Annotated in this window: 44 protein-coding genes, 1 other RNA gene and 4 pseudogenes (2 of these 49 cut by a window edge); 15 read left to right on the forward strand and 34 right to left on the reverse strand. The window is 39.0% G+C overall.

Going from position 1 to position 57,671, the window contains the following annotated elements; all coding sequences use genetic code 11:
• Nucleotides 1-322 carry the 3' portion of an amino acid permease gene (locus NNJ85_RS05660; RefSeq protein WP_254474316.1) on the forward strand. Its footprint begins 1,079 nt before the window's first position, so only the last 322 of its 1,401 coding nucleotides appear in the window; the start codon falls outside the window, past its left edge; it ends in the stop codon at nt 320-322.
• Nucleotides 323-1,024: 702 nt separating this feature from the next.
• Here the strand turns inward: NNJ85_RS05660 and NNJ85_RS05665 are convergent.
• The 8 genes and pseudogenes from NNJ85_RS05665 to NNJ85_RS05700 all read right to left on the reverse strand — a co-directional run.
• A pseudogene (locus NNJ85_RS05665) lies at nt 1,025-1,174 on the reverse strand (SMI1/KNR4 family protein); the annotation flags it as partial.
• 243 nt (nt 1,175-1,417) lie between these two features.
• On the reverse strand, nt 1,418-1,774 hold the full coding sequence (locus NNJ85_RS05670; protein WP_254474317.1) for an HNH/ENDO VII family nuclease: 357 nt from the start codon (nt 1,772-1,774) through the stop codon (nt 1,418-1,420).
• Between the two features lie 87 nt (nt 1,775-1,861).
• Entirely contained in the window at nt 1,862-4,435 is a 2,574-nt protein-coding gene (locus tag NNJ85_RS05675) for a hypothetical protein (protein ID WP_254474885.1), read from the reverse strand.
• Nucleotides 4,436-4,484: 49 nt separating this feature from the next.
• On the reverse strand, nt 4,485-4,970 hold the full coding sequence (locus NNJ85_RS05680; RefSeq protein WP_254473844.1) for an SMI1/KNR4 family protein: 486 nt from the start codon (nt 4,968-4,970) through the stop codon (nt 4,485-4,487).
• A gap of 108 nt (nt 4,971-5,078) precedes the next feature.
• The gene (locus NNJ85_RS05685) at nt 5,079-5,660 is read right to left on the reverse strand and encodes an SMI1/KNR4 family protein (RefSeq protein ID WP_254474318.1); all 582 of its coding nucleotides are present in this window, start codon (nt 5,658-5,660) and stop codon (nt 5,079-5,081) included.
• 64 nt (nt 5,661-5,724) lie between these two features.
• The gene (locus NNJ85_RS05690; protein WP_371923328.1) at nt 5,725-6,117 is read right to left on the reverse strand and encodes an HNH/ENDO VII family nuclease; all 393 of its coding nucleotides are present in this window, start codon (nt 6,115-6,117) and stop codon (nt 5,725-5,727) included.
• Nucleotides 6,118-6,380: 263 nt separating this feature from the next.
• Nucleotides 6,381-6,953 (reverse strand): SMI1/KNR4 family protein, encoded by a 573-nt coding sequence (locus NNJ85_RS05695; RefSeq protein WP_254474319.1) that lies wholly within the window; start codon nt 6,951-6,953, stop codon nt 6,381-6,383.
• A gap of 62 nt (nt 6,954-7,015) precedes the next feature.
• Nucleotides 7,016-10,144 (reverse strand): annotated as a pseudogene (locus tag NNJ85_RS05700) (DUF637 domain-containing protein); the annotation flags it as partial.
• On the opposite strand from NNJ85_RS05700, the pseudogene NNJ85_RS05705 reads away from it, so the two are divergent.
• Nucleotides 10,132-10,856: pseudogene (locus tag NNJ85_RS05705) on the forward strand (amino acid permease); the annotation flags it as partial. The pseudogenes NNJ85_RS05700 and NNJ85_RS05705 sit on opposite strands and share 13 nt — an antisense overlap.
• Before the next feature lie 128 nt (nt 10,857-10,984).
• On the opposite strand, the gene ilvC reads toward NNJ85_RS05705, so the two are convergent.
• The 3 genes from ilvC to NNJ85_RS05720 form a co-directional block, all read right to left on the reverse strand.
• Entirely contained in the window at nt 10,985-12,004 is a 1,020-nt protein-coding gene (gene ilvC, locus NNJ85_RS05710) for a ketol-acid reductoisomerase (RefSeq protein ID WP_254474320.1), read from the reverse strand.
• A 1,150-nt stretch (nt 12,005-13,154) separates the two neighbouring features.
• Nucleotides 13,155-13,889 carry a pyridoxine 5'-phosphate synthase gene (locus NNJ85_RS05715; protein ID WP_254474321.1) on the reverse strand — a complete coding sequence of 245 codons (735 nt, stop codon included), beginning with the start codon at nt 13,887-13,889 and terminating at the stop codon, nt 13,155-13,157.
• An 84-nt stretch (nt 13,890-13,973) separates the two neighbouring features.
• Nucleotides 13,974-15,095: an ATP-dependent RecD-like DNA helicase gene (locus NNJ85_RS05720; protein WP_254474322.1), complete on the reverse strand. Its 1,122-nt coding sequence runs from the start codon at nt 15,093-15,095 to the stop codon at nt 13,974-13,976.
• Between the two features lie 690 nt (nt 15,096-15,785).
• On the opposite strand from NNJ85_RS05720, the gene NNJ85_RS05725 reads away from it, so the two are divergent.
• The 3 genes from NNJ85_RS05725 to NNJ85_RS05740 all read left to right on the forward strand — a co-directional run bounded on the left by NNJ85_RS05725 (nt 15,786) and on the right by NNJ85_RS05740 (nt 18,154).
• On the forward strand, nt 15,786-16,109 hold the full coding sequence (locus NNJ85_RS05725; protein ID WP_254474323.1) for a hypothetical protein: 324 nt from the start codon (nt 15,786-15,788) through the stop codon (nt 16,107-16,109).
• Nucleotides 16,110-16,197: 88 nt separating this feature from the next.
• On the forward strand, nt 16,198-16,524 hold the full coding sequence (locus NNJ85_RS05730) for an NAD(P)-dependent oxidoreductase (RefSeq protein ID WP_254474324.1): 327 nt from the start codon (nt 16,198-16,200) through the stop codon (nt 16,522-16,524).
• Between the two features lie 421 nt (nt 16,525-16,945).
• On the forward strand, nt 16,946-18,154 hold the full coding sequence (locus NNJ85_RS05740; protein WP_254474327.1) for an MFS transporter: 1,209 nt from the start codon (nt 16,946-16,948) through the stop codon (nt 18,152-18,154).
• A gap of 395 nt (nt 18,155-18,549) precedes the next feature.
• Here the strand turns inward: NNJ85_RS05740 and NNJ85_RS05745 are convergent, their stop codons facing one another.
• From NNJ85_RS05745 to NNJ85_RS05775, 7 genes are all read right to left on the reverse strand, one after another.
• Complete coding sequence (locus tag NNJ85_RS05745; RefSeq protein ID WP_254474328.1) at nt 18,550-20,352, reverse strand: acetolactate synthase 3 large subunit; 1,803 nt, start codon at nt 20,350-20,352, stop codon at nt 18,550-18,552.
• 237 nt (nt 20,353-20,589) lie between these two features.
• A complete protein-coding gene (gene miaA, locus NNJ85_RS05750; protein ID WP_254474329.1) occupies nt 20,590-21,462 on the reverse strand; it encodes a tRNA (adenosine(37)-N6)-dimethylallyltransferase MiaA in 873 nt (290 codons plus the stop codon).
• A 798-nt stretch (nt 21,463-22,260) separates the two neighbouring features.
• Nucleotides 22,261-23,787, reverse strand: a complete 1,527-nt coding sequence (locus tag NNJ85_RS05755) for a Do family serine endopeptidase (RefSeq protein WP_254474330.1) — start codon at nt 23,785-23,787, stop codon at nt 22,261-22,263.
• Nucleotides 23,788-23,936: 149 nt separating this feature from the next.
• Complete coding sequence (gene hflC, locus NNJ85_RS05760) at nt 23,937-24,872, reverse strand: protease modulator HflC (protein ID WP_254474331.1); 936 nt, start codon at nt 24,870-24,872, stop codon at nt 23,937-23,939.
• A gap of 2 nt (nt 24,873-24,874) precedes the next feature.
• On the reverse strand, nt 24,875-26,020 hold the full coding sequence (gene hflK / locus NNJ85_RS05765; RefSeq protein ID WP_254474332.1) for an FtsH protease activity modulator HflK: 1,146 nt from the start codon (nt 26,018-26,020) through the stop codon (nt 24,875-24,877).
• 120 nt (nt 26,021-26,140) lie between these two features.
• Nucleotides 26,141-26,650: a dihydrofolate reductase gene (locus NNJ85_RS05770; RefSeq protein WP_254474333.1), complete on the reverse strand. Its 510-nt coding sequence runs from the start codon at nt 26,648-26,650 to the stop codon at nt 26,141-26,143.
• Nucleotides 26,647-27,441, reverse strand: a complete 795-nt coding sequence (locus tag NNJ85_RS05775; protein ID WP_254474334.1) for a thymidylate synthase — start codon at nt 27,439-27,441, stop codon at nt 26,647-26,649. Before NNJ85_RS05775 ends, NNJ85_RS05770 begins: the two co-directional genes overlap by 4 nt.
• Nucleotides 27,442-27,659: 218 nt before the next feature.
• Here NNJ85_RS05775 and NNJ85_RS05780 point away from each other — a divergent pair, with 218 nt between their 5' ends.
• Together NNJ85_RS05780 and NNJ85_RS05785 are read left to right on the forward strand one after the other, a co-directional pair.
• A complete protein-coding gene (locus tag NNJ85_RS05780; RefSeq protein WP_254474887.1) occupies nt 27,660-28,967 on the forward strand; it encodes an MFS family transporter in 1,308 nt (435 codons plus the stop codon).
• A 918-nt stretch (nt 28,968-29,885) separates the two neighbouring features.
• Nucleotides 29,886-31,148 (forward strand): annotated as a pseudogene (locus tag NNJ85_RS05785) (MFS transporter).
• 67 nt (nt 31,149-31,215) lie between these two features.
• On the opposite strand, the gene NNJ85_RS05790 reads toward NNJ85_RS05785, so the two are convergent.
• Nucleotides 31,216-31,521 (reverse strand): DUF2853 family protein, encoded by a 306-nt coding sequence (locus tag NNJ85_RS05790; protein ID WP_254474335.1) that lies wholly within the window; start codon nt 31,519-31,521, stop codon nt 31,216-31,218.
• A 96-nt stretch (nt 31,522-31,617) separates the two neighbouring features.
• Between NNJ85_RS05790 and ssrA the strand changes: the two genes are divergently transcribed.
• From ssrA to NNJ85_RS05815, 5 genes are all read left to right on the forward strand, one after another.
• Nucleotides 31,618-31,974, forward strand: a transfer-messenger RNA (tmRNA) gene (ssrA, locus tag NNJ85_RS05795).
• 170 nt (nt 31,975-32,144) lie between these two features.
• Entirely contained in the window at nt 32,145-32,690 is a 546-nt protein-coding gene (locus NNJ85_RS05800) for an SspB family protein (protein ID WP_254474336.1), read from the forward strand.
• 8 nt (nt 32,691-32,698) lie between these two features.
• The gene (locus tag NNJ85_RS05805; RefSeq protein WP_254474337.1) at nt 32,699-32,881 is read left to right on the forward strand and encodes a DUF4169 family protein; all 183 of its coding nucleotides are present in this window, start codon (nt 32,699-32,701) and stop codon (nt 32,879-32,881) included.
• A 12-nt stretch (nt 32,882-32,893) separates the two neighbouring features.
• On the forward strand, nt 32,894-33,145 hold the full coding sequence (locus NNJ85_RS05810) for a ribbon-helix-helix domain-containing protein (protein ID WP_254474338.1): 252 nt from the start codon (nt 32,894-32,896) through the stop codon (nt 33,143-33,145).
• A gap of 108 nt (nt 33,146-33,253) precedes the next feature.
• Nucleotides 33,254-35,590: an ATP-dependent helicase gene (locus NNJ85_RS05815; RefSeq protein ID WP_254474339.1), complete on the forward strand. Its 2,337-nt coding sequence runs from the start codon at nt 33,254-33,256 to the stop codon at nt 35,588-35,590.
• 43 nt (nt 35,591-35,633) lie between these two features.
• Here NNJ85_RS05815 and NNJ85_RS05820 read toward each other — a convergent pair whose 3' ends face one another.
• A complete protein-coding gene (locus tag NNJ85_RS05820; RefSeq protein ID WP_254474340.1) occupies nt 35,634-36,275 on the reverse strand; it encodes a DapH/DapD/GlmU-related protein in 642 nt (213 codons plus the stop codon).
• A 138-nt stretch (nt 36,276-36,413) separates the two neighbouring features.
• On the opposite strand from NNJ85_RS05820, the gene NNJ85_RS05825 reads away from it, so the two are divergent.
• From NNJ85_RS05825 to NNJ85_RS05835, 3 genes are read left to right on the forward strand one after another with little or no spacing between them, the layout of a single operon-like run.
• Entirely contained in the window at nt 36,414-36,995 is a 582-nt protein-coding gene (locus NNJ85_RS05825) for an SCO family protein (protein ID WP_254474341.1), read from the forward strand.
• A 30-nt stretch (nt 36,996-37,025) separates the two neighbouring features.
• Nucleotides 37,026-37,895 carry a 50S ribosomal protein L11 methyltransferase gene (locus NNJ85_RS05830; RefSeq protein WP_254474342.1) on the forward strand — a complete coding sequence of 290 codons (870 nt, stop codon included), beginning with the start codon at nt 37,026-37,028 and terminating at the stop codon, nt 37,893-37,895.
• A gap of 17 nt (nt 37,896-37,912) precedes the next feature.
• Nucleotides 37,913-39,739, forward strand: a complete 1,827-nt coding sequence (locus tag NNJ85_RS05835; protein ID WP_254474343.1) for an aminopeptidase P family protein — start codon at nt 37,913-37,915, stop codon at nt 39,737-39,739.
• Between the two features lie 232 nt (nt 39,740-39,971).
• On the opposite strand, the gene ligA is transcribed toward NNJ85_RS05835, so the two are convergent.
• From ligA to mraY, 14 genes are all read right to left on the reverse strand, one after another.
• Nucleotides 39,972-42,131 carry an NAD-dependent DNA ligase LigA gene (gene ligA / locus NNJ85_RS05840; protein WP_254474344.1) on the reverse strand — a complete coding sequence of 720 codons (2,160 nt, stop codon included), beginning with the start codon at nt 42,129-42,131 and terminating at the stop codon, nt 39,972-39,974.
• 133 nt (nt 42,132-42,264) lie between these two features.
• Nucleotides 42,265-43,926: a DNA repair protein RecN gene (gene recN / locus NNJ85_RS05845; protein ID WP_254474889.1), complete on the reverse strand. Its 1,662-nt coding sequence runs from the start codon at nt 43,924-43,926 to the stop codon at nt 42,265-42,267.
• Nucleotides 43,927-43,933: 7 nt separating this feature from the next.
• A complete protein-coding gene (locus NNJ85_RS05850; protein ID WP_254474345.1) occupies nt 43,934-44,827 on the reverse strand; it encodes an outer membrane protein assembly factor BamD in 894 nt (297 codons plus the stop codon).
• Nucleotides 44,828-44,989: 162 nt separating this feature from the next.
• On the reverse strand, nt 44,990-45,874 hold the full coding sequence (gene lpxC / locus NNJ85_RS05855; protein WP_254474346.1) for a UDP-3-O-acyl-N-acetylglucosamine deacetylase: 885 nt from the start codon (nt 45,872-45,874) through the stop codon (nt 44,990-44,992).
• A 213-nt stretch (nt 45,875-46,087) separates the two neighbouring features.
• Complete coding sequence (gene ftsZ / locus NNJ85_RS05860) at nt 46,088-47,860, reverse strand: cell division protein FtsZ (protein WP_254474347.1); 1,773 nt, start codon at nt 47,858-47,860, stop codon at nt 46,088-46,090.
• Between the two features lie 63 nt (nt 47,861-47,923).
• Nucleotides 47,924-49,225 (reverse strand): cell division protein FtsA, encoded by a 1,302-nt coding sequence (gene ftsA, locus NNJ85_RS05865; RefSeq protein WP_254474348.1) that lies wholly within the window; start codon nt 49,223-49,225, stop codon nt 47,924-47,926.
• Nucleotides 49,222-50,133 carry a cell division protein FtsQ/DivIB gene (locus NNJ85_RS05870; RefSeq protein ID WP_254474349.1) on the reverse strand — a complete coding sequence of 304 codons (912 nt, stop codon included), beginning with the start codon at nt 50,131-50,133 and terminating at the stop codon, nt 49,222-49,224. The genes ftsA and NNJ85_RS05870 overlap by 4 nt, the downstream gene beginning before the upstream one ends.
• A complete protein-coding gene (locus NNJ85_RS05875; RefSeq protein WP_254474351.1) occupies nt 50,121-51,041 on the reverse strand; it encodes a D-alanine--D-alanine ligase in 921 nt (306 codons plus the stop codon). The genes NNJ85_RS05870 and NNJ85_RS05875 overlap by 13 nt, the downstream gene beginning before the upstream one ends.
• Before the next feature lie 238 nt (nt 51,042-51,279).
• Nucleotides 51,280-52,257: a UDP-N-acetylmuramate dehydrogenase gene (murB, locus tag NNJ85_RS05880; RefSeq protein ID WP_254474353.1), complete on the reverse strand. Its 978-nt coding sequence runs from the start codon at nt 52,255-52,257 to the stop codon at nt 51,280-51,282.
• Complete coding sequence (gene murC, locus NNJ85_RS05885) at nt 52,235-53,662, reverse strand: UDP-N-acetylmuramate--L-alanine ligase (RefSeq protein ID WP_254474355.1); 1,428 nt, start codon at nt 53,660-53,662, stop codon at nt 52,235-52,237. Before murC ends, murB begins: the two co-directional genes overlap by 23 nt.
• A complete protein-coding gene (murG, locus tag NNJ85_RS05890; protein WP_254474357.1) occupies nt 53,646-54,782 on the reverse strand; it encodes an undecaprenyldiphospho-muramoylpentapeptide beta-N-acetylglucosaminyltransferase in 1,137 nt (378 codons plus the stop codon). The genes murC and murG overlap by 17 nt, the downstream gene beginning before the upstream one ends.
• Nucleotides 54,779-55,927: an FtsW/RodA/SpoVE family cell cycle protein gene (locus NNJ85_RS05895; protein ID WP_254474359.1), complete on the reverse strand. Its 1,149-nt coding sequence runs from the start codon at nt 55,925-55,927 to the stop codon at nt 54,779-54,781. Before NNJ85_RS05895 ends, murG begins: the two co-directional genes overlap by 4 nt.
• A gap of 145 nt (nt 55,928-56,072) precedes the next feature.
• Nucleotides 56,073-57,476, reverse strand: coding sequence for a UDP-N-acetylmuramoyl-L-alanine--D-glutamate ligase (gene murD / locus NNJ85_RS05900; protein ID WP_254474362.1), 1,404 nt, complete (start codon nt 57,474-57,476; stop codon nt 56,073-56,075).
• A 4-nt stretch (nt 57,477-57,480) separates the two neighbouring features.
• Nucleotides 57,481-57,671: the 3' portion of a phospho-N-acetylmuramoyl-pentapeptide-transferase gene (mraY, locus tag NNJ85_RS05905; RefSeq protein ID WP_254474364.1), read on the reverse strand. The gene runs 880 nt beyond the window's last position; 191 of the gene's 1,071 nt are visible here — the last part of the coding sequence; its start codon lies off the right edge, out of view; it ends in the stop codon at nt 57,481-57,483.

Consider the following 57,671-nt stretch of genomic DNA (forward strand, 5'->3'; position numbering starts at 1 on the left):
ATCTCCAAGCATCATAAGTGCTTTTACAATTGTAACCTGCATTTCAGCGATTGCATTTTTATTCGTATGGTCCGTTATTTTAATTAGCTATATTGTCTATCGTCGCAATCATCCTCACTTACATGCTGAATCCGTCTATAAAATGCCGGGTGGTCCCTTTATGTGCGGGGTCGTGTTAGTTTTTTTTGCTTTTATGCTCTATTTGTTGACATTAGAACATGACACCCTAACAGCTTTAAAATATAGTATCTTTTGGTTTATTTTCTTAGGCATAATGTACTTTATGTTTATAAGAAAAAAAATTCCTTCAAAAAATAAATAAAATCTATACAAAATATTTCAAAAAGGGGTAACTAAGGTTACCCTTTTTCTACTTAACCTTCTCCCAACACCACAAAAGAAGAAGATTTCTTCCAGCACCAGTTTGTAAACAATCTGACCTGTTAAAGGAAATGCTGCTAACCACTTAGGTTCTACCCTACATAAGGCTCCAGCAACCCCTCCCCCAAATACTGACCACACATTCTAAAAATACCTAAAATGTATAAAATTTTCTATGCTTTATCACTGCTTTAAACAAGGGTTGTTGTACGGCATAATAGGATAAGACACGAGCTATTCTGTAAAGAATTTTCTATAAAACTTCACCTACATTATTGACTAAAAATATTTAGATTTTACCTCTCCCCCCAAAAAACTATGAAAATATTTTTTATTTTTAAATAAACTATATTTCTTATTTTAAAAAATATTTTATTAAAATAAATAATACTATATTTTTAATATTACTATGTATAAATAATAAAAAATAAAATTTTATACTTAGATTTATATGATATAATTTTTATATAAAATAATTATTTCATTAATTAATAAAAATTTTTTCTTTGTTTATATAAAATCATAGAAAAAAATCCTTTACTCATCAGCCATATCATGTTCCGATAGAAGGTATTATCTTTTTTAGGATAATTTTTATTTCAAAATAACTAAGAAGAAATTGCAACGTGGACTCCATAACCACCACATACAACTTATAGCCCTTGGTGGAGCGATTAGACTCAGTTGTTTTAATCCGTACATCATCAGGGGCATTATCTTGAGTACCAAAATTAATAACATAACTATGCATATCAACTAATTGTGCAACATCTGATAAAGTATAACTTTTCATAAATTTTTCTCCATAAAACACAGCGTGTTTTTACTGATCAATATTTCTCTACTATAGCCAATAGAATTGGGATGACATTGATGATAAAATCATAAGGGATATTTTCTTGATGGAGCTCTTTTCTCATCTGTATCTATAAAATCATCTCACATTTACAATATATGATCTCACTAAAGGAGATGATCATTAAAGTTTAGAGAGAATCTTTTAGAGACATTGCTCCAATATTTGCCAATAATTACTTTATCTTTTTTTCCTACTTAGGAATTTTTTTGAAATCCAACAAATAACTTTGCTGATAAAATTTGTTTTTGGATTCTTAGGAGCAACCAAACTCCTGCCTTGATAAAATGAGTAGAGAACCTCAGCGAGAGGACCTTCTTGTGTCATAGGATGTAACATAATAGGTCTACAATCGACTCCAATAGGAGCTCTTCCTGATACCATTCTTTCCACATTTGTACCTGTTACTATCTGTCCTTTTTCTTTCCAAGAAGAAACTGTTTCAGGTTCAAATAGTTCATCGTCTTGATAAACTTTTGTACCTTTAAATTCCACAGACTCAGATGCCCCCATACTTTTTTTCTTTATCCATTTCATGATTCATAATCCCCTCGATTATTTTCAAAATAATCACGTATTCTTTGTCCTAAATAGGCTTAATAAACTCTCCTTCCAAGAGCGAGGTTATTCCTCGCTAGAAAACTCTGAGTGATTATCAAAATCTTTTGTTATATGTTCAATCAAAGCGTAGCTTAGTTGCTTTGATTTTGCTACTTCCTCGGCTAAAGCGATAGCGCGTTCAAGATGAAGCTGTTGGATGTTTTCATCAAAGCCTAAATGATCTCCTAAGGCAAAGCTTTGCTGATAAGACTGCAAAGTCTCAACATCGTCTAACAAAGCAAGGGCACCGATATGAAGTAAAGCATAATCCATATCATCTGCCTTATCCGTTGCATCCTGTTCCCAAGGAGCTCTTCCATAATCAGAGCGAAGTCTTTCAGAAAGGTCAATCTCTTTGACCGCCCATTCTAGCGCATCATCAAGTGCTTGCGTTAAACGATCTGCAGTAACCTCTGGTTCAAAGATTTCCAACCCCTTAGCTTCAAAATTAAGCTGTATATCTGGAATATCTTCCGTATGTGTAGGATCAATGAATTTGCAAGCAGCAGAAAGAATACCCGTGCTAATCAAAAAGGCGCTATCAAATTGTGGACAATCTTTAGCAATTTCATCGTTATAAAGAATGTCTACTTCACGATCAGCCAATTGATAGCTTGCCATATGGTCATTCTCATCGATTTTCTTGGTTGTCCAGCCTAGGCCTTTTAAAAGGGCTGTGGCACTTTCCATATTCAATGGAGCATCTTTATCATCCGTTTCATCTACCTCCTCTGTCAAATCAACAGAGACTGTTTTGGAAGCAATAGACGCTGTTTGTGGGTCTAAACTCAAAATCGGAGCATTTTTTGGAAAACCAGTTCGATAACCCCGTGCAAGACTGAGGAGATTATCAACTCTATATTTTGAGATTTCTTCCACAAAGCCTAAAGGATTTCCCTTTCTAAAATTCTCCTTGTAAGATTTGAGCTTCTCAATATCCCCAATCAAAACAAGCGCAATAAGGTGACGCGCCACAAGATCAAGTTCACTGTCTGGGGGAAAAGCGACATAATCATAAATGATTTGATTAACATTTTGCCGCTCTGCCCACACAAGTATATCTGTACAAATCTGTTTCAGCTTGCCTTCATCCAATTCAGTACTAGAAACTGTATAAACTTCTTCTGCTTCTTTGAGAGCTGTATATTGAGGCATATTATAGAAAATCTCTCTATGAGCAGTGGAAAAACCAAGTGTTGAAAAGGAAGCCTTAAATGCAACTATCAGCTCTTCTCCATCACTTTGAAGGCTATACATTATATTGATGATACGGTCTTTACTGATAAAATAAGCATTGCGATTGTAGTTTTTATCACGATAGACTGTCCAGCCCATTTGTTTTAATTGCTCAGCAACTTTATTGAAAGTAATCAAAGCTTGTGGACTAAGATGTACTTCTGTTGCCTCTCGCTCATGAAGGATTTTCAAATGTTTTTCAGCAAATTCAACGGCATGGTTAACATATTTTTCTACTTCATCATCATCCAAATATTCAGAAATTGTACCTACCGCAATGGAATTTTGATAAGATCTCAGGACATCGATCTTTCCTGTCAACGCTAAACAAGCCAAATGCCAAATTATATCTGTATTGTAGTTGTATTTTTGAACAAGCGTTTTGCTTTCGATCGATGCTTGTAAATCTTGGGCACGCGCCCATTGTATTATCCGCTCAGAGATTTTTGTCAACTCTTGCTCATTCAATGCCTCTACACAAATATCAATACCTTTACCAAAACCGCTAAAAAGACCTCCCCCAATCGTATTAAAAGACTTATAAATATCCGTAGGTCGTATCCAAATATATTCTCTCCTATAGTAAATATATTTGCAAGCTACAGAAATCTCTTCGTTAGAGATCTCTGCTTCAAGACGGATATTGTAATTGTTATGGAGGCGTACAAAACCAAAATCAAATTGAATAAAGCGATCTGGCAAAGAGAGCCACATTTTTCCAGGTTCCGTAGAAAACCAACCGTAGGTTTTGAGAATACGGCTTGCTGCAGTAAGGCTTATCAAGCGCTGTTTGGGCTTTTTACGCGTTAGAATATCATCTAACTCGCCATTTTTATAAGCTTGCGCAAAGAGAAGAAGGCGCTCTTTTCGAGTTGTCATTTCATAATCAGCAAATTCTGGTACAGATAATTTTGATGTAGAATTCTTACTTCTGAAAGCCTCTATGTCACCAAGAACAGCTTTTGCGACGAGAGAGTGATCTGCAGCTTCTTCACGCAATTTTTGTTCAATATTCTGCGTTTGTGCCCATGCAACCACTTTGTTTAAAGCCTCCTCAATATGGCTTTCAGAAAGATTCTGTGCTGTAACTCCGAAATTTTCTTCTGCATAAATCAACATATCACCATATTCATAGCGCGACTGTTCGCCATTATCATATTCCTCAGCAAGACAATAAGCAGCGGTGGTAAAAGCAACTGATAGCCGCAACCTTCCACCATCCTCTCCATAATCTACAACATCGTAAAGAATGCGTATTATACGATCAGAAAGATGATAATAAGCAAATGTATCCCCAACTTCATCGCGATGAGGCTCCCAACCCAATCTTTTTAAAATCTCTGTGACATCTTTAGTTTGCATCATTGTTCACTTATTAACTAATTCGCAATATCATCTAAGGTATAGGTTTTCATGAAACTTCGCCTGCGTGCTCTTTAATTCTTTTACAGAGAAATTCATAAAAATTACTCGCGTAATACTGGGGATCTCTAGGTGGGAATTTAAGATAGAGCGGACACTCACCATCCTGAAACTGAGAGTAATCAAAATAAAAGGTTTCACCAAAATCTGTTCTGCTAACAATAAGTTGTTCTGGTGTCGCAAAACCATGTTTCTTATGATATAAGTTTTTATGCACAATATCACCAGCAGGATGCTCCTCAAAACTTGCGTTATAAATGCTAAAAATTTCCTCATAACCAATTTCTCCTCCTTTATAATTTTTTAAAAAATCCTTATAAGAAGTTGTAAATTGTAAACCGAGAGTTTTTTCTGCCTCTTTAATCCGTACATCACTAACTGCATCCTCTGCAGTACCAAAATTGATAATATCATCATCATATTTATTTACTTTATCAATTAATTGTGCAACATTATCTAAAGTATAGGTTTTCATGAATCCTCCCCTGCTGGTTCTTTAATTCTTTTGCATAAAAAATCGTAAAAATTACTTATGTAATACTGGGGATCTCTAGAAAGATTAGAGATTTCTCCATCTCCCATGTCACCTCCCCCATAACTTTTTCCAAAAGCGCTTGTAAAAAGGGATAGGTTGTGGAATGGGAGTGTTCTCTGGTTTTTCAATTGATTGATCACTATCAGGTATCTCAGCTCCCACGTGTACTATAATCCTCTTGCAAAGGAATTCATAAAAATTACTCGCGTAATATTCACAATCTTCAGATGTAAACTTGAGGTAGAGTGGACATTCACCATCCCGAAACTGCGTATAATCAAAATAAAAAGTTTCACCAAAATCTGTTCTGCTAACGACAAGCTGTTCTGATGTTTCAAAACCACGTTTTCTAGCATTTAAGTTTCGGTAAACAATATCACCAGCAGGAATACCTACCCCACAATCCTTATAAAGGCTAAAAATTTCTTCGCCACCAATTTCACCTCCTTTATAATTTTTTAAAAAATCCTTATAAGAAGTTGTAAACTGCAAGCCGAGAGCTTTCTCCGCCTTTTCAATTACGATATCATCAACCGCATTTTTTGCAGTACCAAAATTGATAATATCATCATCATACTTATTCACTTTATCAATTAATACTGCAACATCAGCTAAGGTATAGGTTTTCATCAACTATTCTCCATCAATTATTTTATAAGTCTCTGTTTTTTCTCTTTTCATCAACCATAGAGCATTATTGCTGATGCTCCTGTCCCCATCTGTTAAAATCTAGACCTATAATACCCCATTTCATATCGATTATTCCTCCTAAATGACTGTTTTTTTGTTCTCTATATCCTTTAGCACGTTCCTTCCAATATTCCTCTCTCCACTTATCAAACTTTTTTCTATCTATAAGTGATTGATGTTTTTGAGGATTATTATGAATCACAGAACTATATTGGTTATGAAATTCATGACTAATCTCTGCTATGGCCCCCTCAGGCGTTTGTGAGAGATGATGTAACTCAACAGACTCACCATCATGTCCTATAGGTGCTCTTCCTGCTTCCATTCTTTCAACATTGGTGCCCCATACGTCTTTTTTGTTTACTGTCCATTTAACCCTTTTGTTAGGATCAAACAAATCGTCTCTCTGATAGACTTTATTTGTCTGACCAAATTTGCTATCAGTAAATTTAGAGAGTTTGCCTTTTAACCAATTTTGTTTTTCTTTAGCAGCGAGTTTTGTCTGTTCTTTTTTTGCTTCAAGCTTGGCAAGATCTCTTTGTGTCGCAAGTTCTGAAAGATTTTTCTTGGAAACGAATTAAGTAATAGTAAACAATACCGCTACTCGGAATATCTGCTCTATATTCCTTATAAACGTTACATATTTCCTTACCACCCATATCATCTCTTCCATAATTTTTTCCAAAAGCGCTTGTAAAAAGGAATTGGTTGTGGAGTGGGAATGGTCTCAATCTTTTCAATCGGTTGATCACCATAAAGTATCTCATCTCCTACGTGTACTATAATTCTTTTGCAAAGGAATTCATAAAAATTACTCGCGTAATATTCGCAATCTTCAGATGGAAGTCTGACATAGAGTGGACATTCTTCGTCCCGAAACAGTGTATAATCAAAATAAAAAGTTTCACCAAAATCAGCATCACAAACGACAAGTTGTTCTGGTGTCGTAAGACCACGTTTTCTATCATTTAAATTTTGGAAAACAATATCACCACCAGGAATATCTGCTCCACATTCCTTATAAAGACTATAGATTTCTTCACCACCAATTTCTCCTCCTACATATTTTTTTAAAAAACTCTTATAAGAAGATGTAAATTTCAAACCCAAAGCTTTCTCTGCCTTTTCAATCTGTAGATTATCAGCTGCATTTTCTTCAGTACGAAAATTGATAATATCATCATCATATTTATTAACTAACTGTATAACATCATCTAAAGTATAGGTTTTCATCAATTATTCTCCATCAATTATTTTATAAGTCTCTGTTTTCTCTTTTCATCAACCGTAGAGCATTACTGTTGATGCTCCTGTCCCCATCTGTTAAAATCTAAACCTATGATACCCCATTTCATATCAATTATTCCTCCTAAATTACTGTTTTTTTGTTCTCTATACCCTTTAGCACGTTCCTTCCAATATTCTTCCCTCCATGTTTTAAACTTGTCCCTCTCTATAAGAGATTGATGTGTTTTTGGATTATTATGAATCACGGAAGTATATTTATTATGAAATTTATGGCTCATTTCTGCTATGGCGCCCTCAGGCGTTTGCGAGAGATGATGCAATTCAACAGACTTACCATCATATCCTATAGGGGCTCTTCCTGTTTCCATTCTCTCAATATTGGTACCCCAAACTTCTTTTTTGTTTTCAGTCCATTTAACCCTTTCGTTAGGATCAAATAAATTGTTTCTTTGATAGACTTTGTTTGTCTGACCAAATTTGCTATCGGTAAATTTAGTGGGTTTGCCTTTTAACCAATACTGTTTTTCTTTAGCAGCGGCTTTGGTCAGTTCTTTTTTTGCTTCAAGCTTGGCAAGATCTCCCTGAGCTGCAAGTTCTGCAAGATTTTTCTTGGAAGCAAATTGGGCAAAATCTTTCCTCGCCATAAATTTTATCAGAGCCTTTTCGCTAAGCTTTGCTCCTCCCTTAGCTGCTCCAGCAACTCCTGTCATTAGGGATGCTATATCAGTCAATAATTTTCCAAGTTCAACACCCGCTTTAAAAGATCCACCAGCACCGGCTCGCTCATATTCCTCCGTCATTTTATTAATGCGATCTACATAGGACTGCCCAAGGGTCCGCCCAATTGTCGCCAAAATTTCATCACTGTTGAACAAATCTTTGAGCGCTTTCAAAGTCTCACTTGGATGGATGGCTATTTGCACAAAACCATCAACCGTATCATATAATTCAGCCGGTACACCAGCTACCATACCAGCCAAAAAGCTTAAATCTTGCCCTGTACTAATCGCGAACCATTTCGCATACACTTTTGTTTCACATAAACGGTCAGAACACTCCTTTAATTCTTTATCCATTTGGGCTTTTTGCGCACTGCTTAAGTAGTTATTCTCCGCAGCATTACCTGCGGCATCAGCACCGGTATTGACATCACCACCAGCAAGAGCAGCTGCAAAGCCCCCCGCAATGCGCGCGATATCAATGGTATGTTCTCTAAAGTTGGCAAATTGTGCATCAATCTTGGCGGTGATGCGGGCTTGTTCTTCCGGCGTTGGGGTGCGACCATCCAATGCCCCCATTTCCTCTTTTACAATTTTTTGCATCCACAGTTTAAACTGGAGCATGGCAGCGGCTTCCCCCACTGCGCCCCCAATCGCACCAGCTGTACAATCACCACTCGCTGTCGCACCAACAATACAGCCAAGCCCTGCATGAGCGACGATCTGCATCACCGTGTCTATTTTACCCTCTGCTTTAGCGGTACCAATTTCTTCCGCTAATGTTTTGCCAAGGGTTCCTGACAAGGCAGTGCGTAGATTGTTAAAAAAGTTTTTGTCAAGTGAACCGCCTTCAAGAGCCGTTTGAACGCCCGTGCCAATGGCGGCTTTGATCAGGTTCTTTTCTGCTTCACGCGTGATACGATCAATCAAAGGGGCGGTTTTGGATAAGGATTGTCCAACACCAGCCATCTCTGTGAATTGGCTGGTTAAACCTGCTGTCAACATTGAGGAGACAATGCCCAAAACATTCTTCGATGAGCCTAGCTCATGGAGGGCATCGGCAATGTTGCCGCGATTATTCACAAGAGCCACAGCACTTTTATTAATCAATGCTTGGACACCTGCTTGTATTGCTGCATTCATGGCTGTGCTGGAGCCAACACCTAAAGTACTGGCAATAGCACCGGCGGCACTGGAAGCTGTTCCGGCGGTAACAGCTGTCACAATCAAGGTGACTAAAGCTGCCCCTACTTCTGTGAGACCCTGCTTTTTATAATCCCAGTCTTTAAATTCAGCCTTAACAGCTTGCCAATCAACTTGCTTGGCTAATTCTGGATCATCACGCAATTGCTTGATCCATGACAATTCTGGTGAACGGGCTAACTGCTCAAGGGATTGGTCAAAATCACCGGTTTGTTCATATTCAACAACAAAGCCATCGCCCGCATCAAGCTTCATGCCCCCACCAGCTTCCATGGTCACATGCTCGATGGTCTCCTGCAGATAGCCTTTATCGCTCTCACTCCACCACACAAGGTTTTCATTACGCTGATAGGTGTCTTTAAAATCCTGATCCTTGTTGGTCAGAAACTTGATCTTCCCCTTATCTGATGCAAGATGTATCTTATCACCACTTTTTGCCCCTATGGCTTTAAGTATGAGATCCCCATCCTTGGCATGCATGGAAAGGTTGCCACCCGCTTCTATTGTGGTTTTGGTTGTGGTAACTTCGGTTGATTGTTGACGAAACTTATTCTTTTGCTTCGATTTGTCGCCTTCTTTCCCCCTAAGGTCTAAGTCAAAACTGCTAAAGTCTTGTTCTGAAACCACAGTGAGAGCACCACCACTGGTGAAATCCCCATCGCCCTTGGTTTTAAGCTTTCCTGCAAGATTAAGCTCACCGCCTGTAACAATGGTCAGATTTTCATCGCTGGTGACTTCTGCCAAATGGTGAAGAGAACTTTGAGCATTATAATGCCCTTTTTCCAAGCCTTGCTTATGATCACTCTCTAGTACCAATGAACCAATGGTCGCAGAACCATCGACAATCACTGTCGTCGAGCCACCACTGCTCCATTGCCCACCATTCATGCTTAAATCGCCAAGGGAGTGAATATTCAAATCCTGAACAGCAATGATTTGAGACTGCTGCCCGCTTCGATCAACAAAACCATATGCATTCGTGTCACGAATTTGGGTAGTCCCATCAACGATTGTCTCAGCATTGAGGGTGATGATATTCCCCAGAATACCCCCTGACGAATTGACAAAAAGCCCTTGGCTGCTCAGATCAACAGCACCGCTGCCAAGCAAAAAACCACCATCATTCAACAATGTTTGCGTGGTCGAAACATTGAGTGAACCATTACTCACGATGGAGCCGCTATTGGTAAAACGATCCGCATTCAGAGTGACGCCATTGCCTTTTAAGTGTGCACTAGAAAGGTTTGCTTGCTGCGGGAACAGCAGCAGCTGAAGTAAAAGAGCCTCAAACAGCCCTACCACAAGCTGTCAATTCAATACCAATCCGCATTGTATTCTTTTATATTTTCTCTCCTCTTGTGATTATGTCTGTGACGCCTTGGAATCAAATCAGTCCAGATAAAAGCCCTTTTGTAACAATGTATGCCCTTATTGGTATCCCAACTGCTGCTGGTTTAATGAACTTTGTTGTCCTCACAACAGCCGCTTCTTCCGCAAATAGTGGAATTTTTTCTACCAACCGTATGGTATATGGCCTAGCAACACAAAAAGGGGCTCCTAAATTTTTAGGAAAGCTTTCTCGTAATCACGTTCCAGCCAACGCATTATTCTTTTCATGTTTATGCATCCTACTAGGTTATGCAGTTGTAACGTTATCTCAAACCCTCATAGCTGCTTTTACAATTGTTACAACAATTGCCGCAACATTGTTTATATTTGTATGGTCTATCATTTTGATCAGCTATATCGTCTATCGTCGCAATCATCCTCTCCAGCATGCTGTCTCTCCCTATAAAATGCCAGGGGGTGTTATTATGTGTTGGGCGCTTCTCGTTTTCTTTGCATTCATTATTTATTGTCATTAGAAGCAGATACTGCCATAGCTTTAAAATACACTCCAGCATGGTTGATATTTTTAGGCATTGTATATTTTCTTTTTGGAAGAAAAAATTATGCGAAAACTTAAAAAATAAAGCTCTTTAAACAATAAAGCTTGTGTTGCAAGAAAACATATAAAAAAGGGTAACTCAAGTTACCCTTTTTTGATATTTATCTATAAAATTATAAACGTGATAAAATATCTCTGGAGAGACTTCAATTACGTTCTTTATCCACCAAAGCGTTAGATTTTATCCAAGGCATCATAGAACGAAGTTTTTTACCAACTTCTTCAATAGGATGATTATCATTTAAACGCCGCATAGTTTTAAAATGAGCCGCACCTGCCTTATATTCTTGAATCCAATTCGATGTAAATTTACCTGTTTGAATATCTTTCAATATACGCTTCATTTCTGCTCTGGTTTCATCCGTAATCACACGTGGACCAGACATATATTCACCCCATTCTGCTGTATTAGAAATCGAATAATTCATATTTGCAATGCCCCCTTCATACATGAGATCAACAATCAGTTTAACCTCATGTAAACACTCAAAATAGGCCATTTCTGATGCATAACCTGCTTGTGTTAGTGTTTCATACCCTGCTCGAATCAGTTCAACAAGACCACCACACAGAACCGCTTGTTCACCAAAAAGATCCGTTTCACACTCTTCTTTAAATGTTGTTTCAATCACCCCAGCACGTCCACCACCAAGTCCACATGCATAAGATAATGCTACACTATGAGCATGCCCTGAAGCATCTTGCGCCACCGCTATTAAGCAAGGAACTCCACAACCACGTTTGTATTCATGACGAACTGTATGCCCTGGACCTTTAGGAGCAATCATCACAATATCAACGGTTTTTTTAGGTTCAATCAAGCCAAAATGAATGCTTAAACCATGAGCAAAAGCAATCGCCGCCCCATCACGTAAATGGTCATGAATATACTCTTTATAAATATCAGCTTGCAATTCATCTGGTGTTGCCATCATGATGAGATCTGCCCATTTTGCTGCCTCAGCAACACTCACCACTTCAAACCCATCGGCCTTAACCTTTTTAACTGTTTCCGACCCTGAACGCAAAGCTATCTGCACATTTTGGACACCGGAATCTTTCAAGTTTAAAGCGTGCGCACGCCCTTGAGAACCATAACCAATAATGGCCACTTTTTTTCCTTTAATGAGATTAACATCCGCATCACGATCATAATAAACACGCATAAAAATACTTCCTTCTTTCTCTATTTAAACTGAATTTCAGATTATTTTCATTAAATAAGAAACATTATCTTTAGTGCATTACACACTCATAAAGATAAAAAACGCTGCTTATAAAAACACAGCAATTGAATAATCTTTTAAAGTTTACATATTGCATAGAAAAACTGTAGCCCCCAAACATTCCCAAAACATATATGAATTCCCAAATAAACTTCAACTGCTGTCCTACAAAGGCGATATTTACACAAAACAAGATTTCTAAAGAAAATACATGTGCTAAGATTTTATTCTTCTATCGCGCAACAAAACATTATAGCCTAAAAATTAAGATACAACATATAACTTCTAGCGTGAACCAAATTAATATGGATAGCAAGAAAAATTACAAAATAACAAGGATTGTTTTAATATAGTCTTCAACAACAATATATATAACAATATCTCTGAAATAACAGAGAATATGCATTTCCTTACAACTTTTACTTTTTACATTCTCTAATAGCCCCACCTGTCACACAAAACAAAATGTCCAAAATGGAACACTCTTGTGTTATTCACCCACGCACTTTTTTTAAAAAATATCTCACTATGCTCGAGCGCTTTTCAAGAATCCCCAGCCTAAGATTTGTAAGAGTCTAAGATTTATGGTGCCCCCTCTTTCCTTCATAAAGCGATAAGTTGATATCATCACTCTCTTTTTTTCTCCAAATATTGCAGCAGCAACGCGTATTGCATGGATTTCATTTATAAAAAGCATTTTCTGATTTTAAATCTATTTCTGATGAAGTCATCAAAACCCCTGCATTTCATAAGAAGCTCCGTGAAATGAACTCAAAGAAAATTCTATGTACTCATTCATTAAAAATCCTAAAAATTTCATTATAATGAAAAATGCTTTCAAAGCCCTATTTTTCACCCATTTCTTATCCCTTTGAAGAAATTATAGTAAGAAGGTCCTCATTATAATGGTACAAATAAAAAGCATTTCATGTACTCAAAAAAACAAAAAGCGATCAATAAACAAAGAAATAATAGAATATTCATAATACGTTCTAACAGTGCTTTTTATTTAAACAGATATAAAATTATTTTTTTAAGATAAACTGAGCTTTATAAAAATTTCTTTTCCAATTTTATGGAGAAAAAAAGATTACGATAATAACCGGAGAAAACGCTGAACAGTCTCATGCATTCCATACTCTAACGCATCAGCAATAAGCCCATGACCAATAGAAACCTCATCAAGCCAAGGAATATTTTTGACCAGAGCAGGAAGATTCATAATCGTCAGATCATGTCCAGCATTTATACCTAATTGCAACTCTTTCGCTCTTTTTGCCGCCAGAACAAGTTTATCGAGCTCTTGATCTTGTTTTATTTTGTTCTGAAATGCACCACCGTAAGGTCCGGTGTAAAACTCTACACGATCAGCCCCTATTGCTTTAGCAATATCAAGACCATCGATAGAAGGATTAGCAAACAATGATACACGAATCTTTCTTTTTTTTAAATGCTGAATAATAGGGGCTAAAAATTCTGCATTCTGAGCAAAATTCCACCCATGATCAGACGTTAATTGATCTGGATCATCAGGAACAAGAGTGATCTGGTCGGCATAGTTTTCAGCGACACCCAAAAACTGATCACTTGGATAACCTTCAATATTAAACTCAGCCGTAGGAAAAGTGTTCTTTATTAAACCGTATATATCTGGCAAATCAGCAAAACGAATATGCCTTTCATCGGGGCGCGGATGAACCGTCAAACCTGCTGCTCCAGCGGCAAGCGCTATACGCCCAATATTCTTGATACTTGGCCACGGAAGATTACGTCGGTTGCGCAAAACAGCAACAGCATTAAGATTAACCGAAAGTTTTACCGCCATGCCCATTTCCATTTTTCTATAGTGTGTAACAAGATAGAAAAAAGACATTTTCCATCTGAAACTTAGATGATACACATATTTTTTCTATCGGACAATCGTTAAACGCTCTGCTGCGCGGGTAATTCCCGTATAAAGCCAGCGTGCATACATATCACGAAAGGCAAAACTTTCATCAAACAAAACGACATTGTTCCATTGAGAACCTTGCGCTTTATGAACCGTCAAAGCATACCCATAATCAAAATCATCATATCGCTTTTTTAATGCCCACGAAATTTCCTGATCAGGATTTTCAAAGGCTGCTTTTAAAAGTTTAATCTTTGTTACCCCACGCTCACTTTCTTCTGGTTTTACCAGAAGATTAATACTTGGTTTAACTGTCTCTTTCTGTGAAGTCATCACCTTCCATAAAGAGCCATTTAACAAACCTTTAGGAGGATCATTTCGCAAACACACAAGCTTATCTCCCGCTTGCGGATAATCTGCTGTAAATCCCTTTAACATACGCAAACGCTGATTATAAAGGTGGCGTGTACGATTAATCCCTACCAAGACCTGATCCGCATCCAAAACCAATTGTTGATTGACCTCTTTACGTGTCACAACGCGCGCTTCTCCATAGTTACCATAAGCAATATCGCGTCCTTCACGCACGTCCATAGCAAGCCGGATAATCGGATTATCTCGCGCTTGTCGATGAATTTCTGAGAGAAGAAAATCTGGTTCCCCATTGGAAAAAAAGCCTCCACCTGAAATAGGAGGCAATTGACCTGGATCACCAAGAACAAGAATTGGCGTCCGAAAGCTCATTAAATCACGCGCCAATTGTTCATCGACCATCGAGCACTCATCAACAATAATGAGTTTAGCTTGTGCAGCAGCACTTCTTCGATTTAATGTAAATGTTGGAGCAATAGATTTTTTTCCCGTAATTTCATCGGAAACTTCCTCTTCTCCACGCGGACAATAAATCAGCGAATGAATCGTACAAGCATTGCTTGCACCTTTAGAACGCAAAACCTGCGCCGCCTTGCCCGTAAAAGCAGCAAACTGAACAGAACCATCAACTGTCTCTGCAAAATAGCGCGCAAGCGTCGTCTTACCCGTTCCCGCATAGCCAAAAAGGCGAAAAAGAGGAGAACGCCCTTCCCTCAACCATGCGGCCACAGCCTTCAATGCATTATCCTGTTCCCGTGAAAACTGCATAGCTTACCAACATAAGATTTGCATAAAAAAGCAGTATTTTGAAAAAAAACGACGATCAAGAAAAACTTTTTTATCAAGAATTGCTGACACACGCCCATCTAACAACTTTCGTAGCACAATTATCAATTACTTACCCATTGCTTTTTCAAGATATTGTAACAATCTAAATTTTATCTATACATCGATCTCCTTGATAACACCCTTATACTTATCAAATAAAATATCATTTTCTACAACAGTAACACCAACAATGAGAATATGCATATCTTAAATTTACAATAACACCTATAGATGTTTTTTCGAACCAAAATTTAGAATGAGAAAAAGAGCATTGCAAGTGCAAAACCCTCGCGAGAAAAAATGTCCTTAACAGGGTAAGAAGTATGTAATTTTCTGAATACCATTTTACACAATCAATTAGCTTTCTTGCACATAAAATAAAGTATATCCACTATTACAAAATAATAATTAAATATATCAAAAACCTTTTGGCATAAATAGCAATATCTCTCAACAAAACTCCTTAATCCTATGATGATACACCTATAAAGTTCCTATCTCGCTCTTACCATGATTTTAATAAATTTACTCTTCATACTACAAATAAGTTATATCTCAACGAATAAAGAGAAACATCACGCTTATATGAAGCAGGCTTTATCTCGTACAGATATGTGGGGGAGATTTAAATTGAAAATATTAATTCCAGATAACTATCAAAAAGCCCCCCTAACATTACATATTACAAAATTAATGAAATCGCATGAAGTGCTGGTTATAAATAATTTAGCTAAAGAATGTGATTTAAAAGATAAGCTCAGAGAAATAGATATTCTTATCTTAATCAGAGAGCGGACTATTGTTGATAGAAATCTTCTTCTGAAACTGCCAAATTTAAAATTAATCTGCCAAACAGGTCCTATAGGTTCACATATTGATATAGAAGCTTGTAGAGACTTAGGAATTGAAATATTGGTGGTGGAGATCCAACTTCTGCTGCTGAATTTGGCCTAGCTCTTAATTATGTCTGCGCGTAGAAAACTCTGCCAATCTGTGTCTGATATGAAAAAAAGGACGATGGCAAACAACATTTAGCAACCAAATGAAAGGGGCTACTCTTGGAATATTCGGGTTTAGGCGTATTGGCAAAATGGTTGCTCAATATGCTCAAGCTTTTGGCATGTCCATTTTGGTTTATGGGAGCGAGCGTTCAACGCAAGAAGCGAAAAATTTAGGTTATCATTTTACGCATTCAAAAGATGAATTTTTTACACGTCCTGACATTATATCTCTACATTTGTGTTTAAGCGATAAAACCAGAGAAATCATTCAATTAGATGATCTATTGAGTATGAAACCTCATGCTATTTTTGTCAACACAGTGCGTTCAGCTTTGGTTGAAAAAGGAGCAATAGAAAAAAAATACTAACTTTGGAAAATTCAACTTACTTTGCACTGGATGTTTATGACAGCGAGCCAGTATATGAGAGCAAATTATTGCAATCAGACAGAGTTCTTTGCACACCGCATCTGGGCTATATGACTAAAGAAAGTTTTGAGAATTATATTGAAAAAGCTTGTCAAAATATAGCATCTTTTATGAAGAGCGCTTAATGTCGGCAGAGCTAATGTTTGTAAAATTTATCTTATATCGTATCGCTAGCATATCAAATTTGCACAACACATCATAGGTTATTTTCTTAAATTAAGCGTATTTCTTAGCTTTCATATGAATACCAATCGTATTGACAGATTTTTATGTAATTAGCATAAAATACCAATTTATTGTTGCAATCATTATTAAAAAAGGCAATTTTATTGGATTACTCTTTAATTGGAGGGAGGGCATAGTGGGCAATAATAAATTTATAGAAAAAAATTATTATAGATGGATTATATTACTTGTTGCCACTATCGCTCAAACATCAGCCTGCTTCTTTGTTCAAGGGATTGGTCCTTTAGCTGAATTTTTTAAGAAGGGTTTCTTGCTGAGTGACTCTCAGATAGGTTTGCTGTCTTCAGCAGCGCAGCTCCTACCTATTATTGGATTACTTGTAGCTGGCGAATTACTAGACAAGTTTAACGAGCGCTATATTGTTGGTGGTGGCGCGGTCGGCGTTTCTGTCACTCTTTTGTTGGGAGCAATCGCAGATAACTATATTTCCCTTTTGGTTTGTTTGCTCATTGTCGGGGGATTTTATAGTTCTGTTCAACCCGGTGGTGCTAAATCTGTTTCTTCATGGTTTCCACAATCCCAGCGCGGATTTGCAATGGGAATAAGACAGGCGGGGCTACCATTAGGTGGAGCTTTGGCTGGGATAATTCTTCCTGCGAGTGCACTTATCTATGGTATACAAGGCACGTTTTTGGTCGGTGCCATCGTTTCTTTTTTAGGTGGATGTATATTTATTATTTTTTATCACTCACCAGCAAAAGATATTGCTATCGTTCCTGAAAGCAAGGCAAGAGTTTCGTTCTATGCAAATGTAAGGTCTCGTCTTGCAATGTTAGCTGCGCCGCATATGAAGAATATTATTTTTTCAGGCGTTTCACTTACGATAGTTCAATATGTTTTAACCATATTTATAACGATTTATTTTCATAGAATTTATCACCTGTCTTTAGATAAAAGTGCTTATTTGTTTTTTGTTTCACAAGCTTCTGGTGCCTTAGGAAGAATTATCTTAGCAGCGTGGAGTGATCATTGTAGAAAAGGACGATTTTTTCCTGTCTTGTTTTGCATGATTGCAGTCGTTTTTGGATTATTAATATTAATTTTGGGCATTCGTGGATCCATAATTTATTTAACTCTTTTATCTGCTTGGTTAGGTTTTTTTGGCATGGGATGGTATGGCCCTTGGGTTGCTTATATTATAGACTCTTCGCCGAAAGAAAGCATTGGCTTTTCTCTGGGTTTAGCAATGTCTGTAAATCAAATCGCAATTATTACTGCTCCACCATTATTTGGATTAATCCAAGATTTTGCAGACACTTATTTACTAACATGGCTGATTTTAATTTTAATGATTGTTTTTTCACTTTTCTTAATAAAAAAGTAGGCAAATATAATTGGAGAGGAAATTATAATGATAAAGAAAATACTTTTGAGTTGAGCAATGGCTAAAGAAACAAACTTTGGGAAGCTTTAAACCATGTTATTTATGATCCATACGATGGTATTGAATATTCGGTTGAGCTAAAAAAATGTATTATCCAAAAAATGCAACGAAATAGCTATTAATGTGAACATATGAATTTAAAAAAAACAAACATCGCGTACAAATAAATAATACACCCCATATCTTTAAACAAAGCCCCATGTCTTTAAACAAAGAATGAAAATCATAAAATGAACTTTAGGGATAATAGGAATCCTCTACAAAGAAGGGACAGAGATGAAGACTCCAAAGACTTCATCATCACTGTCCTTCACCATTTTGCTAACATATTCATTTTAGACAAGAATTTTCCCTGCAGAAGAAACAGCATTTGCAATAGTTTCCTCGCTTGCTTCATCAGGTAATAACATCTCATCATGGGCACATCCCGATGGGATCATGGGAAAACAATTTTCTAAATGATAAACACGACAATCAAAAAGAACAGGCTTATCACTGTCAATCATTTGCTGAATTTTATCATCAAGTTCATCGGGTTTTGAACAATAAATTCCCACCGCTCCATAAGCTTGTGCCAATTTCACAAAGTCAGGCATCGATTCCGTATAAGAGTGAGAAAGACGATTACCATGCAGCAATTGCTGCCACTGGCGAACCATTCCCATATATTGATTATTTAAAATAAAAATTTTCACGGGTGTGTCATGCTGAATAGCTGTTGCAAGCTCTTGAATATTCATCTGAATGGAAGCATCACCAGAAATACACATAACAAGCGCATCAGGATGGGCTATTTGCACACCAATCGCCGCAGGAAGACCATACCCCATCGTTCCAAGACCACCAGAAGTCATCCAATGTTTTGGTTCATCAAAGTGATAATATTGCGCTGCCCACATCTGATGCTGTCCAACATCCGTTGTAATATAAGCACGAGCATCTTTGGTTAGTGCATAAAGCCGTTCAAGAGCATATTGGGGCATGATAACATCTTTTTTTTCCATATATGCCAATGAATTACGAGCTCTCCAGCGATTAATTTGCGTCCACCATATTTTTCGACTTTCTTGATCAAACTTTGATTGATCTCTATGCAAATGTTGCATTATATCTGCCAAAACATGCCCCACATCGCCAATAAGTGGAACTTCTGCTTTGACGATTTTATTAATTGCAGAAAGATCAATATCAATATGAATAATACGTGCATGAGGTGCAAACGCATCAAGGCGCCCTGTGATACGATCATCAAACCGAGCTCCAACAGCCAACATGACATCACAATCATGCATGGCCATATTAGCCTCATAGGTTCCATGCATTCCCAGCATTCCGAGCCAATTTTTTCCAGAAGCAGGATAAGCACCAAGTCCCATTAAGGTTGAAGTAATTGGAAAATCTCCCCATTGAACCAAATTACGTAAGAGCTGGATAGCCTCCCCTCCCGATGAAATAACACCACCACCAGAATAAATAACAGGGCGTTTTGCCTCAACTAAAAGAGAAACAGCCAATTTGATCGTCTCACAATTATTCCCTTTCAACGATAGAGAAGAATGCAAAGACTCTTGAACTTGAGGCGCCCTATAAAATCCTGAAGCAAATTGAATATCCTTGGGAATATCAATCAAAACCGGTCCTGGGCGTCCCGAACGCGCAAGAGAAAAAGCTTCATGAATAATATTCGCAAGATCATTGACATCTTTAATCAACCAATTACGCTTCGTACAAGGCTTTGTAATTCCAACTGTATCAGCCTCTTGAAAAGCATTGGTTCCAATTAGCGTTGTCGCTACCTGACCAGAAAAACAAACAAGAGGGATAGAATCCATGAGAGCATCTTGCAAAGGTGTCACAGCATTCGTTGCTCCTGGACCAGAAGTTACAAGCATAACACCAACCTTTCCAGTACTGCGTGCATAGCCTTCAGCAGCATGCCCCGCTGCTTGTTCATGGCGTACCAAAATATGCTGGAGTGTATCTTGGTGATAAAGAACGTCAAAAATAGGAAGAACTGCCCCACCGGGGTAACCAAAAATATGTGTAACCCCTTGATCTATAAGAGCCTGAACCACTATTTCAGCCCCCGACATTACTTTTCCATCTGCACTCTCTTGCTGTCTTGGATCATTTCTCATTTTTCCCACTCACCTACTTGATAGGACAATAAAAAAGCCCCTAACGGAGCCCATAAAAAAAGACTCTCAAGGAGCCCACTACACAACACATATTGTATGATCTCCCCCTTTATTCCAACGCATAAAATATATAAAAAAAATTCCTTATAAAGAAATTTTTAATTCCATTGAATCCATTCGTCAATAAAAAATTAATATTTTCTCAAAAATTTCTTCTTAAAGCTCCAGTTTTTTTCATCAAGAAGTAAGTATCCATTCTTCATCAAATTGATGACGAAACCATGTCATTTGTCTTTTTGCGTATCTCCTCGTTTGTGTTTTCACCGCTTCCAGAGCATTTTCAAAGCTTCTATCTCCATCCAAATAAGCCATAAATTCAGGTATACCAATCGCTTTCATCGCTGGTAACGAAGGGGAAAGCATCAGTTTCTTTATGGCCACCACCTCTTCTAAAGCCCCTCTTTCAATCATAGAGTCCAAGCGTTTATGAATGCGTTCATAAAGCAAAAGGCGGGGTGGCATGAGAAGAATTTTTTCAGCACAATGGGACACAATGAGAGGCGTTGTTTTTTGCTTCTGCCACCAACTGAGCTTCTCACCGGTTGCATCATAAACTTCTAAAGCACGAACAATACGCTGTCCATCTTGCGAAGAAATCTTTTCAGCAACAACAGCATCAATCTGTAACAATTGGCGATAAAGACTTGCAACGCCCTCTTTATCAAGCAGCAAGCGCCATTTCTGCCGCACAACATCTGGAACATGAGGGATTTGCGAAATCCCCTCCAAAAGAGCACGAAAATAAAGTCCTGTTCCACCAACAAAAATAATGGATCTCGATGTAAAAGTAACTAACAGCTTCTCAACATCACACAACCATTGTCCTACTGAATAATTCAAACGAGGACTCACATGACCATAAAGATAATGGGGAACAATCGCGGTATCAGCTGCCCTCGGCCGTGCCGTTAAAATATTTAAAACGTCATAAACCTGCATTGAATCAGTGTTAATAATGAGAGCATTTCTTTCTTGAGCCATTTGCAAAGCAAGTTCTGATTTCCCACTTGCCGTGGGCCCTGCTATCAATGTAATTGTTCCCTGTGTCATGAAGAGCAATTCCTACCAATCAGAAACTTATTGCAACATGCATAACCACCTGCAAAGCCCCTGTATTTTTTCTCCATTATTATAAAGTAAAAACTTTATAATAATACGAACAAGACTTCACCTTTAAGATAAAGAAAATCCTTATGAAAATTATAAAACAGAAAAAATGGACTTAATAACAACATCAAAGGAATTTTCAAGAACCTTTTGCGATCATACTTCAATAATAAACTCTAGCCATAATCATTCCGTCCATTAGGCCCTTTGTCTTCATTTATGACAATAATATTAAGCTAAACTTATACAATCAAACAGATTTATTTTTCCTATAACAACAGCATATTGCTTTAGCTTAAGAATAAAAGCCCCAGCAACTTTCTTCTTCACACTTTCTTTGGTATCATTATTTTTTTTCATTCATCACAAAGAAAGATGTCAATATATCGATAGCTTATTGAGTCTAACGCCATTTATCTATTTACCTGCAAGCTCCATAAGATTGATTTATTTTGCTCCCTCTCTCACCAGAGACGATATCAATACCATTCACCTGCGCGACAGAAATTATAAAAATCTCTTTAAGAAAGATGGAAAATATGACTGCTAACTTGTACTTTTATTTAGCGCAAAAATGGAGCCGTCCAATGGACTTTATGTCATACAATCCACACTCTCCATCGTGAAATAGACTTTAAAAAAAATACTAGATAGATATCAGGTTGAGCTACTTAAATACCCATATATTAAGGCTAATAAAAACAAAAAAACGAATTCTTCAAACATCAATCCTATAAGGCATCAATCCATTGGGATCGTTACGAACCGTAACTCTCCATCTGGACGCGCTATGATGAATAGAGCGTTTTTGCGCCCAGCTTCACGTAATTTATGAAGACGTTTTTTAGCCTCATCAATTGTTGTTATAGCACTCTGATTGATATCAACAATCACTTCACCAACGCGAATACGCTTTTTATCCGCAGCACTATTTTGTGCAACAGATGTCACAACGAGTCCTCGAAGTTTATCTGAAATTGAATAATGATGACGCAAATCCTCTGTCAATTCAGATAACATCATGCCCATCAATTGCATTGTCACACTTTTTGGCAGATCATTACCTTTTTTATCATCGACTTCTTCTTCTGTATCTTCATTGTCATCGGTCTCAATCAAACGTCCAAGCTTAACTTTTACGGTTTTTTCTTGCCCATTCCGAAAAATAGTGACATCCACAACTCTTCCTTCTGAACTCTCCGCGACTAAACGGGGTAAATCACGTGCATACTTAATTTTGGAATTCCCAAAGGAAAGAATAACATCTCCTGTTTGCAACTGGCTATTATCGACATTATTTTTTTCCGTCTGTTCTATTTTACCAGCCACCAACGCTCCCACAGCATTGTCTAGTTTTAAACTTTTTGCAATATCCTCTGTCACCGGCTGAATACGAATAGCCAACCACCCACGCCTTATTTCTCCAAAATCACGCAACTGGTTAATCACAGAAAGAGCCATATCCGACGGAATAGCAAACCCAATACCGATTGATCCTCCAGAAGGGGAAACAATGGCTGTATTAATGCCAATGACTTCACCATTTCTATCAAATAACGGACCACCAGAATTGCCTCGATTAATCGCTGCATCTGTTTGAATAAAATTATCATAAGGACCAGCATTAAGATCACGGTTACGAGCAGAAATAATACCAACCGTTACACTCCCACCAAAACCATAAGGATTACCAATAGCCATAACCCAGTCACCAATACGCGCTTTTTCTGAGTCACCAAAACGCACAGCTTTTAATTTTTTACGTCCCGCATCCACTTGAAGCAACGCTAAATCCGTTTTGCTATCCTTACCAAGGAGCTTTGCCTTGAGTTTTGTACCATCCGTAAAATTCACTTCAATATCATCAGCATCAACGATAACATGATAATTTGTAACAATAAGCCCTTTTTGCGCATCAATTACAAAACCAGACCCCAAAGAACGCACCTTTTGAAATTGACTATTTTTTTCCCCTTCTTTGGGTGTTAAAAAATCATTAAAATATTCTTCCAGCAATGAATCTTTGGGAATAACGGGTATCGAAGTATTTTCATCCTGTTCTGTTCCTTCAACAGTCTGTGCCGTAGAAATATTCACAACCGTCTCCAAAAGCTCAGAAGCTAAATCAGGAACAGAAGGCAATGTCTTATTTGTCTCCGCGCTCCAAGACAAACGCATGGATTCTAATAAAAGCAAAATCACACAAAAAACAACTCTTGTGATAAAAGACTTCAAAAATATATTTCTACTCACGATACTTCTACCCATGACATGCCTTTAAACCAAAGCTGTAAAGAGCCTTACTCAATATTTATTATGCAAAATCAGTACGGCTTAACATTCTCTTACATTCATCATAAAAACAAAGAGCTATAGAGGATACTGCTCATACGAGTACCCTCCATACATTGTTTCATCTATTCCCCACTGGACTTTGAATCAGTTTTATTCAAATTAGGACTCATTGTTGATGAAAGTTTTTTCTTTGCTTGCGGAGAATTTCGAAAATAAAAAAAGAAATCCTCATTTGGTGAAATCACCATCGGTATTCTCTCTAAATTCTTATACTGCTCCATGGCTAACCAAAAATCGTAAAAAGATGGATTAGCTTCTCGCGCTTTGAGTAAAATGCGAATACTTTCAGCCTGTCCTTCACCGCGGGTAATTTCAGCATCACGCTTTGCAGCCGCCACAATTTCTTCATATTCACGATTTGCCTCTGCAACGATACGATCTCGTTCTTGTTGACCACGAGCGCGAATATTTTCCGCAACCGCTTCCCGCTCCGCAGCCATTTGCCGATAAACATCTTCTGAAACAGCATCGGTTAAATCGGTTTTTCGAATACGTACATCAACAATCTTAATACCCAGCGAACCTGCATCTATAGAAAATTGCCTTTGAACCTCAGCCATCATCGCACCTCGTTCATCCGATAAGGCTGCTTTAAATTCTCGCTTACCATAAACAGCCCGCAAAGCGTCAATAAAGCGTGGTGCAAGATTTTCACGTGCTGCAATTTGCGGACGCCCTGAAGCAATACGCTGTAAAAATAATTTAGGATCCGTAATACGATAAATAAAAAACGCATCCACTTCATAATAAGCCCCCCCACGAACTTGCACAGATTGTGTAGGAACATCGTAACGCAACAACCGATTATCCACCACAATCATCTTATCTACAAAAGGTATTTTTACATAAATTCCAGGATTAGATTCTACCTTAACAATCTGTCCAAAGCGCTTAATAGCAACTTGTTGACGAGGATAGACAATAAAAAATGACATCCACAACATGACCAAAAAAATTATTATGGTACTAAAAACAAACAAAAAACGAGACTGCTGCATGATTAACGTCCTCCAGAAATCTGAGTACCCAAGAGCGATGTAGAACGTGCTGATTTTATCTTTGCTTTTTCTGATAAATTATGATGCAGCAATTCATTCAAAGGAAGATAAGGCACCGCAGGAGAATTAATTTGATCGAGAACCAATTTATTAGGTGAAGAAAAAATACGCCCCATCGTCTCCATATAAAGACGATAACGCGCAGCCTCTGGTGAAATTGCAGCCTCACGAGCTATGGCCTGAAAACGTTCAGCACGCCCTGTCGCCTCTTCAACCATTTGTGCTTTTTCACCTTTTGCGATCTCCCGTGTCCGTGAAGCTTCACCATTTGCTAAACCAATTTTTGTAAAACGCACACGATTTCCTTCTTCAATCATTCGTCCACGTTCTTGCTCAGCCTGCTGCACAGAATTAAACGCCGCAGCAACTTTGGTAGGAGGAGCAGCTTCACTAATCGATACACGGCTTATTTCAACCCCGAGTTGATATTTATCGACAGTCAACTGGGTAATCTTTCTCACATCGTTAGCAACTTCTTCTTTTTTATCACGTAAAACATCATCAACAGGTCTTGAGCCAATGACCTCTCGCATTGCACTTTCAGCGACCTGACGAACAGTTCCTTCTTGATTATTCACATTAAATAAAAATTGCCCTGGATGTGAAATGCGATAGTAAACAGAAAAATTGACATTCACAATATTTTGATCACTCGACAGCATCAAGCCTTCACTTTGTTGTCTCTGTCCAGGCTGTCCACCAATTGCAATTGTTTTTTCCGTTAAAGGGACTTTCATATAAGTCTCAATGGGCCAAAAATGAAAATGCAACCCATCACCGATAATTTCTTCCTTAGGCACGCCGAAACGTAATTCTACGGCTTGCTCATTTTGTTGAACAATATAAAGTGACTGATAGAGGAAAAAAAACACAGCAAGCAGAAGGAACAAGACAAAAACGCCCCCTCGACTAAATTGTTTAAACTGATCCTGTCCTTTACGCAAAATATCATCAAGATTGGGGCCATTTCCGCCACCATTATTACCACCAGAACCAAAAAGGTTCTTAGCTGATGTTTTTTTATCACCGCTGTTTTTATTTTTATCGCCACTCCACGGGCCACCACCATTTTGATTTGTCCAGGGCATTATCACCTCTTTAACTAACTACCATTCATTCAAATACCAACCCTTCACTTAAAGCCTATAGGGTTCCTCTTATCTCAATTACACAACGGATAAACCCTTTCCACTTCATATGACAAAAAATTATTTCCGCTCATAAATAACAAAACGTGTCGGATGACTATCTTTATCCCCTTTTGGAATATCTTGTGTTTGCACAATAGTCCATTTTTCTTTATCAAAAATAGGAAAAAAACAATCACCATCTATAGAAGCTAAAACTTCTGTAAGGAATATTTTATCAGCAATCCCCACCCCTTGTTGAAAAATTTCAGCCCCACCAATAATAAAAATTTCCTCTACATTCTTTTGAGAAACAACACTTGTTGCAAGAGAACAAGCTTGTGATAAAGAATGCGCAACAACAGCCCCTTCAGTGCTAAAGGTACAATCGCGCGTAATGACGATATTTGTGCGCCCTGGTAAAGGTCTCCCGATAGAGTCCCAAGTTTTTCGCCCCATTATAATAGGCTTACCCAACGTCAACGCCTTAAAGCGTTGCAAATCTGTCGATAAATGCCACGGCATTGCACCTTCACGACCGATAACACCATTTTCTGCAACAGCAGCAATTAAACAAATGGAAATCCTCATATTGCTACCGGCGCTTTAATATGGGGGTGTGCATCATAATTAAGCAATTCAAAATCCTCAAATTTAAAAGAAAAAAGATTTGTTACCGTTGGATTTATACGCATATAGGGCAAAGCATTTGGTATACGAGACAATTGATATTTTGCCTGTTCAAAATGATTAGAATAAAGATGCGCGTCCCCCAGCGTATGAATAAAATCACCAACTTTAAGGCCACTGACTTGTGCAATCATCATCGTTAACAATGCATAGGATGCAATATTAAATGGAACCCCTAAGAAAATATCCGCCGAACGTTGGTAAAGCTGACAGGATAATTTACCCTCAGCAATATAAAATTGAAAAAAACAATGGCACGGAGGCAAAGCCATCTCCTCTATTAATGCAGGGTTCCAAGCTGATACAATCAGGCGACGAGAATGAGGTGTCTCCTTAATCATCGTCAGCAGATCACTGATTTGATCAATATGGCGTCCATCAGGAGCAGGCCAAGAGCGCCACTGATACCCATAAACAGGACCAAGATCACCCTTTTCATCAGCCCATTCGTCCCAAATAGATACACCATGCTTCTTTAACCATGCAATATTTGTATCGCCTTTAAGAAACCATAAAAGCTCATAAATAATTGAACGTAAGTGTAATTTCTTTGTTGTTAACAATGGAAATCCTGCTTGTAAATCAAAGCGCATCTGATAGCCAAAAATAGATCGCGTCCCCACTCCCGTCCGATCTGTGCGATCAATACCCTGATTTAAAACATGCGATAAAAGAGCAAGATATGATTTCATAGAGCTATTATGTCCGATTCTTTTCATTATAGAAAATAAAAACTATAAATCCGGATAAATATAATTCAAATCTTTTTCCGCAAACATCTTACACAAGAAATTATCATGATCTGAGTAAAATTTTGATGCAAAAGATAAAATACTATAGACAGCTTCTAAGAAAATAACATAGAGGGATAATGACAAAGATGGATGAACGTAAAATGAAGGGATTGACTATGGAAAAACAAGAATCTTTAGCACCACATGATACAAAAAAACGTGTTCTTTCGATCATATCGAGTGCATCAGGGAATCTGGTAGAATGGTATGATTTTTATGTTTATTCTTTTACATCTATTTATTTTGCCTCACAGTTTTTTCCCTCCAATGGAGATGTTGTTACCGAACTTTTAAAATCTTCCTTCGTCTTTTTTATAGGCTTCCTCATGCGTCCAATTGGCGGTTGGCTCTTTGGATTTATTGCGGATCGTTATGGACGTAAACGCTCTTTGCTGATTTCTGTTTTTATGATGTGTGGTGGTTCGTTTCTCATCGCTCTTCTTCCTACATATGAAACGATTGGAGCAGTAGCACCAATTCTTCTTATTTTACTCCGCATGCTTCAAGGGCTCTCAGTCGGCGGTGAATACGGAACAACAGCGACTTATATGAGTGAAGTTGCTCTTAAAAAACGTCGTGGTTTCTTTAGCTCGTTTCAATATGCCACGCTCATTGGAGGTCAACTCCTTGCAAGTTTGGTTATGTTTATTCTAGCCCTCTATCTCTCTGAAGATCAATTAAAAGCATGGGGCTGGCGTATTCCTTTTGCGATTGGTGGATGTGGCGCAATTGTTGCGATTTATCTGCGTCGTTCACTTCACGAAACAACCACTAAAGAAAGCCGCTCTAAAAAACAAGCTGGCAGTCTTAAAGAACTTCTACGCAATCACACAAAAGCGTTCCTTTTAGTTATCGGTTTTACAGCAGGAGGATCGCTGACATTTTATACCTGTACGACTTATATGCAAAAATATCTGATAACAACAACCGGATTTGATAAGCATACTGCGACAACAATAATGACTGCCGCACTATTTGTTTTTATGCTACTCCAACCGCTCTTTGGTTCTCTCGCAGATAAAATTGGCACAAAAGCTTCACTGCTTATTTGGAGTTCCTTATCTATCATCTTTACAATTCCTGCACTTAAAATTATTGGAAACACTAATGATATGTGGGTTGCTCTCTCTATTATTATTGGCATGCTTTGTATTATGAGCTTTTATACGTCCGTCTCTGGTATCGTAAAAGCAGAAATGTTTCCTGCTTCAATCCGAGCAATGGGGGTTGGTCTCTCTTATGCTATTGCTAATGCGCTATTTGGTGGTTCTGCTGAAGCTGTGGCGCTTGAATTTAAAAAAATCGGCTATGAATCTATATTCCACTTTTACATAGCCGGCATGATGATCATTGCCTTCATCGCAATTCTCTTAATGCCAGATGCTCGTAAAAAAGGGTATTTACAAGGAGATGATATCGATTAACTTTTTGATCCTAACAAAAAAGCCCAGAATACTGGGCTTTTTTTATATCTTCTCTACGGGAATTTAAAACTTACACTTTTTTATTTTTATCCCTCTAAACACGCTAAAGAAGAGATTTTCTTTCCTCCCGCGTGGGACGCTTATAAAAATAAATGGTTCCACACTGTTATGAAGAGATGCTTTTGGGGCTGAATTTCGTTTACTGAAGACAAAAAACATTTGATTTATTTTAATACTTCTATTCTTCATCAAAATCGAAGCCAAACAATTACCCTCCAAGAGGTTTTATCAATAATAAATGACACATTGTCTCATGCTTTTGTTTAATACATTCTTTTATGGTCGCCTACATGCAAAACAAAGCCCCCATGAAAAATAGAAAATACCCATTATGTTATGGACTTTCGCACTTTTTAAAGATACGTCTCTCAAATATACTCAAGTTCATTTCACGACACAACATCAAACCTATAAGCCCAAAACAGCATTAATCACTCTAGAAAAAATCTTACAGTGAGACCACTAAAATTTAAGTTGCAATATCATTCTTTTACCATTGTAAGTTTTTAACCTCTCCATTAGCCTCTATAAAAGAATATAATTATGAAATAAACGTAATAATTACAAACAGTATAAATTAAATTATAACTCATAATATAATTTAATTTAAATTTACTTGCTTTATTTATATTAATATAAATATTGTTTATTATTTTTAAGCTGCAAAGAAAAGCTCTTAAAAAAATAAAAATACAACAAATGATCTTAAAGTGTTTTCCTAAGAAATTATCATAATACAATTAAGTTTTTACGATACAGATCATCAACAACTTTGACGAGTAAAAAATTATCAATGTAAAAGAGGGAAACATCATGAATCACTAAACAACTTTAGATCCACATGATACAAGAAAACGTATTTTTGCTATCATATCCAGTGCCTCAGGAAATCTGGTAGAATGGTACGATTTTTATGCTTCCTCCTTTGCATCGGTTTATTTTGCATCACAATTTTTTCCTGAAAATGAAGATATTGTTACACAACTGTTAAAAATTGCAGGAATCTTTTTTATTGGCTTTCTTATGCGTTGTATTGGAGCATGTCTCTTTGACTTCATTGCTGACCGCTATGGACGTAAACGCTCAATGCTTATTTCTGTTTTTATGATGTGTGGTGGTTCTTTTCTCATTGCTATACTTCCCATCTATAAAACCTTGGGAATAACAACAGCCTTTCTTCTCCTTTTAATCCGTATGTTTCAAGGACTTTCCGTTGGTAGTCAATATGGTACAGCAACCACTTATATGAGCGAAGTTGCTCTTAAAAAGCATGGTGGGCTTTTTGCTTCTTTTCAATCAGCACCCTTACTACAGGTCAGCTTCTTGCCAGTTTCATTATATTTATTTTAGCATCTTATCTCTCTGAAGATCAGTTAAAAACATGGGGATGGCGTATTCCTTTTGCGATTGGTGGATGTGGCGCAATTGTTGCAATTTATCTGCGTCGTTCTCTTCATGAAACAACCACTAAAGAAAGTCGTTCTAAAAAACATACAGGTAGTCTTAAAGAACTTCTACGCAATCACGGAAAAGCATTTCTTTTAGTTATCGGTTTTACAGCGGGAGGATCGCTGACATTTTATACCTGTACGACTTATATGCAAAAATATCTGATAACAACGACCGGATTTGATAAACATACTGCGACAACAATAATGACTGCCGCATTATTTGTTTTTATGCTGCTCCAACCCATAGCGAGAATCATAGCCGATAAAATTGGGACCCAAACTTTACTCATCATTTGGAGTATACTTTCTGTGCTCTTTACATTTCCTGGACTCTGGATAATCGGTAACACCCATAATATATGGGTTGCCTCATCCGTCATTATTGGTTTGCTCTTTATTATGAGCATGTATACATCCATCTCTGGTGTCGTAAAATCAGCCATGTTTCCCTCTTCCATACGTGCATTAGACGTTAGCATCTCTCATGCTATTGGCAATGCCTTATTTGGCGGTTTTGCTGAATATGTCGCGTTTGAATTTAAAAAAAGCTGGATATGAAGCACTCTTTTATTTTTACATAACTATCATGATAATCATGGCTTTCATTGCACTTCTCTTTGTCCCAAGTGTGCATAAAGGAGGATATCTCCAAGAGGATGAAAAACGTTAACGCCTTCTATAAACGAAAAAGCCCAAGAAATTGGGCTTTTTTATCATTATCAGAAATTTAATATTATTTAAATTTTATCAAGTGCATTGAGTTGCTTAGCGACTAAATAATAAAAAATTATACGTCTTTTTCTACGCTCTCCAGCCATCATCTGAGCAACTTTTGAAACAGCCATTTTAGCACTCTTCTCATCAGCTTCTAAAATATCTTGGACCCATTTTTGAACACGTTCTAACTCTTTTGGATCGGATGTTGCAACAAGCGCTGCATCCTGCTTTTTCATCACCAAAGCTAAACGATGGCTAAGTCGTTCGACTGCTGCTATATCGGGATTTGGATCATATACTTTAATATCTGCTAGATTATTTGTCATTTTGCATCGTCTCCTCTTCAAAAATGAGCAACTATACTTTTATAGCCGCATCATATAGCTCCATAAATAATTAGAGGATTAAAAATATTAACAACCCCCCTTTTCCTAAGACTGTTCTTCATCTATATTTAAAGAGCTGGCTTTCCAGCTATGGTAATAAATGGACGATGAAATAAACCTATTGGACCCGGGGGCGGTACCCGGCGCCTCCACCAAAATATAAACCACCAAAATTATATTTTGGTGGGGGCGAAATAGGATCGACAAGGGTGTAAAGATCGCTCTTTTACTCGGCATTGTACCACCGTTATCGGGCTAAATGAGTAGTTGCAAATGACAACTATGCGGAAGCACGTCTCGCCGCTTAAGGTGGTGTGAATGTTTCAAACTGACTCTTAAACCGTCGCAGGTTTAAGCGGGGTTGGAAGGCACCTGGCAACAGAAGCCTTCACTTTTTAAATGTTATTGATTGATCTTTCAGGCATTATCAGACATTATTTTTCTTATTTTTTTGATTCAATGAGGTACCTCGTAGACAAAATACTGCTGGTTTTTAGATACATTCTCTTACACAAGATCAATACGGCCCATTCTGCTACGTGAAATAAAAGGAATAAACTTCGATGGTTAAAGATCAAATCCGTTACGATATTCTCGTTCAGGATGCGCTTCGTGGAGTTATCCGTAAAGTTTTATCAGAAGTTTCTAAAGCAGGACTTCCAGGAAATCATCATTTTTTTATAACTTTTTTTACAAATGCCCCAGGCGTTAAAATTTCTCCTCGGCTAAAAAATCGCTATCCTGAACAAATGACGATCGTTTTGCAACATCAGTTTAGAGATCTCAGTGTTTCAGAAACAGCCTTCGAAGTAACCCTCTCTTTCAGAGAAATTACCGAAAAACTCGTGATTCCTTTTACTTCTATTCAAGTCTTTTACGATCCTGTAGCAGCCTTTGAAGCAGCATTTGATCTGCCCTCAAAACTTCCCTCTGTAGAAAGTGAAGATTCAGAAAATATCCCATCTACGCCCCTCACTCCATCAAACAAACAAAAAAAAGAAAATACGCTCATAAAAGAACAAAATCTCAGTACCAATAAAGAACCTTCAAATAACGATACAAAACAAAGTGCTGATGTTGTCTCTTTAGATTCTTTTCGGAAAAAATAAATTTTCTCATGACTGAACCGATAAATCTTCGCCAATTTCGAAAACAAAAAAAGCGTGCAGAAAAAGCTCTTCATGCTGCGGAAAATCGTTATCGTTTTGGACGGACAAAAACTGAAAAACTTTTCGAGCAACAAAAATCTTTCAAAATGCAAAAATTTCTTGATCAAAATCGTTTACGAAACGAGGAATAAAGAGGAAAAAAAATGAACGAAAGTGTTTCTATTGATTGGTCAAAAGTCATTCCGCAAAAGATATCTGTTCGCGTTGATGGACATGCAACAAGCGTCTCTTTAGAACCGCCATTTTTAGAAATTCTCAAAGATATAGCCCGCAAAAAAGGACAATCTTTAGCCTTCATTATCACTGATATTGATAGCCAAAGACCACAACAAGTCAATCTTTCGGCCTCGTTACGCGTTTACGCTCTTCAAAGTATTCTTACTCAACGTCTTTAAATACTTGCCTTTGTTTTAACATCTCTCATTCAATTAAGACTGTTGTGGCTTTAAAAAAGTTTTTTAAACCTAGCACTTTAATGAAAAAAAGATTACAAAAAAGGTATAATGAATAATTTTTCCGATCACATACCTTTCTTTGAAGAAGATGGCGCCCCAACCCATGATGAGAAAAACTCTGGGATTTCTTCCCGTGTTCTAAAAAACAAACAATCATATAACATAGACTATTTAGAACAGCTCAACCCAGAACAGCAACAAGCTGTTATAAATACGGAGGGTCCTCTTTTAGTCCTTGCAGGTGCTGGTACTGGAAAAACACGTGTTTTAACAACCCGTATTTCTCATATTCTACGCTCTGGACTTGCCTCTCCTCAACAAATACTTGCTGTCACTTTTACCAACAAAGCAGCCCGTGAAATGAAAATACGTATTGGTGAACTCATTGGTGAAGTGGTAGAAGGAATGCCTTGGCTTGGAACTTTTCATTCCACTGGAGCTAAAATTTTACGCCGCCACGCAGAGCTTGTTGATTTAAAAAGAAATTTTACAATTCTCGATAGCGATGATGTTCTCCGACTTTTAAAACAGCTTATTCAAGCTGAAGGATTAGACGACAAGCGCTGGCCCGCACGAAACCTTGCCATGATGATTGATTCTTGGAAAAATCAAGGGCTTTCACCAGAACATATCTCAAAAAGTGATTCGCATTCCTTTGGCAATGGCATGGGACGCGACCTTTATCACAGTTATCAAAATCGATTAAAAGATCTTAATGCTTGTGATTTTGGCGATCTTTTGCTTCATTCTATCTCTATCTTCCAACATAATCCAGATATTCTTCGCGAATATCATTCTCAATTTCGCTATATTCTTGTCGATGAATATCAAGATACAAATACAGCACAATATCTTTGGCTTCGCCTTTTGGCGCAACATCCTCAAGGTCATCATGTTAATCTTTGTTGTGTTGGTGATGATGACCAATCCATTTATGGATGGCGTGGTGCAAAAGTCGAGAACATATTACGATTTGAAAAAGATTTTCCTTCTGCCAAAATTATTCGTCTAGAACGCAATTATCGCTCAACATCTCATATTCTAAAAGCTGCTTCTCATCTGATTGCACATAATGAAGAAAGACTGGGCAAAGTTCTTTTTTCTGCTCACATAAAGAGCGAGGAAGAAAAAGTAAAAGTTCATTCAGCATGGGATTCGGCAGAAGAAGCGCGAGCCATTGGAGAAGAAATCGAACGCGCTAAACTAAGCGGTCATGCCTTAAATCATATGGCTATCTTGGTACGCGCATCATTTCAAATGCGTGAATTTGAAGATCGCTTTGTAACGCTTGGTCTTAACTATCGCGTCATTGGTGGTCCCCGTTTTTATGAACGAATGGAAATACGTGATGCCATGGCTTATTTACGCGTTGTTGTCCAACCCTCTGATGATTTAGCTTTTGAGCGTATTATCAATACCCCTAAACGCAGCATAGGCGACACAAGCTTACGCATTCTTTATGAGAGTGCGCGAGCACGTACTGTTTCTCTCTTTTCTGCGGCCGCTGACATCATTGAAACAGACGAGCTAAAGCCTAAGGCACGCAGTGCTTTACGAAACCTTATTGAAAACTTCCGCCGCTGGCAAAATATGCTGCAAGACACCCCCCACAGAGAGCTTGCCGAGATCATTCTTGATGATTCCGGTTACACAACCATGTGGTTAGAAGATCGCTCACCAGAGGCTCCCACACGACTAGAAAACCTTAAAGAAATGATCCGTTCCATGGAACAATTTGAAAATCTTCAAAGCTTTTTAGAACATGTTGCACTGGTGATGGAAACGGAAAATAATGAGAACATGGATGCCGTCAACATCATGACACTTCATTCAGCCAAAGGGCTTGAATTTGAAACCGTTTTTCTTCCAGGTTGGGAAGAAGGCCTCTTTCCCCATCAGCGCTCATTAGATGAAGGTGGACGTTCAGGACTAGAAGAAGAACGACGTCTTGCTTATGTGGGGCTTACAAGAGCAAAAAAATATCTGCATATATGGTTTGTATCCAACCGAAGAGTTCACGGGCTTTGGCAATCTGCTCTTCCCTCCCGTTTTCTAGATGAACTACCAGCAGAACATATAGAAGCCATAGCCATGGAAACATCTTATGGTAGTTATGGAAAATCCTCCTTTCAACATCACAATTGCTTTTATAATGACTATGTAACACCAAGACAAAAGCGTGTACAAAAAAACAAAAATATTGAAGGGAGCGTTATCGCTCAATCAGTCTCTCACGCACCATCAGATTTTTCTATCAATGATCGAATTTTTCACATAAAATTTGGTTATGGTCGTATTACAGCGATAGATGATCATAAATTGACAATAATGTTTGAAAAAGCTGGAGAAAAGCGTGTTTTGGATAATTTTGTAGACAAAGCTTAATGAAAGAAAACCACAACCCATTTTTTCAAAAGACCTCTTTATTTTATTCTGAATATCGTTTCCATTTGCGAACAAAAGCTTCAATGGGGAGGTTTTGCATATCAGGCAATGCATTGTAAATTTTATCAAGTGGCCAATCCCACCAAGCCATAACTAAAAGATCTTCTATCACATGATCGGGAAAACGCATCCGCAACTGTTGAGCTGGAACCCCAGCAACAATCGTATAAGGCATAATATCTTTTGTTATAACAGCATTAGCTCCAATAATTGCACCATGTCCAACTGTTACCCCAGGCATAATAACCGCTCCATGCCCAATCCATACATCGTGCCCAATGATAACACGTTTTGCACAACGCTTTTCGCGAAAAGAACAATCGAGTGTCCTATAACGAAAATATTCATTTGGCCGATAGGTTATTTTATGCGTTGAAACGCGCTCCATGGGATGTTCCAACGCATTTATCCGTACATGAGATGCAATCGAACAAAAACGACCAATATCGCTATAAATAGCCTCACTGTTACGTTCTAAATAAGAAAAATCCCCAACGGTCACATCCCGCAAAATTACTCGCTCATTAATTTCCACATAGCGCCCTAATTTACAACCATGCAACCGTGCTGTTGTATGAATGCGCGGTTTACTTTCATGGAATCGAAGATCGTTCTCAATATTCATTTAGCTTTCACCAATTTTTGTCCGATAATTAACACAAGAGACATAACCATCAGATGAGCAAAATCAACCATGAAACAAAGATTGCAAAACAAACCAACCAGTGCTAGATTTTTTTGACACTTTTAAGAAAGACAAGCGATGAAAAATGTAATCCGCATCTTAGGACTAACAGTTATATTTCTTACGGGAATTTTTATTTATGATACATTGATCAATAAGCCTTTAGGTGATGACTTTACTCTCACCGATTCAAATGGACAAACTGTTACGCAAGCTGATGTTCGCAGTAAACCTTCAATTATTTTCTTCGGTTTTACGATGTGCCCTGAAATTTGTCCTACAACATTGATGAATCTTGATCGATGGTTAACAGCTCTTGGACCAAAGGCTGATAAATTAGGAATATGGTTTGTTACTGTTGATCCTGAACGAGATACACCGGAAGCTCTTCATGAATATCTCAGTAATTTTACCAATAAAATTATTGGCATTAGCGGAGAGCCTGAGAAAGTTCATAAAATGGTTAATTCATTTAATATTTTTGCTGAAAAAGTACCGGGAACAGATGGAAATTATACTTATGATCATACAGCAGCAATTTTTTTGCTTAAAAAAGGGGGCAAACTCGCTGGTATTATACCTTATGACCCCAAAGAAGACAATAATGAGTTAAAAGACGAAATCGCCATTGAACGACTCAAAAAACTTGTCTCAAACTAAATAAAAAGCTAATTATAAAGAAAGAACAAGATGTCACAGCAAATTCGTCTGTATTATACTGCTTTTAAAAGTGAAGCAGAACGATTTTATACGCTTATAGAAGCAGCTTTTGATGAAGAAGGATATCCTTTGGCTCTTACAGAGGTAGATGAAAAAAATGCCATCTATGAGCTTTCACTCTATGTAGACCAAGATAATCAAGAACATGTCTCGAAACGTTTTGCACAGACCCTTTCTATAGATTCTGATAAAATTAATAGGGAAGTCTTACCCAATATTGATTGGGTGCAAAAAAGCCTAGAAGGACTACAACCTATACATGCTGGCCCTTTTTTCCTTCATGGAAGCCATAACCGTAACGATATCCCACAAGGTGTTTTTCCCATTGAAATTGACGCAAATCAAGCTTTTGGCACTGGACATCATGGAACAACAGCCGGTTGTTTAGAAATGATTGCCAAAGTCATGAAACACGAGAATCCACAAAATGCCCTTGATCTTGGAACTGGCAGTGGTGTCTTAGCCATTGGCATAGCAAAGCTCAAACCTATTGCTATACTTGCATCTGATATTGATCCCATTGCTATTAAAGTTGCACAACACAACATCGCACTCAATGGCGTAGAAAAATATATTAGGGCAATTACAGCAATAGGTTTTGCCCATGATGAAATTGCATCACGTGCACCCTTTGATCTCATCATTGCCAATATCCTTGCCAATCCGCTTATTGAACTTGCACCAGAAATGGTTCAAGTCCTTCAAAAAGGTGGATCACTTGTACTCTCTGGAATTCTTGAAGAACAACATGATCTTGTATTGGAATCTTATGTAAAACAGGGACTCAAACATCTTGAAACATACCACTGTCAAGGATGGGTTACGATACATCTTAAATAAATGAAAAGGACGTTGTTATGTATCAATCTTTTGAAGCAACAACAAATCCCGCCCATGCTCTCGAGCGCATTTCCTCTCTTCGTAAAGAACTCGATCGTCTTGGGCTCGATGGTTTTCTTGTTCCCCGTAGCGATGAACATCAAGGAGAATATGTTCCCCCCTATGCTCAACGCTTAAGCTGGCTCACTGGCTTTACGGGTTCAGCAGGGATCGCTCTTATTTTAAAAAATAAAGCTATTATCTTTACTGATGGACGCTATAAACTCCAAGTTCGCCAACAAACTGATCCTCATATTTTTGAATACGAAGATCTCGTAACGTGCCCCCCCTCACAATGGCTTGAAAAAAATGGAAAACAACTTTTCATTGGCTTTGATCCATGGCTCCACACCATTGCCGCTACAGATACACTGAAAAAATCCTTAGAGATAAAAACAGGTGGAAAGCTTATAGCAGTTCAACAAAATCCTATTGATCTTATCTGGCATGACCAACCACCATCACCACGATCTGCCTTATCGATTCATCCTCTCCAATATGCAGGATGGGATAGCGATGAAAAGCTCTCTTTAATTCGCAAAACCATACAACAAGTCCGTGCAGATGCTTTTATTTTTACAGATCCCTCCTCTATTGCATGGATGTTCAATATACGGGGCAATGATGTTTCCAACACACCTTTTTCTCTTTGTTTTGCCCTAGTACCCATAAACGAAACACCAGCCTTATTCATTGATAGCAAAAAGCTTGGTGAAGAACAAAAACAATATCTGGAACGTTATACAAAATTATATAAACCAGAACAGCTTATTGCCAAGATTAAAGATTATAGCCAAAAAGGCGTGATTTTTGCCTTAGATCCACAGTTAACATGCGAAAAGTTACGCACTGTCCTTGAAGAAAGTGGCAAATCTTTTATCACACTGACCGATCCTGCAGCTCTACCCCGAGCCATTAAAAATGACACAGAACGAGAAGGGGCGCGCAGAGCTCATCTGTGCGATGGTGTTGCTCTTACCCGTTTTTTTGCCTGGTTAGACAAACAAACACCAGGCACAATAAATGAAATTTCTGCTGCTCAGAAATTAGAAGAATTTCGCATAAGTACAGCAAAAGACATGAGAAAAAAACTTGAAGATCTCTCTTTTGATACAATCTCAGCAGCAGGTGCAAATGGAGCAATTATCCATTACCGTGTAACAAATGAAACCAATAAACAACTCAAGGCTGGTGAACTTTATCTTGTGGATTCAGGTGGACAATACCGTGATGGCACCACAGATGTCACACGCACAGTAGCAATTGGGAATATTGGAGAAGAAGAAAAACGCTGTTTTACTCTCGTCCTTAAAGGCATGATTGCTCTTTCAACCGCATGTTTTCCAAAAGGAACACGCGGACAAGACATTGATGTTCTAGCACGCATTGCTTTGTGGAAAGCCGGTTGTGATTATGCCCATGGTACAGGTCATGGCGTTGGTTCTTATCTTTCTGTTCATGAAGGACCACAAAATATTTCGCGCAAAGGCTGCCAAGAATTGATTCCTGGAATGATTGTTTCGAATGAACCTGGATATTATCGTGAAGGCGCTTTTGGTATCCGTCTTGAAAATTTACTCATTGTGAACCCAGCACAAAAAACTGCTGGTGGCGAGAAAGAAATGCTTTCCTTTGAAACACTCACCCATTGCCCCATTGATCGAAGACTCATTCTTCCAGAGCTTTTAACACAAGAAGAGCGACAATGGCTCAATAATTACCACGCGCGTGTTTATCAGATGAATGAACCTTATTTAAATGAAGAAGAGAAAGAATGGATAAAAGAAGCAACTATGCCTCTTTAAGTGTGAAAAACACAAATATCTCTTAAAGCTTTCAACAAGAATGCTCTTGCTCTTTTTTCAAGCAAAAATGTGCACTAAACATAAGGAAATATTAAAATTCCTTATTATCTTAATAAAACAATATCTTACAGCATTAAAAAATAAGTATAAATTGACTTTCAATATCAGTAAATCGCATCTAATGAGAAAAAAAGATAAGAATATTCATCATGCTTGAGCGTCATTTTCCCTCCTAAACATTATGTTTCTCAATCAGCTGTAGCCAAGTCTCTTCATCGATAACCTCAACACCTAACTCTCCAGCTTTAGTCAATTTTGATCCTGCTCCAGGCCCTGCAACAAGAATATCTGTTTTTTTAGAAAGTGAACCGGAAGTCTTTGCCCCTAATCGCTCTGCCAATGCCTTTGCTTCATCGCGAGACATACGCGTCAAAGTTCCTGTAAAAACAATAATCTTTCCCGCTAACGGTGAAGATGCTGTCAAAACAGGATCCTCATCGAGAGGAGTCACTTCTTCAAGCAAAACAGCCAAAACCTCACGATTATGCTCTTCTTGATAAAAATCAATAATCGTACTGCCTACCTGTGGTCCAATTCCTTCGATATTGGTAAGCTCTAGCCAAGCTTCATTGCCTTCTTTATTTTCCTTCTCACATGGCATAAGTGCTTCCATTGCCGCAGTTTCAAAAGCTGTATAAGTTTGATAAGCGCGTGCAAGCCGGCGTGCATTGACCTCTCCAACATGGCGAATCCCCAATGCAAATAAAAAACGGCTGAGAGGAATTTTGCGACGTGCATTAATAGCATCATAAAGTTTACGTACCGAAACAGCACCAAAACCTTCCATATTTTCCAAACGTATCAAAGACTTTTCTTGGCGCCGCTGTAAAGTAAAAATATCGGCTGGTGTATGAATACAAAGCGCTTCATCTTGAGCATGGAAAAAAAACTCTACTTGTTTTTTACCCAAACCCTCAATATCAAAAGCATTGCGCGCAACGAAATGACGAATACGCTCAATCGCTTGTGCAGGACAAATAAACCCCCCAGTACAACGACGCACTGCTTCTCCTGCTTCACGAACCGCATGACTGCCACAAGCAGGGCAGAGATGAGGAAAAACAAAAGCAGAAGAGTCTTTTTGACGTTTTTCTACAACAATATCAACTACTTGAGGAATTACATCACCAGCACGTTGTATAATCACCGTATCGCCGATACGAATATCGCGTCCCTCACGAATGGGCTCTCCTTTATGACCAATTCCTTTAATATAATCTTCATTATGCAAACTAGCATTGGTCACCACCACCCCACCAACAGTAATAGGCGTAAGACGTGCAACAGGGGTTAATGCTCCCGTGCGCCCCACTTGAATATCAATAGCTTCCAAAAGCGCCATCGCTTTTTCTGCTGGAAATTTATGCGCAATAGCCCAACGCGGCGAACGAGAAACAAATCCCAAACGCTTTTGGAGCATCAAATCATTAACCTTATAAACAATGCCATCAATATCATAGTTTAAAGAATAACGGCGTTCTTCGATATCATGATAATAGGAAATAATTTCTTCTACTGTCTTAAAAACTTTTGTTAATGGATTGATAATAAAGCCATATTCTTCGAGATTTTTTATCATCTCCATTTGGCTTTCTGCAAATATTTCGCTCACCTCACCATAACCATAAGCAAAAAATCGCAGCTTTCTGCTAGCAGTTATCCGTGAATCCAGTTGACGCAGTGATCCAGCCGCAGCATTTCGAGGGTTGGCAAAGATTAACTTACCCTTCTCTTGCTGGCTGATATTAAGCGCTTGGAAATCCTCCCGCCCCATATAAACTTCACCGCGAACCTCAAGAATATCAGGAAATTTGCCTTGCAAAACTTTTGGAATATCAGCAATTGTTCGTGCATTCGCTGTCACATTTTCACCAACAGCTCCATCACCCCGCGTTGCGGCACATACAAGCCGGCCCTTTTCATAACGCAAAGACAACGATAAACCATCAATTTTTGGCTCCGCTGTTATTTCTAATATTTGTGTTTCTGAAAACCGTAAAAAACGACGCACACGTTCCACAAATTCAGTAACATCTTCAAAGCTAAACGCATTATCAAGGGAAAGCATCGGTTGTGTATGAACAGATTTTTCAAACTTCTCCGAAACCGGTGCTCCAATTTTATGTGAAGGAGAATCTATACGAATGAGTTCAGGAAAGAGAGCTTCAATTTCTGCGTTACGCCGGCGAAGAGCATCATATTCAGCATCAGAAATTTCAGGTTGATCATCACGATTATAAAGCACATCATGACGTGCAATCTCTTTTGCTAACCACTCTAATTCACTTTCTGCTTCAAGAGCAGTGAGGTTTTTAATTCCGTCCTTGTTCATAAAATCTATTCCAAATGATGGGCTATAGTCATAAAAATCTCAACTCTTTAATTATAAAGCGAACTCAAATGAACACACGCTTGTCAGTAAAATAATTAATAAGCGATATTTTTATCGTTCAATCACTGAATCTTTATGCAAGAAGTTTTTGAGCAGCAGCTCGTGCCTCCTCAGTAATCTGTTCTCCTGCCAACATACGAGCAATTTCTTCTGCACGCTCTTGCTCTTCCATTTTATGAAGAACAGTCATAAAGCGCCCTTTATCATCACTTTCAATCTTTGAAATAAGAAAATGACTATGCGCTTTCGACGCAACTTGGGGTGCATGCGTAATAGCAAAAACTTGAATCTTTTCCGACAAACGTTGCAACCGTTGCCCAATAGCGGCCGCAACAGCGCCCCCAGCACCTGTATCAATTTCATCAAAAACCAACGTGGGAGCTGATCCGCGATCAGATAACACAACCTTTAATGCCAATAAAAAACGAGACAATTCACCACCAGAAGCAACACTCAGCATGGGTCCAGCCCGTGTTCCAGGATTGGTCCGCACCCAATATTCAATACGATCACACCCCTCTGCACTTCGTTTTGCAACATCAGTCTGCATTTCAACAATAAATTCTGCCTTTTCTAATTTCAAAGCTGGCAACTCAGCCATAACACTTTCAGATAAATGCTTTGCTGTCTCTTGACGTTTTATTGTTAAAGTTTGTGCCAATGTATCATAATTTTTCTTTGCTTGCTCTGCCTCATCTTCAAAACGCATTAACGTGTTCTGAGCCTCTTCAAAATCAGTAAGTTCAGCATCCATTTTATCGCGTAACTGAACCAATTCATCCGCAGAAACTTGATATTTACGCGCAAAACCGCGAAGCGTAAAAAGACGTTCTTCTATCCGTTCCAATTCATCAGGTTCAAAATCCAATGCTCGCATAGCCGCCTCAATCCCTTCCTGTGCTGTTGCAAGTGCATGCAATGCCTCATCAAGAGATTTCACCACTGGTGTAATGAGCTCTTCTGCCTCAGGAATTTTCCGCTCCAAACGCCTTACCAAATTAGAAAGAACGGGTATTGGCGACTTTTGACCACTTAAAAGATCATCTGCTTCTTTAATATCCGTCGCTATTTTTTCTAATTTAAGCATATCAGCACGACGAAGAGAAAGAGTATCTTCTTCACCAACTTGAAAATCAAGTTTTTCAAGCTCTTCTACACATGCCCGAAGATAATCCATCTCACGCGTTGCATTCTCTACTTTAAGACGCTGTTGTTGCAAACGCTCTTCACATTCATGCCATACCTGATAACATTGACGTAAATTTCTCACATCATCTTCAAATCCGCCAAAAGCATCTAATAACTGGCGATGCGTCGCAACATCAACAAGCGCACGATCATCATGCTGCCCGTGAATTTCAACCAAGTGACGACCAACACTCCGCATCAATGCAACACTCGCCACCTGATCATTGATAAAGACACGACTGCGTCCATCACTCGATTGCACACGCCGTAAAATAATATCCCCCTCATCATCAAGACCATTCTCACGAATAAGCTGACGTACAGGATGTGAAAGAGGGACATCAAAAACAGCGGTAATCTGCCCGCGATCAGTACCATGACGCACAAGCGAAGCATCGCCCCGCCCCCCAAGAGCAAGCGACAAAGCGTCAAGTAAAATAGATTTTCCCGCCCCTGTTTCTCCAGTTAAAACCGTCAACCCCGCCGTAAAATGAACATCGAGCGTTTCGATCAAAACAATATTATGAATCGAAAGCTGTACCAGCATGAGAGAATCAACGTGCCCTCTTCTTATCACCACCTAAAGCATTTGAGATCCAAGAAGATTTATGCTCATGTGGCGATATTTTATTCTTCTGCAAGAGATTATAAGAAAATTTATACCACTCACTTTTGGGATAATTCCGTCCTAAAATAGCTGCTGCTGTCTGTGCTTCAGCTGTTAAACCAAGAGCCAGATTAACTTCTGTCAATCGGAAAAGCGCTTCTTCAATTTGATTTGTATCGGAATACTCTTCAACGACGGTACGAAACCTTCTACTTGCAGCAAGATAACGTCGCCCTTCTTCATAATAACGGCCAATCTGCATTTCTTTACCAGCCAACTGTTCACGCCCGAAACGTATTTTATCCTTAGCATCCTTGACATATTCAGAATTTGGATAACGCTCTATAAGAAGCTGCATCGCAGCAATAGCGCGTTTCGTATCCCGTTGATCACGCGTAACATCAGGAATCCGGCGAAAAGAAGAAAGACCAATAATATAGTACGCATAAGCTGAATCACTAGCCCCTGGATAAAGAGTAATATAGCGTTGAGCCATACTAATTGAATCATCATATTTTCCAAGGCGATAATTTGTAAAAGCACCCATGACTAAAGATTTACGGCCCCAGTCTGTATAAGCATACTGTTTTTCAATCGTAAGAAACTTTTTAGCAGCGTCTCCAAGCCGCCCACTCTCAAGGCTCGCAAGCCCCTGATTATAGAGAACATCTGGTGGATCTATTTTCAAAACATAAGCAGATGGATCAAGGGTATTTTTCTCTTTAAAGAGACATCCCGCTAACATACAGGTGCTTCCCAAAAGAACCACCCCTAATATCTTGCGTACAATGTTAGATTTTCTATATACCATATTTCTAATGCACATATGAGATTTTTTCATAGTTTTTCCGGCCTCCACAGAATACCACCTTTGCAGCAAAAATAATTTATTAAAAGCCTTTATACCATATCACTTTAAAATGCACATAACCAATTTAGCAGTTTAGGTCAATCATCCCCTTAAAAATCAAATAAACGATAAAAAAGTCTTGTCAATTTTCTTTTATTCTTCCTCTAAAGAGCTTTTTTCGTAATATGATTCGTCTGCCAAAACAGCTTTCACTAATTTTGCATTAATTCTATGTCCACTACAGTAAGAACGAAATAATCCAATAAAAGGACTCCCAAGTAAAGCAGTATCACCAATCGCATCAAGCATTTTGTGCCGGACACATTCATTTTCCCAATAAGGACCATCGGGATTTAAAATTCTGTCATCAAAACCGATAACAAGAGAATTTTCTAAAGAAGCGCCTCTCGCCTTTCCAGAAAGCCGTAATTTTTCCACGTCTTTGATAAAACCAAAAGTACGTGCACGTGACAAATCATCTCGAAACCCTCGTGTGGTAAGATCAAAACTGAAATGTTGCCTACCAATGGCAGAAGAAGGAAAAGAAATCGTTATATCAAAACGGCGCCCATCAAATGGCAAAAGCTCTGCAAAACCATGAGCGTCTTCAACCCGTAACGGCTTTTTTATCATAAAATAAGAGCGGTATACATTTTGCTGGACAATGCCAACATCTTCAAAAGCTTGGCAATATTGCCATGCAGAACCATCTAAAATAGGGATCTCATTATGCGACACTTCAATAACAAGATTATCTAAATTATAAGCAGCAATGGCTGCCATCAAATGTTCAATTGTTTCAACCCTTACTTCTCCATCTCCAAGCACCGTTGATAACTCAGTTTCTCCCATTTGCGATGCATGGGCTTGAAATATTTTCTCTGTACCGTCTAGTCCACGACGCTTAAAAAGAATACCACATCCAACATCGGCTGGACAAACTTTTATCTCCGACAAACAGCCACTGTGAACGCCAATCCCCTTAAATGTTACTGCTTTTTTAAGAGTAGACTGATATTTTGGCACCAAATTCATCATATTATTTTATTGCTTTTCTTTTACATATTTTAACAAAATTTATAAAACTATAAAAAAAATATTCATAGTAAATAATAAAAAAAACCGCTTATTATAAGCGGTTTTTTAAAAACAAAGTATTTTATCTAAAATAACAGTATATTTTACTTTATATCTTCTGACTCATCGCCAAAGAGGGCATAAAATTTCTTACTTTGCCTCATTTTTTACCAATTAATTTGCCTGACGACGTAAAAACGCCGGTATTTCTAACTGATCTTCTTCACTGATAAAAGTCCGCTGATCTTGTGGAACCTGAGGATGCAACTCACCAGAACGGCGTGGAACATAAACAGAAGCATCTTGAGAACGCGCCTGAGAGTTTTTATTGTAAAGAGAAGACTCTTGCTGCTGTGAAGATCTCACAGCAGGTTCCAATCTTGCTTCTGGCTCTTCATCCTCACGATGTGTCAAGCTCTGTTTCAAACGCTGCCAAAGATTACGAGGACCTTGATCAGTCACAGATGCTCTTTGTCTCTGTCCATGAGCAACAGGAGGAAAATCCTTTAACTCAGGCATCCGCATTGGAGCGCGCGCTTGCATCTGTTGCGTTTGTTTTGGTTGCACTAGCTTTTCTTTTTGCTTCACAACCCCTGTCATCTCATCAAGAACATGCGCTGTAGCCTCCATACTCACGGGAGCCGTCATAGCTTGTTGAGAAATACGCCCCCCTTGCATACGTGGAGCATTTGATACCTGATCTTGCCCAACATTTGAACCATAAGCAACAGCTTTTGTCGCATTTCGTGTCATCATTGTTTCTGCAGGCTGTGCAAAAATTTGACTTTTGGGACGAAACTGTTCTCCTGTTGGCTTACTTTTTTCTATTTCAAGTGATTCGATAACTTCTACCATTGATTCAGAACGCAAAGGCGGTGACTGCACATGAAAAGAACTGTGTGGCGTTCCAGGATCGTTCTTGCGTATTGAAGAGGTTGGTCTTTGGAACTGAGGCTGAGAGGGCTGAACCACATCACTAACCTCACGATCAATACCGGTGGCAACCACAGAAACACGAATAACACCTTCCAATGACTCATCATCAATGGCCCCAAAGATCACATTCGCATCAGCATCCACTTCTTCACGGATACGATTAGCAGCTTCATCAACCTCAAAGAGGGTCATATCACGCCCACCAGTAATAGAAATCAATAAACCACGTGCGCCACGCATAGAGGTATCATCCAACAATGGGTTCGCAATAGCCGCTTCAGCAGCAGCCAAAGCTCGTCCCTCACCAGATGCCTCACCCGTTCCCATCATGGCTCGACCCATTTCGTGCATAACAGAACGAACATCAGCAAAATCGAGGTTAATCAAGCCCTCTTTAATCATCAAATCCGTAATGGAAGCAACACCAGAATAAAGTACTTGATCCGCCATAGCAAAAGCATCAGCAAATGTTGTTTTATCATTTGCAATACGGAAAAGATTTTGATTGGGAATAACAATCAATGTATCGACAGATTTTTGTAATTCTTCAATACCAGCCTCAGCCGTTTTCATCCGACGTGCCCCTTCAAACTGAAATGGCTTTGTCACCACACCAACAGTCAAAATACCTTTTTCACGCGCTGCACGAGCAACAACGGGAGCAGCCCCTGTTCCAGTTCCTCCCCCCATACCAGCAGTAATAAAAACCATATGAGAGTCTGCAAGATGATCGATAATTTCATCAATACATTCCTCTGCTGCAGCTTGCCCAACTTCTGGTAAAGCCCCAGCACCCAAACCTTCTGTCACAGCAGCACCAAGCTGGATAACACGTTCAGCCTTTGACATAGCCAAAGCCTGTGCATCCGTATTTGCAACAACAAAGTCAACTCCCTGAAGACCAGCATTTATCATATTATTCACGGCATTCCCGCCACCACCTCCAACACCAAAAACGGTAATGCGTGGCTTCAATTCCGCGATATCTGGCCGATGCAGATTAATCGTCATTTTCTTTTCCTTCTCATAAGACACCGCAAGCCAAAGCGATGAAATTTATCCAACTAGACTTAACTAAAAACTCTCACGCAACCACTGACCAACACGCTGAAAATACCCACGCGTGCCCATCGATAAATGATTTCCTGCCGCCTGCATTGTTTTTTCTTCAAAACCCACCAATTGCGGATAAATTAACAACCCTACAGCAGATGTAAACGCCGCCCCTTTTGCAAGAGAAGGAAGCCTCGAAATTCCTAAAGGCCGCCCGATACGAACATTTCTTCCTAATATAGTACGTGCCATTTCCGGTAATCCTGTTAACTGGCTTGCCCCCCCAGTCAAAATAACACGCTTACCAATGATGTGACCAAAACCAGAACGATTTAAACAATCACGCACCATTTCTAAAATTTCTTCAACACGCGCACGAATGATGCGCCCAAGAACCGCGCGAGGATATTGCGTTTCACGCTGTTCACTCCCAATTTCTGCGATATTAATCATTTGCCGCTCATCAGCACTTGTTAAAAGTGCTGAACCATAAACAACTTTTAAACGTTCCGCCTCTGTTAGAGACATAGAAAATCCGCGTGCAACATCAAGAGTGACATGATGCCCGCCAACAGCAAGAGCATCCGCATGAACAAATTTTCCCTCAAAAAACACTGAAAACGTTGTTGTTCCACCACCAAAATCAATACATGCAGCTCCTAAATGTGCCTCATCATTCATCAAGACAGCAAGACCACTTGCAAAGGGAGTAGCAACCATTGCTTCAACACTCAAATGGGCACGATTAATACACGTTTCTAAATTACGCAAAGAGGCTGTTTCTGCGGTTACCACATGCACGTCGACACCGAATGTTTCCCCTGCCATGCCAATAGGATCAGAAATTCCTTTATCTCCATCCAAGATATAAGAAACTGGAACTGAATGCATAACATGACGTTCAGCATCAAAAGCTTTACGCGAAACATCTGAAAAGACCATACGCATATCACGCTTGGTAATTTCACGACCATTCAAATGAACTTTTCCTTGAATCAAAGCACTTTGTAATCGACTTGAGGAAAAATTCACAATTACTGAATCCACCACCAAACCAGCCATTTTTTCTGCCGCATCAACAGCCAAGCGTATGGATTGTTCTGCTGCAAACATATCCATGACAACACCAGATTTAATACCGCGTGAACGCTGTACTCCAAAGCCTAGAATTTCCATAGAATGCGTACGACCATGCAAATAGTGCGCATATTTCAAAGGACGCAAACAAGCAATAAGACAGACAATCTTACTTGAGCCGACATCAAGAACCGTTAAAAAACGTGTCTTACGCCCCCCCCGATGATGTGATCTGAACAACATCATGGGTTTCCTACCTTTCGCGTCTTTAAAATACGCTCTTCTTCTGCGACACGAGCTTGATAACGCTCCAACGTTTCATCTGATAAAGAAACAGTAATTCGATCAGCAAGACGTAAATCAACACTGAGAATATCGCGCGATAAAAGATCTTGCATTGTACCGGATGAAATAAGAGAAGAAAGCCTTTCAAGGGCACCATTTTCAGGCAACATAAGGCGCATTCCATTATCCAAAACAAGATCCCAACGCCGATCCCCTACCCGCACAAAAGCACGAACACGATCATACACTTGCCGATAAACTGACAGCGCTTGAATAAATCCTTTAGCGGCATTTTGTGCACCCTGCCCAACCACAAGAGGCAAACCCCGAATAGTTTCTCCTTTAAAAGGCACAATAACACGCCCCGTATGATCAACAATATCCATTATGCTATCATGTTGCCAAATAGCATAAGGCTCACGCTCCACGATAGAAATACGCATTCTATTGGGATAAATTTTCTGAACATTTGCCGATTGAACCCAAGCCTGTTTTTCCAAAAGAGAACGAGCTCTTTCAACATCAAAAGTGAATATAGAAGGTGCAGCATCAAGTTTTAATATTTTCAAAATATCTTGCTTTGTCAAACGCTTATTACCACTGATGTCGACATCAACGACCACAAAACCACTATCCGATATAATCGTGTGTACGATCATAGCCATCTGACCACTTGATGAAAGTCCATAAAAAGCTGTCACAAAGAAAAACCATACAACAGCAAAAGAGCCGAAATGACGCGGAATATGAATATTGACAAAAACAAACTCAAACATAAACCGAAGAAAACGACGATAAAGACGTGGCAAAGCCGGCACTGAAAGCACCTCCATCGGAACATTTGTTTTATTAATATTCAACGCATACATGATGCGTCCTCCACCATCCATTGAACAATATCGCCGTAAGTACGACCGCTCGCTTTTGCAATATCAGGAAGAAGAGACGTCGATGTCATACCGGGTTGCGTATTAATTTCAAGCCAAACCAATTCTCCTGTTTTCTCATCAAAACGAAAATCAGAACGGCTAACACCTCGACACCCTATCGCCTGATGGGCTGCTAAAGACATTCTTTGCACACTTTGGTAAATATTTAGTGAAAGTTGTGCAGGACAAATATGAAGAGAACCACCCGTCTTATATTTTGAGTCATAATCGTAGAATGGAAAATGTTGGCTGGGGAGAATTTCACATACATCCAGCACTTCATTTCCCAAAACAGCACAGGTCAATTCGCGACCAGGAATATATTTCTCAACCATCACCTCATCGGCATATCTCCACTCAACACCCCCAATATTATGCGGTGGTGCAGCTTCATTTTCTTGGACAATGACAACACCAAAACTTGATCCTTCATACACAGGTTTAATAACATAAGGAGGCTCCATGGGATGCGTTTGCCCAACAGCAAAGCGATTCATAATACGAGAAGGAGCGACACAAACCCCAACACTTGCAACAATAATTTTTGCACGCCCCTTATCCATAGCCAAAGCGGACGCCATCACACCAGAATGGGTATAAGGAATTTTTAAATATTCAAGAATCCCCTGAATCCGACCATCTTCACCAAATGGACCATGCAACGCATTGAAGGCAATATCGGGCTGCAACTGTTCAAGAACAGAAGCAATATGAGCGTCAACATCCAAACGACTTACGCGATACCCCTGCGCCTCAAGAACATCAGCACAAGCCGTTCCTGAAGATAAACTTACAGACCGTTCAGAAGAAAAACCTCCCATTAACACAGCTATATGTTTATCTTTCATAATAAATCACCCTCTTTCGCATACTATATGTAGCCTATATAGAAGACATCAGCACCACATACAGGAAAAACAAAGTTTATCCTTGCGAATCAATAACCTAGCATTTTGCATAATGAATCAGACTCAAAAGCCTGATGCAAGAGATTCTTTGGTAATTTATTGATTCTTAATAGAATTTTTTTATTATCTCTTTGAAATGACTCAATTTTTTATTTGCACTTTTTTAGTGAACAATAAATCAATGAAATGGATCAAAAGGAGAAACACTTCGCCCCTGCTCAAATTGACCGATACGCTCTATTTCCCATTGTAAAAGGTGGGCTGAATGTGCAAAAACACGCGCACGTACTGTTTCTCCCAATGCTTCAAGATCATAGCCTGTTGCTTGGCCTGTATTAATCATAAAATTACAGTGCATTTCACTCATTTGAGCGCCACCCATCCGTAAACCACGACACCCTGCTTCATCAATCACGCGCCACGCGGATGTATTCTCAGGATTTTTGAAAGTTGACCCCCCTGTCTTTTCACGAATAGGCTGCACTGTTTCTCTGTGGAGGGCAACTTCATCCATAGCAGCACGAATAGCATCTTTATGACCGGGCTCGCCTTCCAATAAAGCAGCCGTAAAAATAAAATCTTTAGGAATATCACAATGGCGATAAGAATAATGCATATCTTTCAAACTCAAGGTATAACGTTGCCCTTTACGATCCAGCGCATAGACCTCAACAACGCGTGCTGCGGTTTCAACACCATTTGCACCCGCATTCATTTTGAGAGCCCCTCCAAGACCACCAGGAATACCATGATAAAAATGAAAACCTGCAATTTCTGCCTTTAAAGCAGCAGCAGCTAAATGTTTATCCGCCGTACCAGCGCCAACTAAAAAGCTTTTTGGAGAAACTTGTTGCACTTGTCCAAAATTTTTTGGTGAAAGACGAATCACAATCCCCGGAACGCCCCCATCACGCACCAGAAGATTAGAACCAATACCTACAATTGTTACAGGAACAGTTTCAGGCAATTTTTGAAGAAAGAAAGCCAAATCCTCTTCATCAACAGGCTGATAAAAAAGCTCTGCCAACCCGCCTGTGCGAAACCATGTCACCTTACGCATCTCAACATTCGGGATAAGCTTACCTCTGACATTACCCAACATCGGTTGCAGTTGCGCCAATAACGCCTCACCATCAATGTGCTGAAAATTTATCATGACCATCAAGTCCCGACAACTGATGAGGCAACGCACAAGCCCATTGTGTAATATTGCCAGCACCAAGAAAAACAACATAATCCTCTGCCTGAGCAAATTTTGAGACAAGAGATACAACGTCTTCCAGACCGTGTATCAAACGCACATCACGATGACCAGCCATTTTAATATGCTCTACCAATTCTTGCGAACCAAACCCTAGGATAGGCTCTTCACCAGCCGCATATACGGGGGTAATCAATACTGTATCGGCATCATTAAAACAAGCAGAAAACTCATCAAATAAATGATGCAAACGTGAATAACGATGGGGTTGTGCAATAGCAATGACACGCCCTTTTGCACTCTCACGTGCTGCGCGCAAAACAGCCTTTATTTCAACAGGGTGATGTCCATAATCATCAAATATTTCAATGCCACGCCAACTTCCTGTTCGCGTAAAACGTCGTTTTACGCCACCAAATTCCGCTAAGCCCTTCTTTATCAATTCATTTGAAATGCCAAGTTCATGCGCAATGGCTATTGCCGCTGTTGCATTGGCAACATTATGCTCTCCTGCCATGGGCAAAAGCAAATTTTTCAACTCAATCTTCCTTCCTGTCTTGCGTGAACGAACAAGAACATCAAAATAGGTTTTTTGACCATCCATCGAAAGATTAAGAAAACGAACATCCGCTTGTGGATTTGCACCATAAGTAATCACCCAACGATCATCAATACGACCCGCCAATGACTGGACCTCTGGATGATCAAGGCACAAAACAGCAAAACCATAAAAAGGAACATTTTCTACGAATTGCCGAAAAGCCTCACGCACAGCATCGAAACTTCCATAATGATCCAAATGCTCAGCATCAATATTGGTAACAACAGCAATATCAGCAGGCAGCTTTAAAAATGTTCCATCGCTTTCATCAGCTTCAACAATCATCCAATCGCCCTCTCCTGTACGAGAATTCGTACCATAAGCATTAATAATACCGCCATTAATGACCACCGGATCAAAACGACCAGCATCAAGAAGCGCTGCGACCATTGACGTGGTCGTTGTTTTACCATGTGTACCACCCACCGCAATTGCACGCCGAAACCGCATCAGCTCAGCAAGCATTTCTGCACGTCTGACAAGCGGCAAATGTCTTTCTTTTGCAGCAATATATTCAGGATTTGTTTTTTTTACGGCCGTAGAAAAAACAACAACCTCAGCATTTCCTAAATTTTCAGCACCATGACCGATATGAATGTTAATTCCTTTTCTCCGCAAACGTTCAACATTGGCACTCTCAACCTGATCGGAGCCTTGAACTTTATAGCCAAGATTATAAAAAACCTCCGCAATTCCACTCATACCGATCCCCCCGATTCCAATAAAATGGATAACGCCTATATCAAGTGGCATTTTCATCAAAAAGCTCCTCTTTTATATCTGACAACAATCGCCCTGCAATTAAAGCTTCAGCCATATCAGCAAGGCAACGGGTTGCATGAGGTTGCCCAACTTTTTTTGCAGCAAGCGCTTGTTTTTCCAATAAATGGGGTGCACAACAAGCTTGCGTTAGAAGAGCCGCAAGTTTTTGTGCATTTAAATCTTTTTCTAATATAATTTGCGCACCACCCACACGCGCAAGAAGGGCAGCATTGGCGGCCTGATCATGATCCAAAGCATGAGGATAAGGAACAAGCAAAGCAGGTCTACCAATCACCGCTATCTCACAAACCGATGAAGCCCCAGCACGCGACAAAATAAAATGTGCATGCACCATACGCTCAGCCATATCATCAAAGAAAGGAGCAACCTCCGCTTGTACACCCATATCACGATAGGTTTTAATCAACTCTACTGCTTCACCACGAATTTGCTGTACAATGCGCAAGCGTTTACGATTCTGATCATCAAGCAAAGCAATCGCTTCTGGAACAATATGTGAAAAAAAAGAAGCCCCTTGGCTACCCCCAAAAATCAAAAAATAAAATGGCTCATCACCTGTGGAAGGCTGATAGGAAACTTCAGCCGCCTTCAACACAGCCTCACGCACTGGATTCCCCGTCAACAGCGTTTTACGAGCATAAGGACCATGTGGGGACAACAAACCACTAGCGATTGCACGCACAAAAATTGCCAACACCCGGTTGGCACGTCCCATAACAGCATTTTGCTCATGAATAAATGTTACACGCCGCATTAAAGCCGCAATAAAAAGAGGTGGAAAGCTCGGATACCCCCCAAAACCACCAACCAGCACAGGACGTAATTTATAAAACAGCCTCAACGATTGCCCCATACCTCTAAGCAAAGACCAAAACGTTTTTATCAAAGCAAAAGGATAACGTCGTGTAAATGTTGCCGATGAAACAATATGTGTATGTTCTTTATCAAAGCCCCGTACAAAAGATCGCGCTCTTTCATCTGTTATTAAATGAACATCATATCCACGCCGCCTTAATTCAACAGCAAGTGCTTCAGCAGGAAAAAGATGTCCACCTGTACCCCCCGCCACCAAAACAATAACTTTTTTATCATTCATGAAGAGCTATCCAAGACAGAAGAAGAAAAAGCTGAAAGACGCGCTTCTGGCCAACGACGCGTTAAACTGAGTAAAGTTCCCATTGAAAACGCAATTGCCACCATTGATGAACCACCATAAGAAATAAACGGCAATGTCATGCCTTTGGGAGGGATTAAGTGAAGATTAACAGCCATATTAATAGCTGATTGAAAGCCTATCATCATGGCTATGCCCGTAATACCAAGACGTATAAAGGAATCACGTGTATTCATAGCTATATACAATGAACGCATAACGATAAAGCCAAAAAGCATCATAATTAACAAACAAAGAATAATACCATATTCTTCCGCAGCAACAGAAAATACAAAATCTGTATGGCTATCAGGAATGATCCGTTTTACTGTTCCCTCTCCAGGACCTTGCCCAAACCAACCACCATTTAAAATAGCCTCACGTCCTACATCTACTTGAAAGGTATCTCCTTCCCCTGTCAAAAAACCATTGATACGATCGCGCACATGAGGCAGAAAAAGATAAGCGAGAATAATTCCTACAACGCCAAAAATGAGAAAGAGAAAAATAACCGTAAGAGGCACACCAGCAATAAAAAACAGCCCTCCCCATGTTGCACTTATTAAAATTGTTTGTCCAATATCAGGTTGTAAAACCAGAAGAACACAACAAATGGCATAAAGTAGAGTTGCTAACATGTAACCTGGAATTCCCCTCCTGCGTATCTGTTCTGAAAAAAGCCAAGCGGACATCACCACAAAAGCTGGCTTCATAAACTCTGAAGATTGTACAGAAAAACCAAAAAGCAAAATCCACCGTCGTGCTCCCTTTAATTCAGGCCCCCAAAATAAGGTCGCAATCATAAGAGCAAGCGTTACAATGAGCAAAAGAGCACATAAGCGACGAATATTAGGAAGCGAAAAAAAAGAAATGGTAACCATCGTAAAAAATGCTGAAATGCTAAAAATGATATGCCAGCGAACAAAATAAAAACTATCAGCAATTCCGATTTTTTTTGCAATAGTGGGGCTCGCAGCAAAAGACAGCATAATGCCAATCCCCATTAAAATTAAACAAGCCGCAAAGATAGAGCGATCAATCGTCCACCACCAATTCGCAATTGGGTCCCTATCTGCACGTGTAATCATTTATAGCCACCTTATCCGTTTTATAAATTGTCTTAAAGTGATAAGGTTCCCCAACCTATTCAACAAACACTTTAAAAACTAAATTACACAAAAAAAGATTCTGGAGTCTTAACGCAAAAATATTTTTTATAAGTGATGCTTCTTGTTATTGTAATTGTTGTAATTGCATCACCAAAGAGATAAATGCTTCGCCCCGCACTTCATAATTTTTAAATTGGTCATAACTTGCACAAGCAGGTGACAAAAGAACCACCACCTCCTTTGCCTTGCAATGCATTGCGTCAATGGTGGCTTCACGCACCGCATTTTCTAAAGTTAAGCTCATAGAAAAGGGAAAAGCAGATCCAATAATGCGCGCAAATTCTTCTGCTGCACTCCCAATCAAATAGGCTTTACGAATTTTAGGAAAAAATTCTCTAAGAGACTCAATTCCTCCCTTTTTTGCCTGCCCCCCAACAATCCAAAAAATATCATTAAAGGCGCAAAGTGCCGGCGCTGTTGCATCTGCATTCGTTGCCTTGCTATCATTAATAAATAAAACCGCCCCCATTTTACGGACTTGCTGCATACGATGAGGCAATCCTTTATAGCTTGCTAAATGCTTGTTCATAGAGGGATCGGTTATTTTTAAAGCTTGCAAAGTTGCCAAGGCCATAAGAGCATTTTGTGCATTATGACCTCCGCGCAAAGCAGACATAGAAGCAAGATCTACAAGCATATGTCGCTGTCCTTGACGAACAGAAAAGAGCTTGGTCCCCTCTGCATAAAAACCATTTTCAACAAAATGATCCTTGGAAATAGCCTTAATTGGATGCCCCTCGTGAAGCAATTGTTGATACAACATCTCACAAACTGCATCATCAACAGAAATAAAAGCCTGAAAAGCTTGAGCAACCAGATGTCTTTTGGTTTGCACATAATGCGCAAAACTTCCATGGCGATCAATATGATCAGGTGACAAATTCAATAAAAGCCCAATGGTTGGCTGAAGAGAGGGTGTAAGATCAATTTGAAATGATGAACATTCAATGACATAGATACGTTGTTTAACAAAAGGCTTAAGCGTCAATATTGCATTTCCAATATTTCCCCCCATTTGCACATCATAACCCATTTTTTCCAACAAATGTGCAAGCAAAGCTGTTGTTGTCGACTTTCCATTCGTCCCCGTAATCGCAATGAAAGGAACATCCTCATCACAAAAACCATAACGCTGTAAAAAATGATGGCGCGCACGAACAAATAATTCAATATCACCGATAATTTCTATATTTGCTTGACGTGCTTTTTCAACAACCCAATGGGGTTGAGGATAATTTAAAGGAACGCCAGGTGCGAGAATCAATGCCACAAATTCTGACCAATCTTCACTGTGAAGATCTCTTGTTGGAATATTTTGCCGAAAAGCTGCTTGCACACTCGCAGGATGATCATCCCATGCCACCACTTCTGCACCGCCACACATCAACGCTTGTGCCGTTGCTAATCCAGACTTCCCTAATCCAAACAGAGCAACTTTTTCCCCCTTATAACACGCAACAGAAATCAAAATCTCACCGCAATTTAAGTGTTGAAAGACCAATGAGAGCAAGAACAATTGAAATAATCCAGAAACGTATCACCACTTGGCTTTCAGTCCAGCCTTTTTTCTCAAAATGATGATGGATTGGCGCCATAAGAAACACGCGTTTTCTTGTCAATTTGAAATAACCAACCTGAATAATGACCGAAAAAGCTTCCACAA

Source organism: Bartonella sp. B1098, assembly GCF_944896145.1.
In the GTDB taxonomy this organism is placed as follows: domain Bacteria; phylum Pseudomonadota; class Alphaproteobacteria; order Rhizobiales; family Rhizobiaceae; genus Bartonella.

What these genes read in the sequence shown, in the direction of transcription:
- NNJ85_RS05835 (WP_254474343.1), top strand. Translation starts at nt 37,913, where the DNA reads ATGTATCAATCTTTTGAAGCAACAACAAATCCCGCCCATGCTCTCGAG.
- NNJ85_RS05680 (WP_254473844.1), bottom strand. Translation starts at nt 4,970, where the DNA reads ATGAAAACCTATACTTTAGATAATGTTGCACAATTAATTGATAAAGTA.
- hflK (WP_254474332.1), bottom strand. Translation starts at nt 26,020, where the DNA reads ATGCCCTGGACAAATCAAAATGGTGGTGGCCCGTGGAGTGGCGATAAA.
- miaA (WP_254474329.1), bottom strand. Translation starts at nt 21,462, where the DNA reads ATGACACAGGGAACAATTACATTGATAGCAGGGCCCACGGCAAGTGGG.
- NNJ85_RS05715 (WP_254474321.1), bottom strand. Translation starts at nt 13,889, where the DNA reads ATGGCGGTAAAACTTTCGGTTAATCTTAATGCTGTTGCTGTTTTGCGC.
- lpxC (WP_254474346.1), bottom strand. Translation starts at nt 45,874, where the DNA reads ATGATGAATTTGGTGCCAAAATATCAGTCTACTCTTAAAAAAGCAGTA.
- murG (WP_254474357.1), bottom strand. Translation starts at nt 54,782, where the DNA reads ATGAATGATAAAAAAGTTATTGTTTTGGTGGCGGGGGGTACAGGTGGA.
- NNJ85_RS05805 (WP_254474337.1), top strand. Translation starts at nt 32,699, where the DNA reads ATGACTGAACCGATAAATCTTCGCCAATTTCGAAAACAAAAAAAGCGT.
- NNJ85_RS05830 (WP_254474342.1), top strand. Translation starts at nt 37,026, where the DNA reads ATGTCACAGCAAATTCGTCTGTATTATACTGCTTTTAAAAGTGAAGCA.
- ilvC (WP_254474320.1), bottom strand. Translation starts at nt 12,004, where the DNA reads ATGCGTGTTTATTATGATCGTGATGCGGATGTTAATCTCATTAAAGGA.
- NNJ85_RS05745 (WP_254474328.1), bottom strand. Translation starts at nt 20,352, where the DNA reads ATGAGAAATGATCCAAGACAGCAAGAGAGTGCAGATGGAAAAGTAATG.
- NNJ85_RS05770 (WP_254474333.1), bottom strand. Translation starts at nt 26,650, where the DNA reads ATGAGGATTTCCATTTGTTTAATTGCTGCTGTTGCAGAAAATGGTGTT.
- NNJ85_RS05755 (WP_254474330.1), bottom strand. Translation starts at nt 23,787, where the DNA reads ATGGGTAGAAGTATCGTGAGTAGAAATATATTTTTGAAGTCTTTTATC.
- NNJ85_RS05815 (WP_254474339.1), top strand. Translation starts at nt 33,254, where the DNA reads ATGAATAATTTTTCCGATCACATACCTTTCTTTGAAGAAGATGGCGCC.
- NNJ85_RS05870 (WP_254474349.1), bottom strand. Translation starts at nt 50,133, where the DNA reads ATGTATGCGTTGAATATTAATAAAACAAATGTTCCGATGGAGGTGCTT.
- murB (WP_254474353.1), bottom strand. Translation starts at nt 52,257, where the DNA reads ATGATAAATTTTCAGCACATTGATGGTGAGGCGTTATTGGCGCAACTG.
- NNJ85_RS05675 (WP_254474885.1), bottom strand. Translation starts at nt 4,435, where the DNA reads ATGCAAACTAAAGATGTCACAGAGATTTTAAAAAGATTGGGTTGGGAG.
- NNJ85_RS05810 (WP_254474338.1), top strand. Translation starts at nt 32,894, where the DNA reads ATGAACGAAAGTGTTTCTATTGATTGGTCAAAAGTCATTCCGCAAAAG.
- NNJ85_RS05800 (WP_254474336.1), top strand. Translation starts at nt 32,145, where the DNA reads ATGGTTAAAGATCAAATCCGTTACGATATTCTCGTTCAGGATGCGCTT.
- NNJ85_RS05720 (WP_254474322.1), bottom strand. Translation starts at nt 15,095, where the DNA reads ATGCAGTTTTCACGGGAACAGGATAATGCATTGAAGGCTGTGGCCGCA.
- NNJ85_RS05775 (WP_254474334.1), bottom strand. Translation starts at nt 27,441, where the DNA reads ATGAAATCATATCTTGCTCTTTTATCGCATGTTTTAAATCAGGGTATT.
- ftsA (WP_254474348.1), bottom strand. Translation starts at nt 49,225, where the DNA reads ATGATGTTGTTCAGATCACATCATCGGGGGGGGCGTAAGACACGTTTT.
- NNJ85_RS05850 (WP_254474345.1), bottom strand. Translation starts at nt 44,827, where the DNA reads ATGAAAAAATCTCATATGTGCATTAGAAATATGGTATATAGAAAATCT.
- NNJ85_RS05780 (WP_254474887.1), top strand. Translation starts at nt 27,660, where the DNA reads ATGGAAAAACAAGAATCTTTAGCACCACATGATACAAAAAAACGTGTT.
- NNJ85_RS05875 (WP_254474351.1), bottom strand. Translation starts at nt 51,041, where the DNA reads ATGAAAGATAAACATATAGCTGTGTTAATGGGAGGTTTTTCTTCTGAA.
- ftsZ (WP_254474347.1), bottom strand. Translation starts at nt 47,860, where the DNA reads ATGACGATTAATCTGCATCGGCCAGATATCGCGGAATTGAAGCCACGC.
- NNJ85_RS05895 (WP_254474359.1), bottom strand. Translation starts at nt 55,927, where the DNA reads ATGATTACACGTGCAGATAGGGACCCAATTGCGAATTGGTGGTGGACG.
- hflC (WP_254474331.1), bottom strand. Translation starts at nt 24,872, where the DNA reads ATGCAGCAGTCTCGTTTTTTGTTTGTTTTTAGTACCATAATAATTTTT.
- NNJ85_RS05670 (WP_254474317.1), bottom strand. Translation starts at nt 1,774, where the DNA reads ATGAAATGGATAAAGAAAAAAAGTATGGGGGCATCTGAGTCTGTGGAA.
- NNJ85_RS05685 (WP_254474318.1), bottom strand. Translation starts at nt 5,660, where the DNA reads ATGAAAACCTATACCTTAGCTGATGTTGCAGTATTAATTGATAAAGTG.
- recN (WP_254474889.1), bottom strand. Translation starts at nt 43,926, where the DNA reads ATGCTGGTACAGCTTTCGATTCATAATATTGTTTTGATCGAAACGCTC.
- murC (WP_254474355.1), bottom strand. Translation starts at nt 53,662, where the DNA reads ATGAAAATGCCACTTGATATAGGCGTTATCCATTTTATTGGAATCGGG.
- ligA (WP_254474344.1), bottom strand. Translation starts at nt 42,131, where the DNA reads ATGAACAAGGACGGAATTAAAAACCTCACTGCTCTTGAAGCAGAAAGT.
- NNJ85_RS05695 (WP_254474319.1), bottom strand. Translation starts at nt 6,953, where the DNA reads ATGAAAACCTATACTTTAGATGATGTTATACAGTTAGTTAATAAATAT.
- NNJ85_RS05820 (WP_254474340.1), bottom strand. Translation starts at nt 36,275, where the DNA reads ATGAATATTGAGAACGATCTTCGATTCCATGAAAGTAAACCGCGCATT.
- NNJ85_RS05730 (WP_254474324.1), top strand. Translation starts at nt 16,198, where the DNA reads ATGAAAGGGGCTACTCTTGGAATATTCGGGTTTAGGCGTATTGGCAAA.
- NNJ85_RS05790 (WP_254474335.1), bottom strand. Translation starts at nt 31,521, where the DNA reads ATGACAAATAATCTAGCAGATATTAAAGTATATGATCCAAATCCCGAT.
- NNJ85_RS05825 (WP_254474341.1), top strand. Translation starts at nt 36,414, where the DNA reads ATGAAAAATGTAATCCGCATCTTAGGACTAACAGTTATATTTCTTACG.